The sequence below is a fragment of the Prevotella sp. 885 genome, assembly GCF_002265625.1.
In the GTDB taxonomy this organism is placed as follows: Bacteria; Bacteroidota; Bacteroidia; order Bacteroidales; family Bacteroidaceae; genus Prevotella.
This window is the reverse complement of sequence record NZ_NOVE01000005.1, coordinates 1-57671: the sequence shown is the minus strand read 5'-3', so window position 1 is coordinate 57671 and position 57671 is coordinate 1. Positions and strand designations below refer to the sequence as shown.

At 49.7% G+C, this 57671-nt stretch carries 43 protein-coding genes and 2 tRNA genes (1 of these 45 running past the window's edge); 23 read left to right on the top strand and 22 right to left on the bottom strand.

From position 1 onward, the window contains the following. Nucleotides 1-429: the start of a RagB/SusD family nutrient uptake outer membrane protein gene (locus CHL74_RS03320; RefSeq protein WP_094879718.1), read on the bottom strand. 1209 nt of this gene lie to the left of the window's left edge; only the first 429 of its 1638 coding nucleotides appear in the window; the start codon lies at nt 427-429; the stop codon falls past the left edge of the window. A gap of 21 nt (nt 430-450) precedes the next feature. Beyond that, nucleotides 451-3531 carry a SusC/RagA family TonB-linked outer membrane protein gene (locus CHL74_RS03315; RefSeq protein WP_441339034.1) on the bottom strand — a complete coding sequence of 1027 codons (3081 nt, stop codon included), beginning with the start codon at nt 3529-3531 and terminating at the stop codon, nt 451-453. A gap of 449 nt (nt 3532-3980) precedes the next feature. Here CHL74_RS03315 and CHL74_RS03310 point away from each other — a divergent pair, with 449 nt between their 5' ends. Then, nucleotides 3981-4991, top strand: coding sequence for a class II fructose-bisphosphate aldolase (locus CHL74_RS03310; protein ID WP_094879715.1), 1011 nt, complete (start codon nt 3981-3983; stop codon nt 4989-4991). 446 nt (nt 4992-5437) lie between these two features. Here CHL74_RS03310 and CHL74_RS03305 read toward each other — a convergent pair whose 3' ends face one another. From CHL74_RS03305 to CHL74_RS03260, 10 genes are all read right to left on the bottom strand, one after another. Beyond that, nucleotides 5438-6859: a tetratricopeptide repeat protein gene (locus CHL74_RS03305; RefSeq protein WP_094879713.1), complete on the bottom strand. Its 1422-nt coding sequence runs from the start codon at nt 6857-6859 to the stop codon at nt 5438-5440. A 179-nt stretch (nt 6860-7038) separates the two neighbouring features. Continuing rightward, nucleotides 7039-8004: a PstS family phosphate ABC transporter substrate-binding protein gene (locus CHL74_RS03300; protein WP_094879791.1), complete on the bottom strand. Its 966-nt coding sequence runs from the start codon at nt 8002-8004 to the stop codon at nt 7039-7041. Nucleotides 8005-8267: 263 nt separating this feature from the next. Continuing rightward, on the bottom strand, nt 8268-9101 hold the full coding sequence (locus CHL74_RS03295) for an energy transducer TonB (protein WP_094879711.1): 834 nt from the start codon (nt 9099-9101) through the stop codon (nt 8268-8270). A 30-nt stretch (nt 9102-9131) separates the two neighbouring features. Beyond that, nucleotides 9132-9779, bottom strand: a complete 648-nt coding sequence (locus CHL74_RS03290) for an ExbD/TolR family protein (RefSeq protein ID WP_094879710.1) — start codon at nt 9777-9779, stop codon at nt 9132-9134. Nucleotides 9780-9782: 3 nt separating this feature from the next. Further along, nucleotides 9783-10397, bottom strand: coding sequence for an ExbD/TolR family protein (locus CHL74_RS03285; protein WP_094879708.1), 615 nt, complete (start codon nt 10395-10397; stop codon nt 9783-9785). A gap of 30 nt (nt 10398-10427) precedes the next feature. Continuing rightward, complete coding sequence (locus CHL74_RS03280; protein ID WP_094879707.1) at nt 10428-11267, bottom strand: MotA/TolQ/ExbB proton channel family protein; 840 nt, start codon at nt 11265-11267, stop codon at nt 10428-10430. A gap of 264 nt (nt 11268-11531) precedes the next feature. Then, nucleotides 11532-12725 carry a pyridoxal phosphate-dependent aminotransferase gene (locus CHL74_RS03275; protein WP_094879705.1) on the bottom strand — a complete coding sequence of 398 codons (1194 nt, stop codon included), beginning with the start codon at nt 12723-12725 and terminating at the stop codon, nt 11532-11534. 262 nt (nt 12726-12987) lie between these two features. Continuing rightward, on the bottom strand, nt 12988-14199 hold the full coding sequence (locus CHL74_RS03270) for a bifunctional 3,4-dihydroxy-2-butanone-4-phosphate synthase/GTP cyclohydrolase II (RefSeq protein WP_094879704.1): 1212 nt from the start codon (nt 14197-14199) through the stop codon (nt 12988-12990). Nucleotides 14200-14220: 21 nt separating this feature from the next. Beyond that, entirely contained in the window at nt 14221-16131 is a 1911-nt protein-coding gene (locus CHL74_RS03265) for an LptF/LptG family permease (RefSeq protein ID WP_094879703.1), read from the bottom strand. 176 nt (nt 16132-16307) lie between these two features. Then, entirely contained in the window at nt 16308-16703 is a 396-nt protein-coding gene (locus CHL74_RS03260) for an START-like domain-containing protein (protein WP_094879701.1), read from the bottom strand. Between the two features lie 163 nt (nt 16704-16866). Here CHL74_RS03260 and CHL74_RS03255 point away from each other — a divergent pair. The 7 genes from CHL74_RS03255 to rodA all read left to right on the top strand — a co-directional run bounded on the left by CHL74_RS03255 (nt 16867) and on the right by rodA (nt 24240). Further along, nucleotides 16867-16940 (top strand) — tRNA-Met (locus tag CHL74_RS03255). Nucleotides 16941-17605: 665 nt separating this feature from the next. Then, a complete protein-coding gene (locus tag CHL74_RS03245) occupies nt 17606-18199 on the top strand; it encodes an IMP cyclohydrolase (protein ID WP_094879699.1) in 594 nt (197 codons plus the stop codon). Between the two features lie 60 nt (nt 18200-18259). Next, nucleotides 18260-19282: a rod shape-determining protein gene (locus tag CHL74_RS03240; RefSeq protein ID WP_094879698.1), complete on the top strand. Its 1023-nt coding sequence runs from the start codon at nt 18260-18262 to the stop codon at nt 19280-19282. A gap of 99 nt (nt 19283-19381) precedes the next feature. Continuing rightward, nucleotides 19382-20242, top strand: coding sequence for a rod shape-determining protein MreC (mreC, locus tag CHL74_RS03235; RefSeq protein WP_094879696.1), 861 nt, complete (start codon nt 19382-19384; stop codon nt 20240-20242). Nucleotides 20243-20257: 15 nt separating this feature from the next. Next, nucleotides 20258-20758 carry a rod shape-determining protein MreD gene (gene mreD / locus CHL74_RS03230; protein WP_094879695.1) on the top strand — a complete coding sequence of 167 codons (501 nt, stop codon included), beginning with the start codon at nt 20258-20260 and terminating at the stop codon, nt 20756-20758. Beyond that, nucleotides 20758-22743, top strand: a complete 1986-nt coding sequence (gene mrdA, locus CHL74_RS03225) for a penicillin-binding protein 2 (protein ID WP_094879694.1) — start codon at nt 20758-20760, stop codon at nt 22741-22743. Before mreD ends, mrdA begins: the two co-directional genes overlap by 1 nt. Nucleotides 22744-22770: 27 nt before the next feature. Next, nucleotides 22771-24240: a rod shape-determining protein RodA gene (gene rodA, locus CHL74_RS03220; RefSeq protein ID WP_094879692.1), complete on the top strand. Its 1470-nt coding sequence runs from the start codon at nt 22771-22773 to the stop codon at nt 24238-24240. A 469-nt stretch (nt 24241-24709) separates the two neighbouring features. Here the strand turns inward: rodA and CHL74_RS03215 are convergent, their stop codons facing one another. Both CHL74_RS03215 and rsmI read right to left on the bottom strand, forming a co-directional pair. Then, nucleotides 24710-25564 (bottom strand): hypothetical protein, encoded by an 855-nt coding sequence (locus CHL74_RS03215; protein ID WP_094879690.1) that lies wholly within the window; start codon nt 25562-25564, stop codon nt 24710-24712. Nucleotides 25565-25583: 19 nt separating this feature from the next. Next, nucleotides 25584-26396, bottom strand: a complete 813-nt coding sequence (gene rsmI / locus CHL74_RS03210) for a 16S rRNA (cytidine(1402)-2'-O)-methyltransferase (protein ID WP_094879688.1) — start codon at nt 26394-26396, stop codon at nt 25584-25586. 96 nt (nt 26397-26492) lie between these two features. Here rsmI and CHL74_RS03205 point away from each other — a divergent pair, with 96 nt between their 5' ends. The 12 genes from CHL74_RS03205 to CHL74_RS03150 all read left to right on the top strand — a co-directional run bounded on the left by CHL74_RS03205 (nt 26493) and on the right by CHL74_RS03150 (nt 42547). Continuing rightward, the gene (locus tag CHL74_RS03205) at nt 26493-27101 is read left to right on the top strand and encodes a thymidine kinase (protein WP_094879687.1); all 609 of its coding nucleotides are present in this window, start codon (nt 26493-26495) and stop codon (nt 27099-27101) included. 35 nt (nt 27102-27136) lie between these two features. After that, a complete protein-coding gene (locus tag CHL74_RS03200; protein ID WP_094879686.1) occupies nt 27137-28240 on the top strand; it encodes an AI-2E family transporter in 1104 nt (367 codons plus the stop codon). Between the two features lie 62 nt (nt 28241-28302). Beyond that, nucleotides 28303-28375 (top strand) — tRNA-Lys (locus CHL74_RS03195). Between the two features lie 429 nt (nt 28376-28804). Next, the gene (gene gltB / locus CHL74_RS03190; protein ID WP_094879685.1) at nt 28805-33367 is read left to right on the top strand and encodes a glutamate synthase large subunit; all 4563 of its coding nucleotides are present in this window, start codon (nt 28805-28807) and stop codon (nt 33365-33367) included. 7 nt (nt 33368-33374) lie between these two features. Next, nucleotides 33375-34724, top strand: a complete 1350-nt coding sequence (locus CHL74_RS03185; protein WP_094879684.1) for a glutamate synthase subunit beta — start codon at nt 33375-33377, stop codon at nt 34722-34724. Nucleotides 34725-34764: 40 nt separating this feature from the next. Continuing rightward, complete coding sequence (gene asnB, locus CHL74_RS03180) at nt 34765-36450, top strand: asparagine synthase B (RefSeq protein ID WP_094879682.1); 1686 nt, start codon at nt 34765-34767, stop codon at nt 36448-36450. Between the two features lie 1651 nt (nt 36451-38101). Further along, on the top strand, nt 38102-39595 hold the full coding sequence (locus CHL74_RS03175) for an RHS repeat domain-containing protein (protein WP_094879681.1): 1494 nt from the start codon (nt 38102-38104) through the stop codon (nt 39593-39595). Continuing rightward, nucleotides 39592-40143, top strand: coding sequence for a hypothetical protein (locus CHL74_RS03170; protein ID WP_094879679.1), 552 nt, complete (start codon nt 39592-39594; stop codon nt 40141-40143). Before CHL74_RS03175 ends, CHL74_RS03170 begins: the two co-directional genes overlap by 4 nt. Before the next feature lie 3 nt (nt 40144-40146). Continuing rightward, nucleotides 40147-40623, top strand: coding sequence for a hypothetical protein (locus tag CHL74_RS03165; RefSeq protein ID WP_141241226.1), 477 nt, complete (start codon nt 40147-40149; stop codon nt 40621-40623). A 30-nt stretch (nt 40624-40653) separates the two neighbouring features. After that, nucleotides 40654-41403, top strand: a complete 750-nt coding sequence (locus tag CHL74_RS03160) for a hypothetical protein (protein WP_141241225.1) — start codon at nt 40654-40656, stop codon at nt 41401-41403. A 122-nt stretch (nt 41404-41525) separates the two neighbouring features. After that, on the top strand, nt 41526-42227 hold the full coding sequence (locus tag CHL74_RS03155; protein WP_094879676.1) for a hypothetical protein: 702 nt from the start codon (nt 41526-41528) through the stop codon (nt 42225-42227). Nucleotides 42228-42292: 65 nt separating this feature from the next. Then, nucleotides 42293-42547: a hypothetical protein gene (locus tag CHL74_RS03150; protein WP_094879674.1), complete on the top strand. Its 255-nt coding sequence runs from the start codon at nt 42293-42295 to the stop codon at nt 42545-42547. 51 nt (nt 42548-42598) lie between these two features. Here CHL74_RS03150 and CHL74_RS03145 read toward each other — a convergent pair whose 3' ends face one another. Continuing rightward, nucleotides 42599-43609 (bottom strand): aspartate-semialdehyde dehydrogenase, encoded by a 1011-nt coding sequence (locus tag CHL74_RS03145; RefSeq protein ID WP_094879673.1) that lies wholly within the window; start codon nt 43607-43609, stop codon nt 42599-42601. A gap of 378 nt (nt 43610-43987) precedes the next feature. On the opposite strand from CHL74_RS03145, the gene gdhA reads away from it, so the two are divergent. Beyond that, the gene (gene gdhA, locus CHL74_RS03140) at nt 43988-45325 is read left to right on the top strand and encodes an NADP-specific glutamate dehydrogenase (RefSeq protein WP_094879672.1); all 1338 of its coding nucleotides are present in this window, start codon (nt 43988-43990) and stop codon (nt 45323-45325) included. 364 nt (nt 45326-45689) lie between these two features. Then, the gene (locus CHL74_RS03135; protein ID WP_094879671.1) at nt 45690-46172 is read left to right on the top strand and encodes a septal ring lytic transglycosylase RlpA family protein; all 483 of its coding nucleotides are present in this window, start codon (nt 45690-45692) and stop codon (nt 46170-46172) included. A 7-nt stretch (nt 46173-46179) separates the two neighbouring features. Here the strand turns inward: CHL74_RS03135 and CHL74_RS03130 are convergent, their stop codons facing one another. The 3 genes from CHL74_RS03130 to CHL74_RS03120 form a co-directional block, all read right to left on the bottom strand. Next, the gene (locus CHL74_RS03130) at nt 46180-47046 is read right to left on the bottom strand and encodes a hypothetical protein (RefSeq protein ID WP_141241224.1); all 867 of its coding nucleotides are present in this window, start codon (nt 47044-47046) and stop codon (nt 46180-46182) included. Nucleotides 47047-47226: 180 nt separating this feature from the next. Further along, nucleotides 47227-49050, bottom strand: a complete 1824-nt coding sequence (locus CHL74_RS03125) for a DUF4091 domain-containing protein (protein ID WP_094879669.1) — start codon at nt 49048-49050, stop codon at nt 47227-47229. Nucleotides 49051-49083: 33 nt separating this feature from the next. Beyond that, nucleotides 49084-50451: a glycoside hydrolase family 16 protein gene (locus tag CHL74_RS03120; protein WP_094879668.1), complete on the bottom strand. Its 1368-nt coding sequence runs from the start codon at nt 50449-50451 to the stop codon at nt 49084-49086. 271 nt (nt 50452-50722) lie between these two features. Here CHL74_RS03120 and CHL74_RS16105 point away from each other — a divergent pair, with 271 nt between their 5' ends. Further along, a complete protein-coding gene (locus tag CHL74_RS16105; RefSeq protein ID WP_254923208.1) occupies nt 50723-51811 on the top strand; it encodes a helix-turn-helix domain-containing protein in 1089 nt (362 codons plus the stop codon). 402 nt (nt 51812-52213) lie between these two features. Here CHL74_RS16105 and CHL74_RS03110 read toward each other — a convergent pair whose 3' ends face one another. The 4 genes from CHL74_RS03110 to CHL74_RS03095 form a co-directional block, all read right to left on the bottom strand. Beyond that, nucleotides 52214-53050 (bottom strand): CvfB family protein, encoded by an 837-nt coding sequence (locus CHL74_RS03110; RefSeq protein WP_094879667.1) that lies wholly within the window; start codon nt 53048-53050, stop codon nt 52214-52216. 28 nt (nt 53051-53078) lie between these two features. Then, nucleotides 53079-53771, bottom strand: coding sequence for an ABC transporter ATP-binding protein (locus CHL74_RS03105; protein WP_094879666.1), 693 nt, complete (start codon nt 53769-53771; stop codon nt 53079-53081). 15 nt (nt 53772-53786) lie between these two features. Continuing rightward, complete coding sequence (locus CHL74_RS03100; protein ID WP_094879665.1) at nt 53787-55946, bottom strand: cation:proton antiporter; 2160 nt, start codon at nt 55944-55946, stop codon at nt 53787-53789. A 201-nt stretch (nt 55947-56147) separates the two neighbouring features. After that, complete coding sequence (locus CHL74_RS03095; RefSeq protein ID WP_094879664.1) at nt 56148-57209, bottom strand: hypothetical protein; 1062 nt, start codon at nt 57207-57209, stop codon at nt 56148-56150. Nucleotides 57210-57671: the final 462 nt, after the last annotated feature.

The following is a 57671-nucleotide window of genomic DNA, read 5'->3' as shown; positions in this document are numbered from 1 at the left end:
GGCACGCATGAAGTAAGCCTCGCCGAGAGAACGCTTCTCCACATTGGTGAGCGCCTTTGACGATTCCTTCTTCAGAAGCTGGTCGACCACCCAGTTGGAGCGCGACACTATGTTCATCAGACGCTCGTATGTGCCCTTCAGCGGACTCTCCTCGCCGGTGTACTGGAGTGTGGCGAGAGTGTTGTAGTTGCGGGTACGTCCCCAAACAATGTCGCATGCGCCACCCTGCTCCCAGAACATTTCGCGACCGAACAGTCCCTCCTGATGGATGGGGGCATAGAGAGCGTCCACGGCGTCAATGGCCTGGTCGTCATTAGTGAAATATAGCGTCGTGGTAGGGTCGCCTTCCTTCTGTACGTCGAGGAAATCGCTACACGAACTAAGCAGTGCCGCAGAAAGCACGGCAGTCAATAAATATTTTGCTTTCATAGATATTGCTTTTTTGTAGGATTAGTAAGTAAGTTTCACGCCGAATGAGAAAGTACGTGCCACCGGATACTTCATAGCGTCCCATCCGCCACACTCGGGATCGATGCCCGTGTAGTCGGTGATGGTGAAGAGGTTCTCACCGCTGACGTAAACGCTGAGGCGGCTGCTGCGGCTGTTAAGGTGAGCGCACTTGCGGAGAAGATTGGTGAGGTCGTAGCTTACGGTCACGTTCTTCAGACGCAGGTAAGAAGCGTTCTCCAAGTACCAGTCAGAAGCTGTAGAGAAGTTGCCGTTAGGATCGTTCTTCGAGAGACGCGGAATGTCAGAGCCGCGGTTGGTCTCGCTCCATGCGTCGAGGATGCGCGAGTCGCGGTTGAAGTTGCCCTCAACGTCAGAGAGAGTCATACACTTAGCCACGTTCATGGCCTTGGCACCTGCCACGCCCTGGAGCATTGCAGAGAACGAAAGGTCCTTCCATGTGAAGCCGCCTGAGAGCGAGAAGGTGTACTTCGGAGTGGCAGAGCCACAGTACTGGCGGTCGTCATCGGTGATCTTGCCGTCGCCGTTCTTGTCGATGAACTTCAGGTCGCCAGCCTTTGCGTTAGGCTGGATGCGGTTGCCGTCCTTGTCGACGTATGCAGCTGCTTCTGCGTCGCTCTGGAAGATTCCTGCGTTCTTGATAAGATAGAACGATCCGAGGGGCTGACCCTCTGCGTCCTGATAGCAGTAAGGAATGATGCGGAACGAGCCGTCGCCGGTCCATACGCCCTTGTTGCCTTCAGCGTCCTTCACGCCTATGTCGCTAACCCAGTTCTTCAGCCATGAGAAGTTGCCGCTTACGAAGTATGACCAGTCCTTGTTGATGCGGTCGTTCCAGTTAATGGATGCCTCGAAGCCACGGTTGCGAACCTCGCCTTGATTGACGAGCATAGCGTCCAGACCGATAGAGCTTGGCCAGTTCATTGATTGTGTCTGGATGAGGTCGAAGGTGCGCTTCTCGTACCAGTCGAATTGCATAGCCAAGCGGTCGTTGAACATGTTGATGTCAAGACCGAGGTCGAACTGCTCGGATGTCTCCCAAGTAAGGTTGTTGTTGAGAGCTATAGAGTTATAGATGAATGTATCCCACAACTTGTTTTTCTCGACACCGTACTGTGCCTGCTCCTGCCATGAGTTCTTTGAGAGCAGAGCCGAGCGATAGTTGTAGCCGATGGAACCGAGGTTGCCCACACGACCCCAAGAAGCGCGGAGCTTCAAGAGCGATACTACGTCATTCTTCGGAAAGAACGACTCGTTGGAGATTTTCCATCCAGCTGTGACAGCGGGGAAGTCGCCGTGGTTCTTTGTCTTGGGCAGACGGCCGGCATAGTCGCGACGCCAAGAAGCGGTGAGGAAGTAGCGGTCGTCGTAAGAGTAAGCCAAGCGGCCGATGAGCGAGACGTTGGCGTCAGGACCGGTGAGATAGTCCTTGGCGGATACTGATCCGGCGTAAGCGAGATACTGCAGGTAAGCCGACTCGTCAGCGAATGTCTTGCCGTTTACCTCGAAGCCGCGCACGTTGTAGTGGTCGGCGGTGGTGGAGAAGAGGGCGCCTACGGTGTGCTTGCCGAAGGTATTGTCATAAGTAAGCGTGTTCTCCGTCTTCCACTGGTCGGTGCGGTATGTGCTCTCGTCGAGAGAGTTGGCACCGTCAGGCTTGCCCACCTCGTCACGACGCGGTGAGAACTGCTTGTAGTAGTTGGTCTGGAGATTGTATGTGAAGCGGCTCACGAACTTCAGTCCAGGAATGACGTTGCCGATTTCCAACGATGTGGTAGACCATGCGTCGTTGGTGCGGTTGAAGATATTCTTAGATGAGAGAGTGCTTATCGGATTGACAGCATCGCCGTGGATGTCAGCGAAAGATCCGTACTTGGCTATGTATGCAGGATCCTCCGTTGTGGTGCCTCCGAATCCGCTCTGTGTGAACGGGCTGTATACGGTGGCGCTGGCAGGCATGTAGATGGCGGAGAGGATAGGTCCGGTATAGCCTTCGTTTGTGGCTGTGGTGCGGTTCTCCGTGTTCTTCCATACGAAGTCTTCGCTGATGGATACCCACTTGTTGAGCTGATACTTGCCGGTGTAGTGGAGGGCGAGGTTCTTGTTGAAAGTGTAGCGCATGATTCCCTCATCGTTGTCGTAAGCGAATGAGAGGCGGTTGGTGGATGTCTCGTTGCCGGTGCTGAGCGCTACGTTATGGCGCTGATAGAAGGCGGTGCGGAACACCTCGTCCATCCAGTTGGTGCGTGTGGTGCCCACCCACGGGTTCTTCGTAACGTCCCAACCTGTGGGCAGATTCATTCCTGCACTGGCATACGAGCGCTTGCGCATCTCAATCTCCTGCTCGGCGTTGAGCGGAGTGGGGAGGTTCATGGCGTTGCGGATGCCAACCATGCCGTCGTACGAGATGGATGTCTGGCCCTTCTTGGCTTTCTTTGTGGTTACGAGCACTACGCCGCCCGCTCCGGACTGTGCACCGTAGATGGCAGCCGAAGCGGCGTCCTTGAGCACTACGATAGACTCGATGTCGTTAAGTGAAGCGATGGGAGCGCCGGGCACTCCGTCAACCACCCACAGCACGTTGTCGCCGTTCTGTGAGCCTTGGCCACGGATTACGATGTTGGGATTGGCTGTCGGGTCGCCGCCGTCAGCTGTGACGGTCACACCGGCAAGCTGTCCCTGAAGCATGCCCTCTGTAGAGGTAACAGGGCGTACGGCGAGTTCGTCTACGTTGCTGACAACGCCGATGGCAGCCGAAAGGTCCTTCTTCTTTGTGGCTGTGCCATAACCGATAGCAACCACCTCGTTCAGCATTTTGCTGTCCTCACGGAGTGTGATGTTAAAGTCTTTGGCGTTCTGGATGGCCTTGAACGTCTCAGGCAGATATCCGATGTATGATACCTCTACGCTTGCTCCCGGCTTCACCTGCATGGCGAAGCGTCCGTCTATGTCGGTGATGGTTCCTGCCTTGCCGCCTACCATCTTCACAGATGCTCCGATGACAGGTTCGCCATTGGCATCCTTTACGACACCCTTGATGGTTATGCTTCCATACTGCTGCATAAGCACCTCAGGGCTCTTCTTGTAGACAGTGCCAGCATAAGCCGAGGAGGAAAATGATAGCATGGAACATGCGGCGGCTCCGAAGAAGCCCCACATCCAATTCTGTTTAGAAAAACCTTTTCCCATGTTTCTTGATTTAAGTTATAAAAAATATGATGTAGTTTTCTTGATATTTTGTTTTAGTATGATATGGTTACGTATATCCACACGGTGCAAATGTAGTGATAATGTTCCGATTATCCAATCATTTGTTCTGATATTTACTACTTATATGCGCTTTTTATTCCAATCGTAATGTTTATGAAATGTAAACTGGGGATAGCAGAAATACTAATGTAATGTAAAAAAATGAATGTTAACTTTGTAGTGACAAATTAATATGTTAACTTTGCACTTAGTAAAAAAACGATATATATAAACGTTTTATAAAAACTATTTTTTATACAATTATGGTAAACTACAAAGAATTGGGCTTGGTGAACACTCGTGATATGTTCGCAAGAGCCATCAAGGGTGGTTATGCTATCCCTGCATTCAACTTCAACAACCTCGAGCAGCTCCAGGCCATCATCAAGGCTTCTTCAGAGCTCAAGTCGCCGGTTATCCTTCAGGTTTCTAAGGGTGCCCGCAACTACGCTAACGAGACTCTTCTCCGCTACATGGCAGAGGGTGCCGTTGAGTATGCTAAGGAGCTTGGCTGCAAGCATCCTGAGATTGTTCTTCACCTTGACCACGGTGACAGCTTCGAGCTTTGCAAGAGCTGTGTAGACCTCGGCTTCTCTTCAGTAATGATCGACGGTTCTGCTCTTCCTTACGAGGAGAACATCGCTCTTACAAAGAAGGTTGTAGACTACGCTCATCAGTTCGACGTAACTGTAGAGGGTGAGCTCGGTGTATTGGCAGGTGTTGAGGACGAGGTTTCTTCAGACGTATGCCACTATACAAAGCCTGAGGAGGTTATCGACTTCACAAGCCGCACAGGTGTTGACTCACTCGCTATCTCTATCGGTACTTCTCACGGTGCTTACAAGTTCACACCGGAGCAGTGCACACGCGACCCGAAGACCGGCAAGCTCGTTCCTCCTCCATTGGCATTCGACGTCCTCGACGAGATCATGGAGAAGCTCCCTGGATTCCCAATCGTTCTCCACGGTTCTTCTTCAGTTCCCCAGGAGTATGTTGACATGATCAACGAGTTCGGTGGCAAGTTGCCCGACGCTGTTGGTATTCCTGAGGAGCAGCTCCGCAAGGCTTCTAAGAGCGCTGTTTGCAAGATCAACATCGACTCTGACTCACGTCTCGCATTCACCGCTGCTGTTCGCAAGGTATTCCACGACAAGCCAGGTGAGTTCGACCCGCGTAAGTACTGCGGTCCCGCTCGCGACCTCATGGAGCAGATGTACAAGCACAAGATCATTGACGTGCTCGGCTCTGACAACAAGCTCGCTCAGCTCGACTAATCGAGTGGCTTGACCAAGCAACCAAACTAACAACGCGCCCAGAATCCGAAAGTTTCTGGGCGCGTTTGCTGTTTATAGGAATGTAAGCAAGGTCTATTTGGGAATATAATATGCCATATCCTCCTCGTTTTGCATTGTAATATAAATTACAGTTTATTTAGTTGAGAGTTGAGAATGGAGAGTTGAGAGTTATGATATGTATGATAGTTAATATATTGATTATTATACACTTAATAAGGTAATCATCACTCTCAAATTTCAACTCTCAACTCTCAACTCTCAACTTCGTTAGATAAATTCCTGTTTACCCATTCCTTTAACGTAAACAAAAAAGAGATTGCTCGGTGAGGATGTATAACCCTCAACTGAGCAATCTCTTGTTATTTTAGTAATGATAAGTGTTCTGTCTGAACATTGCGGTTCTGTCTGAGAACCCTAACAACACCTTACTTGATGTTCATGATCTGTGTTGCGTTGGGATCGTCAGGACGAATCTCAAGCAGCTTGGCAGCCCAGTGCTTAGCTTCTGTCTTCTTGTCGTTCTGGATATAGTGAACGGCGAGATATGTGTAAGCTGTAGCCAGCTTGTTAACGTCAGAATCAGTCTTGTCTGCCTTTGCCTCTACCAGCTCGACGAGCTTCTTGTAGTATGGGAGAGCGATACCAGCCTTTACGTCCGGGTTGATGAGGTGATAAACAGTAGCCTGCTTGTTTACAGCGTAGATGGCAGCATAGTCGAACTTTTCTGCAATCTTGCCGTACATGTCGGCAGCGTTCTTGTAAGCTGCGTCCTTGTCTGCGTCTGTTGTAGCTGCTTCAGCCTGCTCCAGATAGATGTCTGCGAAGCTGTCGTAGTCCTTGTATGTGATTTCGTCACCCATAACCTCAAGATACTTGTTGTAAGCGGCTACAGCCTCAGGGAACTGCTTGCCCTTTGAGTAAGCCATGGCGATGAGCTTGTTAACTTCCTTGTTCTCAGGGTCAACCTCTGAAATCTTCTTGTAAGCGTCGACAGCTGCCTGTGTGTCGCCAGTGTTGATGAGAGCGTCAGCATAGTAGCTGTAGTCAGCAGCAGTGTACTTGATGGTGTCAGTAGCGGCGAAGAGATTCTTGCCGTATGTCACTGCCTCTGCATACTTCTTCTGCTTGTCTGCTGCGAAGAGACCGATACGGTTGAATGAGCTGTACTGCGGATACTTGTGGATACCTGCGTCTGCGAGGTTCTGAGCCTTCTCGAACTCGTCGAGTACGTATGCTGTAGAAGCATAGTCGAAGAGGATGTAGTCCTCAAGAGTAGAAGGATCCTGCACCTTGTTGTAATAGTTCATTGCCGACTTCAACTGGTTGTTTGAAGAGTACATATAACCAGCAGCTGCATCAACAGGATAGTCAGGCTTAACAGAGCGGAGCTTCTCAAGCATAGCTACTGCACCCTGCGGGTCAACCTTCTGGTAAACACGGGCGTACTTTACGTATGCAGAGGGTTCCTGCGGAGCCTGCTGTGTGGCCATCTCATAGTAAGATGCTGCTTCACCACCGTTGTCCTCTGCTGAGGCAATGTCGCCGCGGAGGATATAGCCAGCTGCGTCGTTCTTGCCGAACTTCATAGCCATGTCGGCGTAAACCTTAGCCTGCTCATAATTCTTGGCTGTGAGGAAAGCGCGTCCGAGACCTGCAAGAGCTTCTGCGTTCTTCTTGTTGGCCTTCATGAAGTCCTTCACCTGAGCCTTTGTGGCGTTGACGTCACCCTTGGCGTCTACTACTACTTTTGTGATGGCTGTTACCTGTGACTTAACGTCCTGTGCCATTGACGGAGCTGAGATGCTGAGCATCATGGCTCCTGCTACGAGATATTGTATTGTTTTCATAATTCCTTTTTCTTTTTAAGAATGTTCTACATTTAGTTTTGCTGTTCTCTTGTATTGCCGCTTCTTTCCTTTTGTGCATTGACGCAAGGAATGTGTTATAGTTTAAACGCTGATTGCGCGAAACTATTGTGTATATGTAGGATTTTACCTTTGTTTAACTTCTGTCAGCACCTTTTTGCTTAATTGCTGACGTTCACGTCCCTGATGGTTATCTCTCCTCTTGTAGGCAGCAGACCCGACTTGAAGATGATGAGCTGACCGCGTGGCGACTCAATGAAGTGGGCGAATCCCCAGGGTAGTCCTCTTCTGCCGTCATTGAGCAGGGCGTAGATGGTGCGCACGAACGGATAGCGTCCGTTGAGGAGCCATGCCTGATAAGGCTTCCATGAGTTCATTGGTGTGGCGACGTCAAGCTTCGAAACCGACATTACTGTTATGGCTTTGTTCCATGTCGTGTTGGTGGTGTCGCGCTTGTCGTTCAGCCAGTTCGATCCGATGATGCCGATGGCGTTCGGAGTGCGTGCCACGTAGTCAATAACGTCTTTTGAGTTCTTTGCTGCGAAGATATTGGGATTGTCGATGGTCTTGCCACCGAGGATTGAGTCTACGCAGTAGCTTACAGCGCTTGAACGCTTGTTATCGAAGCATACCCAAATCTCGCCCAGCTTCGAACCTTTGTTTACCTGGTTCCAGTTTGTTACCTGTCCTGTGAGGATTCGCTTAACGTCCTTGACGGTAATGCATGAGTCGAGGTTGTTGTTATTGCATATCAGCGCCATGCCATCGTATGCGAGAGGTACAGCCTCAGGTATCTGGTTGAGGCCCTTCAGATAGGCTTTCTCCTTCTCTGTGAAGTTGCGTGCTGCGATGGTCAGCCATACCTTGTTCTTGAGCAAGAGGTTTACGCCGTCCACTTCGGGGATGTAGTTGGGCACTAATTTGGTGTTAGGATATAATGCCTCGTACACTTCTTTCTGCTCTTCGATGATGGGGCTGAAGCTTTCGTCGCAAGCGAATGTTATCTTACCGGACGTTGTTGTGTCTGTACGTCCGTCCTTGTTTGGCTTCTTCTGTGTGCATGCCGCCATAAGTACAACCATGATGGCGACTGTCATTATATATATAGTATTTGCTATTCTTTTCATATCCATGTTGTTTGTGCCGATTAATGAGTTGCTTTTCTAATCTCTTGGTGATATACTTTACTTCTCAAATCGCATCGGCGTTTTACTGTTTATCTCAGGGTGTTTGTTGTTTTTTGTTTAAATCGAGCCACCCTTGCGGCTTCCTCAGCAAAGCCGTGGAAGCCACAAGGGTGGCTATTCGCATTCCAATCCTACATGTTTCGGTAAGATTTTGTAGTGTTCATTTCAAATTGTGGTTGTAAGCCTTGATGTTTCAGGCTGCATTACTGCAGACGGAACGATACAGGAACCTGATACTTAACGCGAACGGCAGAACCGTTCTGCTTACCAGGAGTCCACTTCGGCATGCTCTTCACCACGCGCATAGCCTCACGGTCAAGTGACGGGTCAACGCCACGGAGGATTTTTACGTCAGTGATAGAACCGTCACGCTCTACGACGAAGCCCACAACGACACGACCCTGCACGCCGTTCTCAGCAGCAACAGTCGGGTAGTGGATGTTGTCGCGGAGGTAACCCATAAGAGCTCCGTCGCCGCCGGGGAACATAGGCATCTGCTCTACTACGGTGAAGATCTTAGTCTCCTCAACCACGTGCTTCGGAGGCTCCGGAGCAGCGATATCTTCCTTAGCCTTGAGCACAGCGCCACCTACCTCGTCGTTACCCTCAACAGTGAAGGCGCCGACAGCCTTGTCGCTCTTCTGTACCTCATCGAGCTTGATCTCGTCCTCTTCCTTCACCTCGCTATCCTTCTTGATGACAGGAGCGGTGAACTTAACTGAAGACTTAACCTGCTCAACAACCTTTTCAGGCTCTTGCTTGATGATTTCCTTCTTCTCAACCTTGGCTTCCTTCTTCTCTGTGTTCAGCTTGGCAAGCTCAACGGCCTGAGTGTTCTCGACCTTCTTGTTTGCCTCTGCCATTTTCTGAAGTTGGAGTCCGAGATAGAGGAGTGCTGCAGCAAGGCCTACGATGATTAACGCCCAAACATTACGCTTGGCAGTGCCCTTGCGCAACTTATAGGCTCCATATGCCTGGTTTCTGCCCTCGAATACAAGGTCAGTCCATTCATTGGATATCAAATCTATTTTTGACATTTCTTAGTCCTTTCTTTAATTAATAGTCATTTACTTGATACCTTTTGAGGCAAGGAGCTTAGCGTCCTGCTCATTGATCTTGTCAATGACGTATGTACCAATACTGCAGATAGTCATCTCGTCCAAAGCATCCACCATGTTCTTGTAAGATGCCTCGTCTGTACACTTGATAATGATGGTCATTGTCGGCACCTTGCCTGTCTCAAGCTCACCCTTCTTGATCTTAGTCAGAGCAGCGTCATACACTTCCTCCGGATAAGCAGCGGGGTTAGCGAGCTTCTTCTTGTCAAGAGCGTCCTTTGCCATCATGATATCCTTAACAGGCTGCGAACCGTCCTCTGTGATGTGGTTGAAGAGCACCGAGCGGATACCCTTCTGGCCCCATGATGTTTCCTTCAGACAGTTAGGGTCATCATACTTTGGCAAGCCATCCACGTGATAGATCTTGTCGTTACCACACACATAAATGGTGACGGTCTGTGATGCCTTAGCAGCGTTACGATCCTTATCAGAGATCTTCTCGTCGTTAGAAGGCATGGTAAGGTTCATAGTCTGAGGCTTAGCCAAAGATGTACAGAGCATGAAGAACGTGATAAGAAGCATCATCATGTCCACCATAGGCGTGAAGTCCACGCGGGTCTGCATCTTTTTCTGTCTGCTTGCTTTTTTCTTTGCCATGTCTTAGTCCTCCGATTTTGATTTAAGCGCGGTAATGAGATAGTAACGGTTCTCGCTCATGTCCTGGAGCTCCGACATCATCTTCTTGATGACCTTGTACGGAGTGCCTGCGTCCGCCTTGATGGCGAGCTTCATATCCGAGCCGTTGTTATCGCGAGCCATCTTTATCCAATCCTGGAACTGGCTCATCTTACCGTCCACGCTATCAGTGGGGATACCCTTTGTAGCCTGGAATTCATTCAATCTGTCTTCCTGGTTCAGAGCGGATGCGAGATCCTGCATATTGACACCGATAGTGGCAGCACCCTGAGCAGTTTCAAACTGCTTCTTGGTGAGCTGTACACCGTACTGGTCAGCCATGCCCTGAACGAGCTCGCCCATTCTTCGAGGATTGTCCATACCTACGAAGATTCGGCCGTCCTTGTCGCAGAGTACTGTCAAGACATTCGACTCCGGCACCTTGATTTCAGATACCGAACCCGGAGTAACGACCTTCACTGCCTCGTTCTTCACGAATGTTGATGTCAACATGAAGAATGTCAGCAAGAGGACCATCACGTCCGACATAGGAGTCATGTCTATCCAGACGTCCGCTTTCTTAACTTTTACTTTACCCATAATGATAAATGTTTTAAAGGGTTAGTAAAATTAAGCCTCGTCTGCGTGGTTTGCTTCGTATGTCTTAGCAATAGTGTAACCTACTTCGTCAAGAGCGTATGTCAGCTTATCGATCTTGTTTGAATAGTAGTTATATGATACTACGGCTACCCATGATGTCAAAATACCAGATGCGGTATTAACAAGGGCCTCAGAGATACCTTCTGAAAGCTGGAGAGAGTCACCACCACCACCTGAAGCAAGAGCGGCGAATGAACGGATCATACCAACCACAGTACCGAAAAGAGCGGTAAGAGTACCGAGTGTAACGATAGTAGCGACGATAGGCATGTTCATCTGGAGAGTAGGCATCTCGAGCTGAGTAGCCTCCTCGTGAGCCTGCTGAATCTTAGCCACCTTCTGTGCACGCTTGAGGTTAGGAGTATTCTCCATCTCGTTGTAAGCAGCGATAGAAGCGCCTACTACGTTAGCAACGCTACCCTGCTGCTTGTCGCAGAGCTGCTGAGCCTTAGCCATATCACCAGCTGTGATGGCCTGCTTTACGTTGATGACGAACTTACCGAGTGAGCTCTTACCGAAAGCTGTACGGAGAGCGAAGAAGCGCTCGATAGAGAGAGCGATTACAGAGAAGAGAAGTGTGATGATCACAGGAACGACAACACCACCTTTGTAGACTGTACCCATGAGGTTACCGTCCTTAACCGGCTGTGTCGGATCTCCGTTAACGAAGTGCTCAGGAGCACCAAGGATGTACTTGAAGAAAAGCACTGCGAGTACAAAACATACAAGGATGATAAAGAACGCATTTTTAACACCCTGGAATCCCGAAGACTTCTTCTTCGGATTCACTTTAGCTTGTGTAGTTGCCATAATTGTTTTTAGAATTTAATAAGTTATTAATGGTTATAAAAATTTATCCTTTTGTTTGGGTTTTTTATTAACTTGTTGGTTTTTAAGCTATTTCACTCCATTCCTTTACGCGCAGACGGCGGCTCGTTTCCGCGCCGCTGCTGTTCGTAGAAGTATGGTTTCTATCGATTATGGAATTGATGTTACTGTTTTTGCCACTTGAGCATCGCAAAGTTAGCAATTATTACCAAATAATCGTATTGATAGCCGTCTTTTAACATATTTTTATTTCAGCTTTGCCAGCGTTTCCTTTATGCGTCGCATCGCCTCGCGGATGTTGTCGTCGCTTGTGGCGTAGCTCATGCGGAAGCATTCAGGGTCGCCGAAGGCATCTCCGCCCACTGTCGCTACGTGTCCTTCTTCGAGGAGGAACATTGCGAGGTCTGTTGACGTCTCTATCTTTCTGCCCTCGTAGCTCTTTCCGTAGAAGCTTGAGCACTTGGGGAAAAGATAGAAGGCTCCCTGCGGGCAGTTGACTTCCAGTCCCGGGATTTCCTTGGCGAGGCTTACGATGAGGTCGCGTCTGCGCTCGAATGCCTTACGCATTGTCTCGACGCATTCCTGTGATGTGGTGTATGCTGCCTCTGCTGCTTTCTGGCTTACTGAGCACGGTCCGCTGGTGTACTGTCCCTGGAGCTTGTTGCATCCCTTGACAATCCATTCCGGTGCGGCGATGAATCCGATGCGCCATCCTGTCATTGCGTATGCCTTTGACACGCCGTTGACAATGATGGAGCGTTCCTTCATGCCGGGGAACTGTGCTATGCTTTCGTGGTGACCCACGTAATTGATGTGCTCATATATCTCGTCAGCGAGGACGTAGAGTCCTTCATGACGCTTTATCACTTCTGCGAGTGCTTCCAGCTCCTCCTTTGAGTATACGCTGCCGGTAGGGTTGCTCGGCGAGCAGAGGATGAGCATTCTTGTCTTTGGTGTTATGGCAGCTTCCAGCTGTTCGGGTGTCATCTTGAAGTCCTGGTCGAAACCTGCGTTCACGATGACGGGTGTTCCTCCTGCGAGTTTCACCATCTGCGGATAGCTTACCCAATACGGTGCCGGTATTATCACTTCCTCTCCGTCGTTTACGAGAGCCATTACAGTGTTGCAGACGCTCTGTTTGGCTCCGTTCGACACGAGAATCTCGGACATGCTGTAGTCAAGTCCGTTCTCGTTCTTGAGCTTGGCTACGATGGCCTTGCGGAGTTCAGGATAACCTGGTACTGGAGAGTAGCGCGAGAAGTTGTCTTCGATAGCTTTCTTCGCGGCTTCCTTGATGTGATCGGGGGTGTTAAAGTCGGGTTCTCCTACACTTAAGTTTATAACATCTACGCCTTGTGCCTTCATCTCGCTGCTCTTCTGCGACATTGCGAGTGTGGCTGATGGGGCAAGACGATTGAGGCGATTGGATAATTCTGCCATGTTTTTGAATAGTATTTGTTATAATTTCTTGCAAAATTAAGTATAAAAAATGAGTTTTGCGAAGAAATATTAGTCGAATTGGTAGTCGGAGGATAAAAAACTTTAAAAAAGGGTGATAGCTTTGGCGTTTCGGTTAAAGTAATACACTATATATACAAAACGGGGGGGTAAATCTCACGACCTGCCCCCCGCTATAAAAATACGATAAGATTTTGATTTTAATATTTAGTTGATAAGCTAAATATTCTGCTTTTCCACCTTCTTATTTAAGGTGGAGTGTGTGACCCATGCGGTCGCGCTTAGTGCGAAGATAGCGCTCGTTGTACTCATTGGGCACCACTTCTATAGGCACGTTCTCCACAATCTCAAGTCCGTAAGCCTCCAGGCCGACACGCTTTGTGGGGTTGTTGGTCAGCAAGCGCATCTTGTGTACGCCGAGATGACGAAGCATCTGTGCTCCGCAGCCGTAGTCGCGCTCGTCAGGCTTGAATCCGAGGTGTACGTTGGCGTCCACGGTGTCGTAGCCTTCTTCCTGCAGCTTGTAAGCCTCAATCTTGTTCATCAGTCCGATGCCGCGGCCTTCCTGCTGCATGTAGATGACGACGCCCTTGCCTTCCTTCTCAATCATCTCCATTGCCTTGTGGAGCTGCTGTCCGCAGTCGCAGCGCTTCGATCCGAGGATGTCGCCTGTGGCGCATGACGAATGCACGCGTACGAGGATAGGTTCGTCCTCGTGCCATTCTCCCTTTACGAGAGCCATGTGCTCCAGTCCTGTGCTCTGCTGGCGGAACGGGATAAGGCGGAAGTGTCCCCATTCTGTTGGCATGTCCACTTCTTCTCCCACCTCTATAATAGATTCCTTCTTCAGGCGGTAGGCGATGAGGTCCTTGATGGTGATGATTTTCAGTCCCCATTCCTTTGCCTTTATCTGGAGGTCCGGCATACGAGCCATTGTTCCGTCGTCGTTCATGATTTCCATGAGCGCACCTGCTGGCTGCAGTCCTGCGAGGCGGCAGAGGTCGATGGTGGCCTCTGTGTGTCCGCTGCGTCTGAGCACGCCGTTGTCCTGTGCGTAGAGCGGATTGATGTGGCCCGGGCGTCCGAATGTCTTCGGTGTGGAAGCGGGGTCGGCGAGAGCCTTGATGGTCTCTGCGCGGTCATGGATAGACACGCCTGTGGTGCAGCCCTCGAGCTTGTCCACGGTGACGGTGAACGGTGTGCCGAGCATGCTGGTGTTGTCGCTTACCTGATGGGGGAGGTCAAGCTCCTCGCATCTGGAGAGCGTGATGGGCACGCAGAGCACGCCTCGTGCGTTCTTGAGCATGAAATTCACTTTCTCGGGTGTGATCTTCTCGGCTGCGATGATGAGGTCGCCCTCGTTCTCGCGGTCTTCATCGTCCACGACGATTACGAATTTTCCTTCCTTGAAGTCCTTCACTGCATCTTCGATGCTGCTTAGCTTGAATTCTTCCATATCAGTTATGTTTGTTTTTTTTTATTTGTTTTTAGCGAGTATTATTCTTATTCTGTCTGTTATTATCTGGTTCTCCTGCTTCACTCTCTGCAGGTCTTTCCACAGTCTCAGGCGGAATCGCCACATACGCAGGTAGAGCACGAAGCCCACGGGTATTATAGCTGCCGAAACGATGTTCATCCACTTGCGCTCGAAGGGGCGGGTATGTGCCTTTACTGACATCATCGGGTAGGCGCTCAGATGATTGACGATGGTGCGGTCGCGCGAGTTGCTGAGGTCTTCTATTACGGCTTCCAGTTCCTCGTTGATGTTCTCGATGAGGTGGTCAGGCTCGTACTTGAAGAACACCTTCACCCAGTTGGGTGCGTGCTTCAGCTTGTGCGTAGCCGAGTATTCGGTTATTCTCTCCGTTATGGCGTCCAGTCGTCTGAGGTCGTCAGCGTATGCGGGGTCGTTTATCACAACTTCCTTGCGGTAGATGGGTCGCTTGACGCGCAGTCCGAGCAGTCGTCTCATGATGTCCACGTAGGCGTCCATGTTGAACACCACGGAGTCCTTGTTGGCTTTATACGTGAAGAACACTGCCATCGGTATGAGCACTGCCGGGGCAAGTCCTTTTCCGAACCATATAGCCCACATGCCGCGCTTTGCCATCTGGTATCCCGAGTTGTCGAGGATGTAGTAGAGGATGAACACCAGCACGGATATCAATACCGGCAATCCCAGTCCTCCCTTTCGGATGATGGCTCCGAGCGGAGCGCCGATGAAGAAGAATATGATGCACGACAGCGCCAGCGTTATCTTCGCCACCCATTCTATCTTGTGCAGTCTTATCAGCTTGTCGCCGTCGGTGGTTATCATCGCCTTGAAGCTGAGGTCAGACATCTTCGACTGTGCTTTCTGTACTGCGATGCTTGTGGCAGACCGCTGCTGGTCGAGCGACAGCTTGGCGAAGGTCGAGTCGACGTCATACTTGTCGGTTGCGGCAAGCTTCATTGCCCGCAGCGAGTCGGTCTTCGACACCATCGGCAGGGCAAACGCCATGAGCTTGTCGTCGTTATAGTATGCTCGTCCTATGCTGTCATACGTCTCCTTTATGGAGTCCATGTCGTGCGTTATCTGCGAGAAGCTCTTTCCTCTTGCGTCGTTCGACATTGACGATGCGTCGTTGATGTTGAAGTCGCCGTCATAGTCGAGCAGTATTCGCTTTGACGTGAACGACTCGCGACGGTAGGGCACGGCGGCGCTTCCGGCGAGTTCCTGCGACTGCATGTTCTCAAACCACTCGCCGCTCCATAGCGTCATGAGCAGGTGCTTCTTCTCTGCTGTGGCCTGCAGCATGCCTGAGTCGGCAAGGATGATGGCCTGGTCCTCGTACGATCCTGTCATGCGGTAAATCATGATGGAGTAGAGCTTGCCCGACTTCATGTCCTTGTGGTGGACGTATATGTTCGAGTTGGGTATGCCGTCGTAGAAGATGCCTTCCGGTATTTCGAGCTCCGGGCTTTTCTGCTTCATTGACAAGAGCATGAGCGAGAGCTGTCTTTGTGCGTGGGGTCCGATGGAATTCTGGAAGTAGAGCGATGCGAGGAATGTCAGCAGGGTTATGACAATCAGCGACCGGAAAGCCTGCATCAGTGATATTCCCGCTGCCTTTATTGCCGTCAGCTCCGAGCTTTCGCCCATGTTTCCGAAGGTGATGAGCGACGAAAGGAGGATGGCGAGCGGCAGTGCCTGCGGCACGAGCATCAGTCCCATATACCAGAAAAACTCCGCGAGGACGTCCATTGACAGGCCCTTGCCAATGAGTTCGTCAATATATCGCCACAGGAACTGCATCATCAGCACGAACTGGCAGATGAAGAAGGTTCCTATGAACAGGAGTCCGAACTGCTTGGCTATGAAAATATCTAATTTCTTTATGCGGAACATTACGTTTTGTTTTTACCTTATTATATATAGGCGTATGCGCGATGTCATATTATATTGTATTGCAAAATTAGCATAAATAATTTACATACATCCAAAATACTCGTTAATTTCTTGCGTATGTGCCTAAAATATGGTATTAGTAGCGGTTCGTCCGTGCGCTTTGTGGTGTCATGGAGTCAAACTCCGCACGACTGGTAGAGCCGCTTGAAGTTGTGCTTCCATGCATCTCGGAGCCATTCCATGTCGTCCTCGTCCGTGAAGTCCGTTATATATAATGTATACTGTTGTGTCATCTGGCTTCGCTCCATTCTTATCTCGACGTACGACGTGTCGTCTTCGTCGTCCCATCTCCACACGATTCGCTTAAACTTGTCTATCGTTATCACCGTGGCGCATCTTATTTCGTGATGGCGCCAGTCGTCGCCCCATCCGAATTTAGCCTTGTCGCCGTCAATCTGTACGGAGTCGGCAAGCCATTTCTCCAATCCGGCAGCCGTTCCGATGAGTTGCCAGATGATATTTCGTGATGTGGAGTTAAGGGTGTGCTCTATCTCGATTCTTGATTTTCCCATTATGATAGATCGTTTTTTTTTGTTGTTTGCGTAGTGATTTTAGGGGTGCGACGTCTGTTTTTTCTGCAAAAATACACTTTTTTATCCGAAATATGAATTTTTTCTGCCAAAAGTTTTGGAGGTTAACAAAAATGTATTACCTTTGCACCCGCAATCAAACGATGGCGGGATAGCTCAGCTGGTTAGAGCGCATGATTCATAATCATGAGGTCCCCAGTTCAATCCTGGGTCCCGCTACGAAATTCAGGCTTACAGTTTCTTACTGTAAGCCTTTTTTGTTTTTCTGCTTTTCAGCCTTTTTTGTGGTACTTCCGGAAAATGCAAATATCGCACAAATGGTAAAAATGTGTTACAAAATATTTTTTCGTTTTAGAGAATCAGTTCCACGTTTTTCGTGCTTTTCATGGTGTCCGTCGTCGGCTTGTTGTCTTGTAAAGCCTTTTCTGGCTTCCGATACTGGCTCTTTCGTACGCCTATAGTGGCTCTTTCGCTTCGTCGTAGTGGCTTAATGAGGGCGTTAGAGTGGCTCTTTGGCGGCATGAAAGTAAGGCTTTGCCCATGTTTTTCTTTTGCTTTTCCATTTCCGTCTGCCTTAACTTGCTGTGTATGAGCCGTCTGTCTCAAACCTCTCAAAACTCGAGAATTTCGCACCGAAGATTTCTTTGTGCGTTCAGCTCGCAGTATTGAGCGTTTGAAAGGCAAATATTGTGCTTGTGTGTAGCTCAAATCTGCCACAAGTGGCGGGTGCTCAGTTGCATATGTCAACAAATTTGGTTAAATCAGTAGTTTTTTGAATTTTTATAATAATAATGTCATTGGTTTTTACTAACTTTGCAGTTCAAAGGATAGCTTTTGGCTTTATCCAGGCTCTATAAGAACATAAATTTTACGACAACAAAAAAATGGCTGGTACAAAAAAAATCAAGACCGCGCTTATCTCGGTTTTCCACAAGGATGGTCTCGACGAGCTTCTCAAGAAGCTGAACGAAGAAGGTGTGAAGTTTCTTTCAACAGGCGGCACTCAAACTTTCATTGAGTCACTCGGCTACGAGTGTCAGGCAGTGGAGAGCGTCACCTCTTATCCCTCAATTCTCGGCGGACGCGTAAAGACGCTCCATCCCCGCATTTTCGGTGGCATCCTCGCTCGTCGCGACAACGAAGGCGACCAGCAGCAGATGGCAGAATATGCCATCCCTGAAATCGACCTCGTAATCGTTGACCTCTATCCCTTCGAGCAGACCGTAGCAAGCGGAGCTTCTGAGGCTGACATCATCGAGAAGATCGATATAGGCGGCATCTCGCTCATCCGTGCAGGAGCCAAGAACTTCAAGGATGTGGTTATCGTGCCCAGCAAGGCAGAATACGGCGTGCTTCTCGACATCCTTAACAAGAAGGGCGCTCAGACAGACCTCGAGGACCGCAAGATGTTCGCTACTCGCGCTTTCGGCGTAAGCAGCCACTACGACACTGCCATCCACGCCTGGTTTGAGAAATAAAGAAAAAGACTGTTGCAGAAACAGATACGTTTTTAGATAAGGATAAAGAATACTGAAAATATGGGATTTTTATCATTCGTACAAGAAATTGCGATGGACCTTGGCACTGCCAACACCATCATCATCAGCGATGACAAGATCGTCGTTGACGAGCCGTCGGTAGTGGCTCTCGACCGCCGCACCGACAAGATGATTGCCGTCGGATCGAAGGCGAAGATGATGTATGAGAAGACTCATGACAACATCCGCACCATCCGCCCTCTGCGTGACGGCGTCATCGCCGACTTTACAGCCTGCGAGCAGATGATGCGCGGACTTATCAAGATGGTCCATACAGGCAGCCGTCTCTTCTCGCCGTCGCTCCGCATGGTCATCGGCGTTCCTTCAGGTTCCACCGAGGTGGAGCTGCGCGCCGTACGCGACAGCGCCGAGCACGCTGACGGTCGTGACGTCTACCTTATCTTCGAGCCTATGGCAGCAGCCATCGGCATCGGCATTGACGTGGAAGCCCCGGAGGGCAACATGATTGTCGATATAGGTGGCGGTTCTACGGAGATTGCCGTTATCTCACTTGGCGGCATCGTATCTAACAACTCCATCCGTACCGCAGGTGACGACCTCACCGCCGACATCCAGGAGTATATGTCGCGCCAGCACAACGTGAAGGTTTCGGAGCGTATGGCAGAGCGTATCAAGATACACGTAGGTTCGGCTCTTACCGAGCTGGGCGACGAGGCTCCCGAGGACTTCATCGTACACGGTCCGAACCGCATCACGGCTCTCCCGATGGAGGTGCCCGTATGCTATCAGGAGATTGCACACTGCCTGGACAAGACAGTGGCAAAGATTGAGAACGCAGTGCTCTCCGCTTTGGAGAACACACCGCCTGAACTCTATGCCGACATCGTGAAGAACGGCATCTATCTCAGCGGTGGCGGAGCTCTCCTCCGCGGTCTTGACAAGCGTCTTACAGATAAGATCAACATTCCGTTCCACATCGCCGAGGATCCGCTCCACAGCGTTGCCAAGGGTGCGGGAGTGGCTCTGAAGAACATCGACCGCTTCTCCTTCCTTATGAGATAAGAAAAACGAAAGTAAAACAGTAAAAAAGTAAAGAGGTAAAGTTATCTTTTTACTTTTTTACTTTTTTGCTCTTTTACTTTTTTTCACTTTTAAAACACAATGCGCAACCTATTAGATTTTCTTTCGCGCCATAACCATTGGTTCGTCTTCGTCCTGCTCGAAGTCATCAGCGCCGTGCTGCTCTTCCGCTACAACAGCTATCAGGGCAGCGTGTGGTTCTCGTCAGCCAACGCGGTGTCAGGCAAGCTCTTCGAGTGGAACTCCGCCGTGGGACAGTACTTCTCGCTCATCGACGTGAACGAACAGCTCACCCAGCGCAATATCTATCTGGAGCGTGAGGTGGAACAGCTCAGCGAGAAGCTGCGCACAGCCACACGCGACTCTTCCCTCGTAGAGAAGATGCAGAAGAACGTCATCGCCGGACTGCAGACCATTCCTGCCAAGGTGGTAAGCTCGTCGCTCGACAAGGCCAACAACTTCATCACCATAGACAAGGGCTCACTTGACGGTGTAAAGAAAGACATGGGCGTAATCTGCGGCACGGGTGTCGTGGGCATCGTTTATCTTACGTCAGACCATTATTCGGTCATCATACCGGTGCTCAGCCAGCAGTCGAGCATCAGCTGCGCCATAAAGGGAAGAGGCTATTTCGGTTACCTCAAGTGGACCGGAGGCTCGCCCGCGTCGGCCTACGTGGACGACATACCGCGTCATGCCCACTTCAAGCTGGGCGAGTATGTGGTTACGTCCGGCTATTCTTCCGTGTTCCCGCCGGGCATCTTCGTCGGACGCATCAAGCATGTCTATAACTCAGAGAACGGAATGTCCTATCGTCTGAAGGTGGACCTCTCCACCGACTTCACACGTCTGCGTGACGTCTGCGTCATCAACGACCCCGAAATGGACAAGAAACTCGAAATCCTTCACGCCGCCCAGGATTCCCTGAAGGCGCGTGAGTAAAGAGAAAGGCTTAAAATGAACTTGAATTTCTTCAGAAACATCGTCTTCTTCATCATACTGGTTGTCGTACAGACGCTCGTGCTCAATCATATCCGCCTCTTCGGATGTGCCACGCCGCTGCTGTACGTCTATTTCGTGCTCCCCACACGACGCGATACGCCACGCTGGCAGACACTCCTCTGGAGCTTCGCCATCGGACTTGCCGTGGACGTGTTCTCCAACACGCCGGGAGTGGGAGCGGCTTCGATGACGCTCCTCGGACTTCTCCAGCCTTACCTTCTCACACTCTTCGTGCCCCGCGACAGCGCCGACGACCTCCGTCCGTCGTTCGCCACGCTCGGTACGTCGAAGTATGTCAGCTACACCATCTTCATGGTGTTGGTCTACTGTCTGACGTTCTTCACGCTTGAGGCGTTCAATATGTATAACATCCTGCAGTGGGCTGTCACCGTTGCGGCATGTACGGCACTCACCACGGTACTTATATTGGTAATCGAAAATCTCAGAAGACGATAATGAGCGACTACAATCTCGATAAACGGCGTTATGTGATAGGCGGCGTGGCTATTGCCATTGTCGTGGTCTATATCATACGCCTCTTCACGCTTCAGCTTTTGAGCGACGACTATAAGAAGAACGCCGACTCGAATGCCTTTCTGAAGAAAATAGAATATCCGTCACGCGGAGCCATCTCCGACCGTAACGGCAAGCTCCTCGTATATAATCAGCCCGCTTACGACATCATGGTGATTATGAACGAGGAGAGCGGACGCATCGACACGACAGAGTTCTGCCAGGCGCTCGGCATCACTAAGGAGTTTTTCATCAAGAGGATGAACGACATCAAGGACTACTCGAAGAATCCCGGCTACTCGCGCTATACGCAGCAGATATTCATGAGCCAGCTCTCGTACGAGGAGTTCAGCCGTTTCCGCGAGAAGATGTTCCGCTTCCCCGGCTTCTACGTTCAGAAGCGCAGCATCCGACAGTATCAGTATGGCTATGCGGCGCACATCCTCGGCGATGTGGCTGAGGTATCGCCGGCTGACATCGAGGACGACAGCTATTACCAGCCGGGCGACTATATCGGCAAGCTCGGTGTGGAGAAATATTACGAGAAGGAGCTGCGCGGCGAGAAAGGCGTGCAGGTGCTTCTCCGTGACGCACGTGGACGAATACAGGGACAGTATCAGCATGGCATCTACGACCGCCGGCCGGTGGCGGGCAAAGACCTTACGCTCAGCATTGACGCCAATCTGCAGGCTCTCGGCGAGCGTCTGCTTGAAGGCAAGATGGGATCCATCGTGGCCATCGAGCCTTCCACGGGCGAGGTGCTCTGCATGGTGTCTGCTCCGAGTTACGACCCGCGCATCATGGTGGGACGTTCCAGAAGCAAGAACCACCGTCTGCTATCACGCGACGCATGGAAGCCGCTGCTCAACCGCTCCATCATGGGTATGTATCCGCCGGGATCGACGTTCAAGACCTCACAGGCGCTCACTTATCTAACCGAAGGAATAGTTACGCCGTCGACGGCATTTCCCTGTCACCGCGGATTCTATTGCCGCGGACTTCACGTTGGATGCCACTCCCATTCTTCTCCAATATCCCTTGTGGAGGCCATATCCACATCCTGCAACGCCTACTTCTGTTGGGGACTCTACTATATGATAGGCAGTCGTGCCAAGTATCACACCGTGGAGGACGCCATGAACATGTGGCGTGACTATATGGTTTCGATGGGATTCGGATATAAGCTCGGCATCGACCTTCCCGGCGAGAAGCGTGGTATGATACCGAATGCGGAATACTATGACCGCAACTATCATGGCTCGTGGAACGGACTGACCATCGTCTCCATCTCCATCGGACAGGGCGAGGTGACGCTGACGCCGCTTCAGATAGCCAATCTCGGTGCCACTATCGCCAACCGCGGCTATTTCTATACGCCGCACGTGGTACGTAAGGTGGAGGGCGAACCGCTGGACGACGCTTTCCGCCATCCGCACCATACGAAGGCGTCGCGCCGTGCTTACGACTATGTGGTGGCTGGCATGCGCTCGTCAGCAATGAGGGGAACGTGTAAGATGCTGTCCAGACTGCCCTTTGAGGCATGCGGAAAGACCGGTACGGCGCAGAACCACGGTCGCGACCACTCCGTATTCATGGGCTTCGCACCGATGAACAAGCCTAAGATAGCCATTGCCGTGTACGTGGAGAACGGCGGATGGGGTGCCGACTTCGGTGTGCCCATCGGATCGTTGATGATGGAACAGTATATCAACGGCCATCTGTCGCCGTCGTCAGAGCGGGAGGCTGCCGCTATGCAGGCACGCCGCATCGGATACGGACCGCGTTTCCCTGGACAGGAAAAGGAAAAGAAAGCCAAGATGGCTGCAAAGACCAGAAAGCTGAAGCAGAAAGCGTCGGCTGAAGGTCAGAACGCTGAGGCAGCCAAAGAAAGCGCTGCCAAGCCAGCGGAAGCCAAGACTTCAGAATAAAAAAACAGGAACATTCAAGCAATAAATATGGCAATAAACAAACGTCAGAGTTTATGGACGCAGGTGGACTGGATAACCATTATCCTCTACCTTGCCCTGATGGCATTTGGATGGTTGAGCATCTGCGGTGCCAGCTACACCTTCGGCGAGAACGATATCTTCTCGCTCAGCACCCGTTCGGGCATGCAGATAGTGTGGATAGGCACGAGCATCTGTCTTGGCTTTGTCATCATGATGACCGACACGCGCATCTACGACACCTTCTCCTTTATTATATACGGAGTGTTGCTGCTGCTACTCTTTGCCACCATCTTCAATCCGCACGACATCAAGGGCTCGCACTCTTGGCTGGTGATCGGACCTCTCCGACTGCAGCCGGCTGAGTTCGGCAAGTTCGCCACAGCCCTTGCGCTTGCCAAGCTGATGAGTGCCTACGGATTCAACATACACCGATGGAAGGACTTTGCCGCCGCCTGCGCCATCATCTTCATCCCGATGCTCTGCATCGTGGGACAGCGCGAGACGGGTAGTGCGCTCGTTTATCTCACCTTCTTCCTCATGCTTTATCGTGAGGGAATGCCGGGCAGCATCCTCTTCACGGGAGTGGCGATGGTGGTTTATTTCGTTGTGGGCATCAAGTATGAGGGCGTCGACTTCCTCAATACGCCTACGTCTGTGGGCAAGTTCGCCGTCTTGCTGATGGTTCAGGTATTCACTGCCTGCATGCTTCGCGTCTATCTGGACGACCGTCGCAAGACCAACATCATTCTGGCATATTCCATAGGCATCACCCTGCTCGGCGTGCTTTTCTCCGTTTACGTCATACCGTTTGACGTCACGTGGGTGCAGCTCGTCGTATGTCTCGGCATCATTCTCTATCTGCTTTACGACTGTCTGCGTACGCGCATTCCGCAATACTTCTTTATCCTCGCCTTCTCAGTAGGTTCCATAGCCTTCTTCTATTCGGCTGACTACGTGCTCAACAATGTCATGGAGCCTCACCAGCGAGTGCGCATCAATGTGTTGCTCGGACTGGAGGAAGACCTTGCGGGTGCCGGATATAACGTACATCAGAGTGAGATAGCCATCGGATCAGGTGGCTTGAAGGGAAAAGGATTTCTTAACGGCACGCAGACGAAGCTCAAGTTCGTGCCCGAACAGGACACCGACTTCATCTTCTGCACGGTAGGAGAGGAGGAAGGCTTCATCGGTTCTGCAGGAGTGCTCGTGCTGTTCCTATGCCTTATCCTCCGCCTTATAAAGCTTGCGGAACGTCAGCCGTTCCGTTTCGGCAGAGTTTACGGCTATTGTGTAGCCTCAGTCTTCCTCTTCCATGTGTTCATCAATGTGGGCATGGTGTTGGGACTGACGCCAGTTATCGGCATCCCGCTGCCGTTCTTCAGTTACGGCGGTTCGTCGTTATGGGGTTTCACCATCCTCCTCTTCATCTTCCTCCGCCTCGATGCAGGAAGAAATCTGGCGCAGGGAACGGTATAAGAAAATGAGAGTTCTGCTATTGGAAGTGGCATAAACAGGAATTTAGTGGTGTAATCCGGTTAGGTATGGCTTTGACAAAAACAAGAAAAACACAAGGTTACACAGTAGCGGAGGTCTCCCCTCAATTTATTTAGTTATTACATCCTCATGTAACCTTGTGCTTTTCTTTGTTTTTTCCGCTTGTGCTTTTCGAGAGAGGCGAAAGCCTCTCATTCATTTATGGCATATATGGGCGTGAGAACTTGTTCTCATAAGACCATATATACCATAAAGGAATTGCCGAAGGCTTGAAAAGCATAAGCGGATTGTGGATAAAGGTTTTTGTCAAAGCCCTGCCTACCGCAGCAAACACACCGATAAACTGCAATTGATATACATTCTATTGCAATGTCGGATAATAAAAAATGAGAGCCTTATAAAGTATTCCACTTTTATAAGGCTCTCAACTATATTATAAAACTATGTTTTTTTATTTCACTAATATTACGAGATACTTGCTTGTTGACCAGAATATCTGCGGGTTGTTGATTCGGAGCACGTACTGCTTGTTGGCGTCCTGCTGGAGTGTGTACGAGCTTGACGGGTGCATGGTCAGGATTCTTGCTGACTTTGAGTAGAGCTTGATTTCCTTCTGCACGCGGATGTCAATCTTCGTGAAGTAGTTCTTGTTGAAGTTAGCCTCGAGCACCCTTCTGCCGTCGATAATGCGCTGTTCCTTCAGCTCACGCTTCGTACCGAAGACAAACCATGCTGTGTTGAGCTGCTTGTCCTGGGCGTTGATGGTCTCCGTCTTCTTTGACGACTCTGTGGTCAGTGACGATACGTTGTCGTTAAGGTCGGTGATGGTCTTGTCCAGTTCGGCAATATGAATGTCCTTTGCCTCAAGCTCTGAGCGGAGCTTCTTCAGTTCGTCGTCCTTCTCGTTGAGCTGCTTCACGAGGTCGTCCAGAGTCTTGTGGAGCTGGTCGCCCTTAACGCTCGACTCGCGCATCTGCTGGCGCAGCTTCTCGATGAGAGCGCGGTTCTGCTTCATGGTGTTGGCGATGAACTGGATGTTCTCGATGATCTGGCGGCGCTTGTTGCTGCCCTCGCCGTCCTTGACAAGGTTGACGCGTTTCTCCGCCTCATTGATTTCCTGGAGACCTTGCTGGATTTGGTTGAAAGTCTCCATCATGTCGTTAATCTCGCTGTCCTTTTGGCTGATGATTCTCTGTAGAGAATCGTTCTGCTCTACATTATCAACAGGAGCCTTCTTCTCGTTGTTGCCGCATGATGCGAACATGAAGAGTGCAAGTCCTAACAGTAAAAACGAAAGATGCTTCATATTAGTCGTGTTTTGGTTATTATTCTTCTTGATTTCTGAATTTCTTTTTCTTGAATTCTTCGGGAGCGGCTTCGCGCAGGGCGTAGCGTTCCTTGTTGCTGAGTTTGGGTTTGCGTTCCTTGGCTTGCGCCTTGAGAGCCTTGAACGACGACATCTCACCTTCGCCGATACCAGCCACGCATACCACAATTTCGCCTCGCGGTTCAGTCTCGCGGAAGTGGGCGAGCACTTCTGCCAATGTGCCGCGTACGCTCTCTTCGTGCACCTTCGATATCTCGCGGCACACCGAACATTGGCGTGTCTCGCCGAAGACGGAAGCGAACTGTTCCAATGTCTTCACCAGACGGTACGGCGACTCATAGAATATCATGGTGCGCGTCTCTGTGCTCAGCGCTTCAAGCAGCGTCTGACGACCTTTCTTCTGCGGAAGGAAGCCCTCGAAGCAGAAACGGTCGCAGGGCAGACCTGAACTTACTATCGCCGGGACGAATGCCGTGGCGCCTGGCAGACACTGTACGGTGATGCCGGCGCGGGCAGCCTCCCTCGCAAGGAAAAAGCCCGGGTCGCTGATGCCGGGTGTGCCCGCATCGCTGATGAGCGCTATAGTCTCTCCTGCCTTCAGACGCTCTACGATGGAAGCGCTTGTCCCGTGTTCGTTAAACTTGTGGTGGGACATCAGGCGGTTCTTAATGTCGAAGTGCTGAAGCAGGATTCCAGACGTTCGCGTGTCCTCGGCAAGCACAAGGTCGGCCTCGCGCAGGACGCGTATGGCACGCATCGTCATATCCTCCATATTGCCCACCGGAGTAGGCACAATATATAATATACCCATATCAGGCGACAAATATAGTTGAAATAATCAAGAACGGCAAAAAAAACATACCTTTCTTTGCAATTTTTAAATCCTATTCGTAATTTTGTACCCACGATGACAACAAATTCAGCAGGCGAGCTCCATCGCCAAGGAAGAATAGAAGTGGTGTGCGGCTCCATGTTCTCTGGAAAGACAGAGGAACTTATACGCCGCATCAAGCGGGCAACTTTCGCCCGCCAAAGGGTTATTATATTCAAGCCTCAGATAGACAACCGCTATTCTGAGGAGAACGTCGTGTCGCACGACAGCAACGCCGTTACGTCTACGCCGGTATCGTGTGCTACTGACATCCTGCGCATACTGCCCTCTACGGGAGAGGCAGACCAGCGCCGTTACGACATTGACGTCGTTGGCATAGACGAAGCGCAGTTCTTCGGTGACGACCTTGTGGATGTCTGCAACGAACTTGCCGACAACAATGTGCGCGTCATTATTGCCGGACTGGACATGGACTTCAAGGGCAAGCCCTTCGGACCGATGCCTGGACTCTGCGCCATTGCCGACGACGTGATGAAGGTGCACGCCATCTGCGTAAGGTGCGGTGCGCTGGCTTACGTCAGCCACAGACTGGTGCATGACGAGCAACAGGTGCTCATCGGAGAGAAGGCGGAATATGAGCCGCTCTGCCGTGAATGCTATAAGAAATCAAAAACACAAGATTGACAAACGCGTCAATCCCCAAAACACAAGAATGATAAATGCGTCAAGAAATCACATTCGATAAGTTTATACGCTGGTCGGGCACGACACTACTCGTGTTTGCTGTGCTTTACATTGTCAATTTTCTTAGCAGCGTGCTTCTGCCATTCTTCATAGCATGGCTGTTCGCTTACCTGCTTTACCCGATGGTGAAGTTCATACAGTATCGTATGCACGTGAAGGTGCGTGCCCTTGCCATTCTCTTGGCAATGGGATTCGTGCTTTGTATTATCGGACTGATGATTTACTTCATCATTCCGCCCATGATTGGGCAGTTCCAGAAGCTCTATGAAGTGCTGATGCACTGGCTGCATCAGACCACACACACCAACGACCTCACCTCCCTCGTCAAGCGATGGATTGAGAACAACCAGACTGACATCGAGCGCTTCTTCAAGAGCAACGACTTCAAGGAGACTCTTAAGACCACGATGCCCAAGGTGTTTGCCGTGATAGGCCAGACCGCCACCATTGTGATGAGCATTGTGGCGTCATGTATTACGCTGCTCTACATGTTCTTCATACTCCTCGATTACGAGTTCCTCACCACCAACTGGATAAGGATCTTCCCAAAGAAGCTGCGCCCGTTCTGGCGCGTCCTTGCCGTGGACGTGGAGCGTGAGCTAAACAACTATATCCGCGGTCAGAGCCTTGTGGCGCTCTGCATGGGCATCATGTTCTGCATCGGATTCAGTATTATGGACTTCCCGATGGCCATTGGTCTGGGCATTCTCATCGGTGTGATGGACCTCGTGCCTTACCTCCATACCTTTGCCCTCATCCCTACGGCGTTCCTCGCCATGCTCAAGGCGGCTGATACGGGACAGAACTTCTGGATGGTCTTCGGACTGGCTGTGGGTCTGTTCATTGTGGTGCAGATAATAACGGACATGATTGTGACTCCGAAAATCATGGGAAAGGCGATGGGACTCAATCCTGCCATTCTCCTTCTCTCGCTCTCTGTATGGGGTGCATTGCTCGGTTTCATCGGTCTGATCATAGCCCTTCCGCTCACTACACTCATCATTGCTTACTGGCAGCGATATGTCACGAAAGAGCATCTTGATGATGTACAAGCGATTGAAGACGGTCCGAAAGAGTAAAAAAATGACGAATAATTTGCAAGGTAAAGAAAAAATGCTTACCTTTGCACTCGCTTTACGGAGATCCGCTAGCTCAGCTGGTAGAGCACAACACTTTTAATGTTGGGGTCATGGGTTCGAGCCCCATGCGGATCACATAGCACAAGAGAGGATATTGCTGATGCGATATCCTCTCTTTTTGTATATATACGTGCCTATGCGTACATAGCCAGTATACGTTCCAAGCTTAAATTCAGCTTTTTTTTCAGAACACTTGTCTTGCTTATATATTATTCGGTTTTTGTTTACGTATCTTACATATTAATATAAAAACGTCATTCATTTAGTTGTTTTCGTAACAAAATATCAGCTATTGAAGCAAAAAACTGTCGTAATATTTGCGTATTTTAATACATTATCTTACTTTTGTAACTGAAAACACAAATAAGCTTGTATATTGCTGTTGATTGTTGCAATATACGAACAAAGTGTAAGCAAGGACTGGGAAAACCGTTGTTGGATTGTAAATAAGAAAAAATCCTTCGGGTAAGAAGTTGTTTTAAGGTATCAACCAAACATTATATTATGGACGCAAAACAAGGATTGTATACCTCAGCCTACGAGCACGATGCGTGTGGCGTGGGAATGGTGGTGAACATACATGGAGGCAAGAGTCATGAGTTGGTGGATAACGCCCTGCGTGTGTTGGAGAACATGCAGCACCGTGGTGCCGAAACTCGTGACAAGACAGGTGACGGTGCTGGCATAATGGTGCAGATTCCGCACGAGTTTATTCTGCTGCAAGGCATTCCCGTGCCCGAAAAGGGACGTTACGGAACCGGCTTGGTGTTTCTTCCGCGAGAAGAGAAGTTGCAGAATCAGATTCTGAACATCATGATAGAGGAAATCGAACGTGAAGGTCTGGAACTGATGCATCTGCGTAACGTGCCCGTCAACGAGGACGTACCGGGTGTGGCAGCACGCGAGGTGATGCCCGACATACGCCAGATGTTCGTGGCACCGATGCCCTCTCTCTCCACATCCTCTGAAGGAAAAGACACCGTTTCGCTTGAGACCAAGCTTTATAAGGTGAGAAAGCGCATCGAACGCAGAATCCTGCCGCTTGGCATCGATTCGTTCTATATCTGCTCATTATCTTCCAAGAACATTGTTTATAAAGGTATGCTTACGAGCGGACAGCTGCGCCGCTTCTATCAGGACCTTACCAATCCTTACTTCACTTCGGGACTGGCGCTGGTGCATAGTCGATTCTCCACCAATACTTTCCCTAAATGGAAACTCGCCCAACCTTTCCGCTTGCTCTGTCATAACGGCGAAATAAACACCGTGCGAGGCAACCGTGCGTGGATGAAGGCACGAGAGAGCGTGCTCAGTTCGGGCGCTTTAGGCGACATCAAGGACATCCTGCCCATCGTGGAGGACGACATGAGCGACTCGGCTTCGCTGGACAACGTGTTCGAGTTTCTGATAATGAGCGGCATGAGTCTGCCTCAAGCCATGGCCATTCTTGTGCCCGAATCGTTCAACGACAAGAATCCTATATCCGAAGACCTCAAAGCTTTTTACGAGTATTACTCCATCTTGATGGAGCCGTGGGACGGTCCTGCTGCGCTTATGTTCTCGGACGGACGTTATGCTGGCGGCATGCTCGACCGCAACGGTCTTCGTCCGTCACGCTATACGATAACAAAGAGCGGCATGATGGTGGTGGCAAGCGAGGTCGGCGTCATGGACTTCGAGCCGTCTGACGTCGTCAGCAAGGGACGTCTTGAGCCGGGAAAGATTCTGCTTATCGACACCGAAGAAGGCAAGATATATTATGACGGCGAAATAAAGGACTGTTTGGCTCATGAGCATCCTTATCGCCAGTGGCTCTCCACAGGACGCATTCAGCTTGAGAACCTCAGAAGTGGTCGTAAGGTAGCCAACTCCGTTACTGACTACGACACGAAGCTGCGTGCCTTCGGCTTCGGCGAAGAAGACATTGACCGCACCATCATACCTATGTGTACAAAGGGACAGGAGCCGGTGGCTGCTATGGGTAACGACACGCCACTCGCCGTACTGAGCGAGCGTCCGCAGCTGTTGTTCAATTATTTCCGTCAGCAGTTTGCGCAGGTCACCAACCCTGCCATCGACCCTATTCGTGAGGAACTGGTTATGTCACTTACAGAATACATCGGACGTGTGGGTAGCGGCATTCTTACTCCCGACGAAAGCAACTGCAAGATGGTGCGTCTGCCGCAGCCCGTGCTCACCAATACCGAGTTAGACCTGCTTTGCAATATCCGCTATAAGGGATTCAACACCGTGAAGCTGCCTATGCTCTTCGATGTGGAGAAAGGCGAAAGCAGTCTGCGCAGCGCCTTGGACAATCTGTGCAAGAAGGCGGAGGAGAGCGTTGACGAGGGCGTCAACTATATCATTCTTACCGATCGCGATATCGACGGCAAGCATGCTGCCATACCGTCGCTTCTCGCCGTAAGCGCCGTCCACCATTATCTTATCTCCGTGGGCAAGCGTGTTCAGACAGCCATCATCGTGGAGAGCGGCGAGATAAGGGAGGTGATGCACGCCGCCTTGCTGCTCGGCTACGGAGCCAGCGCCATCTGCCCGTACATGACCTTCGCCATCATAGACCACCTTGTCTCTACACATAAGATTCAGGAAGAATATCATACAGCCGAACAGAATTACATCAAGGCTGTGGACAAGGGTCTGAAGAAGATAATGTCGAAGATGGGCATATCCACCATCCGTTCTTATCGTGGAGCCAAGATATTCGAGAGTATCGGTATATCAGAGGCATTGCTCAGAAAGCATTTCGGCACGGAGATAAGCACCATCGGCGGTATCGGTCTGAAGGATATCGCGAGAGAATACACCGAACTCAATCAGTCTGCTTTCTTCCCGTCTCCGGTGGAGAAAGCGGAGGAGAAGTATTTCCTTCCTAACAACGGTCTTTTCAGTTACAGGAAGGACGGCATCGAGCACGCATGGAACCCCGAAACCATAACGAAACTGCAGCTTGCCACACGCTTGGGCAGCTATAAGCAGTTTAAGGAGTGGGCAGCAATCGTTGACACTCACTCCGCTACGGGAGACACCGAGAAGGGTCAGCGCCCCATCTTCCTTCGCAATCTGCTTACCTTCAAGAAGGCTGCCACGCCTACACCGCTTGACGAGGTTGAGCCGGTGGAGAGCATCGTACGCCACTTCGTCACAGGAGCCATGTCGTTCGGTGCACTCAGCATCGAGGCGCATGAGGCTCTTGCCTTGGCAATGAACCGTCTTGGAGCACGAAGCAATACGGGTGAGGGCGGCGAGGACAATGTCCGTTACCACACGGAGGTGGACGGCGTGTCGCTCAGCAGCAAGACCAAGCAGATTGCTTCTGGACGTTTCGGCGTTACGGCTGAATATCTGGTCAATGCAGAGGAGCTGCAAATCAAGGTGGCGCAGGGTGCAAAACCTGGTGAAGGCGGACAGTTGCCCGGCTTCAAGGTGAACAAGATCATTGCCAAGACGCGTAATGCCATCCCCGGAATCACTCTTATTTCGCCACCGCCACATCACGACATCTATTCCATCGAGGACCTTGCCCAGCTGATTTTCGACCTCAAGAACATCAATCCTACCGCCGCTGTCAGCGTCAAGCTTGTGGCAGAGAGCGGTGTGGGCCCCATTGCTGCCGGCGTGGCAAAGGCAAAGGCTGACCTCATCGTCATTTCCGGTGCCGAGGGCGGAACTGGAGCAAGCCCCGTATCGTCAATGCGATTTGCCGGTATATCGCCCGAGATAGGTCTGGCTGAGGCTCAGCAGACGCTAGTGCTCAACGGTCTGCGCGATCAGGTCCGCCTTCAGACTGACGGACAGCTCAAGACGGCACGCGATGTCATCATCATGGCAATGCTCGGTGCAGACGAGTTCTCTTTCGGCACGCTGCCTCTCATCGTGCTCGGCTGTCTGATGATGCGCAAGTGCAACACCAATACGTGTCCCGTAGGTGTGGCAACGCAGGACGAAACCCTTCGTGCCAAGTTCCGCGGACGTGCCGAATACGTGGTCAACTTCTTCACGTTCCTTGCCCAGCAGACGCGCGAATATCTGTCTGAGCTTGGCGTAAGACATCTTAAGGACATCATCGGTCGCACGGACATGATAGAGGTAATCCCGCAGGACAAGGCTTCCAAGTTGGGAACCATCGACTTCAGTCGACTGCTTCATCGTCCTGACACGGAGAAGGCTCTCTATTGGGACCGTAGCGAATTTACGAAGGTGAGCGGCGTGAAGGACGAAGACATCATCTCTGCCTGTGCTAAAGCCATCGAGAACAAGGAGGAGGTGAATCTGGACTACGCCATCAAGAATACGGACCGCGCCGTTACCACCATGCTCTCTGGCGTCATTGCCAAGCGTTATGGCGAGGAGGGACTGCCCGATTCCACCATTAACATAAAGTTCAAGGGTTCGGCAGGTCAGAGCTTCGGAGCCTTCGCTGTCCGTGGCGTCAACGTCAGGCTGGAAGGCGAGGCTAACGACTACTTCGCCAAGGGACTCTCCGGCGGACGTATCAGCATTCTTCCTCCGTCACGTACGAGTGCAGACTTCGTGGCTGAGGACAATATCATTGCCGGCAACACAGGACTGTACGGCGCCACCGGTGGCGAACTGTATGTCAACGGTCGTGTGGGCGAGCGCTTCGGCGTCCGCAACTCAGGAGCTACAGCAGTAGTGGAAGGCGCCGGCGACCATTGCTGCGAGTATATGACCGGCGGTCGCGTAGTGGTACTTGGACAGATAGGTCGCAATTTTGCCGCCGGTATGAGTGGAGGTCTGGCTTACGTCTGGGACCGTGAACACACATTCGATTATTTCTGCAATATGGATCAGGTGGAGATTTCGCTCGTCGAGGAAAGCTCGGCACGCAAGGAGCTTCACGAACTCATCCGCCAGCACTACCTATATACGGGTTCTGCCTTGGCACGCCGCATGCTTGACGACTGGAACCGCTATGTGGAGGACTTCATCCTTGTCACTCCTATCGAATACAAGCGTGTGCTCCAGGAGGAGAAGATGCGTCAGCTGGAAGAGAAGATCGCCAATATGCAACTAATAAATAACTAAGGAAGAGATGGGAAAACTAAAAGCTTTCATGGAAGTGCCCAGGCTGGAAGCTGGGTATCGTCCTTTACACGAAAGAATACATGACTTTGGCGAGGTGGAGCAGACTCTCAACTCGCGTGACCGTATGGCTCAGGCAAGCCGCTGCATGGACTGCGGCGTGCCCTTCTGCCATTGGGCTTGCCCGCTGGGCAATAAGGATTCGGAATGGAACGACGCTCTCTGCAAGGGCGACTGGGAACTGGCTTATCGTCTGCTCAATGCCACGAACGACTTTCCGGAATTCACCGGTCGCATCTGTCCTGCGCTCTGCGAAAAGGCTTGCGTCCTGAATCTTACTGACCATGCCCCGGTCACCAACCGTGAGAACGAGGCTGCCATCACAGAGACAGCATGGCATGAGGACTATATCAAGCCCATGATATTCCCGCGCAACGGCAAGAGTGTTGCGGTCATAGGTGCCGGTCCTTCCGGACTTGTGGCAGTCAACCGTCTTAACCGTATGGGTTATGCCGTCACCGTCTTTGACAAAAACGAGGCTGCCGGCGGCTTGTTGCGTTACGGCATCCCCAACTTCAAGCTCTCAAAGAACATCATCGATCGTAGGCTTGACATCCTCATTCAGGAAGGCATACGGTTCGTATACAATACAGTCATCGAACCCGCTTCATTACCCGAAGGATTTGATGCCTACGTCCTTGCGACAGGAACGCCCGAGGCTCGTGACCTGAAGAACGTCCCCGGTCGTGAACTTAAAGGTGTGCACCTCGCCTTGGAATTGCTCTCGCAACAGAACCGCGTCCTCTCTGGTGTGGAGTATTCCAAGGACGAGCGTGTCACCTGCAAGGGCAAGGACGTTCTGGTCATCGGCGGTGGCGACACAGGTTCGGACTGCATCGGAACGGCGCATCGTCAGGGATGTAAGAGTGTCACGCAGATTGAGATTATGCCGCGCCCCGTGGAGGGTCCGGACGATCCGAAGAATCCGTGGCCTAACTATCCGCGCGTGCTCAAGACCACGTCCAGCCATGAAGAGGGATGTACGCGCCGCTGGAACATCAATACGCTGGAGTTTATAGGCAAGAACGGTCAGCTGCGTGGCGTTCGCGTGCAGCCCATCGATTGGCAGCCGAATCCCGAGGGAGGCCGTCCCGTCATGGTTGAGGCTGGCGACCCGGAGGTGATAAAGTGCGAGGCATGTTTCCTTGCAATGGGATTCCTCAAACCTCAGCATCCTGACTATCCCGAGAATGTCTTCGTCTGCGGCGATGCCAAGAACGGAGCCTCTCTCGTGGTAAGGGCAATGGCAAGCGGACGCGATGCGGCGCATAAGGTGGACGCTTACCTCAAGTCGCATTGAATGAATAAAATATTATAATTAGCAAGAGAGAGAGAGAGTTATGTGCGGAATTGTAGCAATTTTCAACGTTAAGGAGCAGACGCCGGAGCTGCGTACCAAGGCGCTGGGCATGAGTAAGAAGATACGTCACCGTGGTCCTGACTGGAGCGGCATACACTGTTCGGGCAGCGCCATACTGGCGCATGAGCGACTGAGCATCGTCGATCCTGAGAGCGGAGGTCAGCCTCTGTTCTCGCCCGATGGCAAGCAGGTGCTGGCTGTGAACGGCGAGATTTATAATCATCAGGAGATAAGGGAAAGATATAAGGGACGTTATGATTTTCAGACGGGCAGCGACTGCGAGGTTATTCTGGCGCTTTACCGCGACAAGGGCATTGACTTTCTGGAAGACCTTAACGGCATTTTCGCATTTGCTCTTTATGACGAGGAGCAGGACGCTTTCCTCATCGCCCGCGACCATATCGGCGTCATACCTCTTTATATAGGATATAACGCCGACGGAAAGGTGTTTGTGGCAAGCGAGCTTAAGGCTCTGGAAGGCGAGTGCGAGCGTTATGAGCCGTTCCTTCCGGGCCACTATTACTGGAGCAAGGCCCCCGGAATTAAGCCTTGGTATAAGCGTGACTGGATGGAGTATGACAATGTGAAGGACAATCCTGCGAGCAGCGATGCCATACGCAAGAGTCTTTGTGCTGCCGTGAAGCGTCAGATGATGAGCGACGTGCCTTACGGAGTGTTGCTCTCGGGCGGCCTTGACAGTAGCGTCATCAGCGCCATTACCGAGAGTTACGCCGAACGTCGCATTGAGACTGACAGCCAGAGCCGTGCATGGTGGCCTCGCCTCCATTCGTTTGCCGTAGGACTCAAGGGAGCGCCCGACTTGGCGAAGGCGCGTCTGGTGGCTGACTATATCGGCACGGTGCATCACGAAATCAATTACACCATTCAGGAAGGATTGGATGCGCTTCGTGACGTAATCTACTTCATCGAGACGTACGACATCACCACCGTGCGTGCCTCCGTGCCAATGTATCTGCTGGCTCGTGTGATAAAGTCGATGGGCATCAAGATGGTGCTCTCGGGTGAGGGAGCTGACGAGATATTCGGTGGCTACCTCTACTTCCACAAGGCTCCTTCGGCAGAGGAATTTCATAAGGAGACCGTCCGCAAACTCTCCAAGCTACATCAGTATGACTGTCTGCGTGCCAACAAGAGTCTCTCGGCGTGGGGCGTGGAAGGACGTGTGCCGTTCCTCGACAAGGAATTCCTTGACGTGGCTATGCGCACCAATCCCAAGGCTAAGATGTGCAGCCTCAATGGTTCTGACCCCAAGGCGTCCATGGAGAAGCGCATCGTGCGTGAGGCGTTTGAGGACATGCTGCCTGAAGAGGTGGCGTGGCGACAGAAGGAGCAGTTCAGCGACGGCGTGGGCTATTCGTGGATTGACACCCTGAAGAAGATCACGTCCGAGGCTGTAACTGACGAGCAGATGGCACATGCCGCCGAGCGTTTCCCCATAAACACGCCGCTCTGTAAGGAGGAATATTATTATCGCTCCATCTTCGAAGAGCATTTCCCCAGCGAGAGCGCTGCCCGCAGCGTGCCTCACGAAGCAAGTGTGGCTTGCTCCACAGCCGTGGCTCTGGAATGGGACGAAGCATGGAAGAACATGAACGACCCAAGCGGTCGCGCCGTAGGCGTACATGAAAACGCTCTGCAGGCGTGATTTATTTATCGGCGAGGTTAGGTTAGGCAGGGCTTTAACAAAAACCTTTATCCACATGCCTTTTGTTGGCACACCCTACGGGTTCATGATATCGTTTGGCGAATGGGATTTACGAGAGCGTTGCTCTCGACACCCATCCTCCAAACGATATCATGAGTGATGCCAAAGCATCACTGTGCAACAAAAGAAAAACATAAAAAACACAAGGTTGCGGACGGCGGGAGCCACCCGTTTGTGTTTTTCTTTGTTTTTTCCGCTTATGGGCGCGTGCTGTGCACAAATAAAAGGCTTTGCATTAGGTTGTCGAGAAATGGTTCTCGTAAGACCTAATGTAAAGCCTTTTATTTAAATCCGATAGGATTTGCGCCCATAAGCGGATTGTGGATAAAGGTTTTTGTTAAAGCCCTGCCTAACACAGCAATCTGCCGTCCGACACAATATTTGCATTTCTAACGCTCAATACTCCTCGTTCAGCGCACAACAAAATCTTTGGTGCGAAATTCTTGAGTTTTGAGCGTGCAGCGATAGTGTGCTGACATACAGCTGATTATGCTGCTGAGAAGAGAAGTGTGCAATGAATGACGGAGCCAAAAAGCATCATTGGGTTGCAATAGCGCCACTTTTACACTACAATAGTGCCACTTTTATCATGCAATAGCGCCACTTTTACACTCTAATAGTGGCACTATTGCATGATAAAAGTGGCGCCATTGTTAAGCTCGGGTGCTGTTTGCACAGCAAAACACCGTAAAAACAGCAAACCGGAACTCTAAAATCAATTTTTATTTTGTAACAGCTTTTTACTCTTTGTACGATATTTGCATGGCGGACAGCGGACGCCGTCCGAATTAGGAATTTTGAGTTCTTGCTTAGGCAAGCGGCAAAGCCGAGCGGTGATTTTTGAATTGTGCGCCAAGGCGCATTGTGAATTGCTCATTTTGAATTGATAGGATGAAACCTGTGTTCATGTCTTCTTGTCAAAAAAATATGTATTCCTGTCAAAACTGCCAATTCTAAATTGAATAATTCAAAAACGCAGGCGAAGCCGAGAATAAATAAAAACTCAAAATTCCTAATTCCTAATTCTGGTGCACCCCGTTCGTATAATCTTCTCATAAACTTAGGAGGCTATGGCGTCTCGCCGTAGCCCGCACCCACGAACGCAAGCAGATTGAGTATGAGCTGCGGGTTCCGCGGAGCGGGACCTTTATAATGAAACCCACTGCAAGCTGCGAAGCAGCGCAGCTGTGGGTACATATGCCCCAAAAATGAGTTCCCTGAAAGGGGACTTATGCTTCCCGTATATTGTTGAGGATGATAGTCGGTCCCGCTTTGCGGAACCAAGAGATGGTGAGGTGATGCTTATCCCACAGCTGCGCTCCTTCGGAGCTTGCAGTGGGTTTCTGATAGATACGTGTCCCTTCTGGACACGGCGCTGATTGATGATCTGCTATTGGAGGCTGCGTGGCTACGGCGAGACGCCATAGCCTCCTATGTTAGCCTTGTAAGATTGCAAATTGCAGTTTGTCGGTGAGATGAATTAACAAGCTTTTCCTTTTTTGTATAATCTTTGTTAATAGAACTGCTTCCCGCATACACCATATACATAATTTTTCTACATTTGTGATATGTAAAACCTAAACCATACATTATGGGAAAGTCTGTTTTCATCTTATTGTGTATGCTGTACCGCTCATTTGTTTTTTGTACTGCACAACAGGTGGACATGCTGCATAACATGTTCCGTAGCAGCTATGAAGGCAACCAGGTGGTGAAGATAGACGATGCAGCAGACGAAAGCCCTAACTACAGCGGAGCCATGCATTTCCGTGATGCCGCCAATGAAGAGACGGAGTATACATACGACGCCAACGGCAATATGCTGACGGACAGCAATAAGGGAATAACAAGCATTGACTACAATGTGCTGGACCTGCCACAATGCATAAATGTCAAGCCGAATGTGTTGGGCAACTCAGACAACAAGGTATGCTACACGTATTCGGCAGATGGAACAAAATTAAGTTCTACATACAAAAACGGCGATTCACAGGTATTGCCCTATAGACCAAAACCCTCTTCAAGTATCAAGACAAACGGTATGGTGACTCCCATGGTCAAATCTCTTGAGAGCAATTACCATTACTGTTCCAATCTCGTCTACAACAACGACAGGCTTTCCACTATCCTCTTCGACGGCGGCTACGCAAGTGTGGATGAAGGTGGCGGCATAGCCATGCATTTCTATGTGAAGGACCATCTTGGCAGCAACCGTCTCGTGGTGGACGGCAACGGCAACATCGAGGAGGTGAACCATTATTATCCCTTCGGCGCACTGATGGGCGACCGCTGTGGCGTGAGCCGAAACAAATACAAGTACATAGGCAAGGAACTTGACACTATGTACGGATGGAATATGCAGGATCATGAAGCAAGATGGTATGATCCGGTATTGGGAATATGGCATTCTATAGATATGTTAGCTGAAAAAGCTTATAATATAAGTCCATATGTAAGTTGTGATGATAATCCTGTCAGATATATAGATTTAGATGGTAAGAAAAAGCATAATTGGATAGAAAATGACAAAAATAATTCAAGATACAATAATGCAAGTTACCAAAAGCGTTTTATTAATAATGGTATTATTCAAATCTGGGCACATGGTTTAAAGACTCAAAATATAGAGGGTCCTGCTTTTGCTATTGGTGTATCCGTTGACCGTTATACTCATAAGCGTTTTGGAGAAGGGTATTACCACAATCTTAGTCATGATAAGAACCAAATAAAAAATGCTGAGCAACTGGCATCCTATTTGTATAAATATGATAAAGAATGGCGAGAAAGAGGTAGTTCTATTGTTATTATATTACATTCTTGTGCTACTTCAGAATTGGCAAAGAAATTCTCAGAATCTCCAAAATTTAGAGATGTTATTTTTATCGCTCCTAACAATAATTTAGAGACGAGTAGAACAGGTGATGAATTTGTGAAAGACAGAAGACTAAATTCCAAGACCGTTTTACAAGGAAAATGGTGTGTATACAGGAATGGAGTTGCAGTCCGTGATTCTAACGGCAAACCTGTTACTTATAGTAATACAGCACAACCAGGCACAATAAACTTTAAATACAAATTCAAATGAAACCAATTTACATATTGTTAATTCTTGCTATCACAATCTTTACAGGCTGTAATAAAAATAAAACCGATGCCGATCTGCTTTATACAGATACTGTATGGGCGTATGTATCAGACAATCCTTTTTATGTCATGGAGGATACAACAGTATGGGAAAATGGTGAACCTTTTTTACAGAACGGAATGGAATACAGTAATGTATCAGAAACAGAATTATGTAATGTAGAAAAACTAATCTCCTCTTTTTTAAAGAAGGAAAAATGTAAAGTTGTGACAAAGCGAGATAGAATCTTGGATAACTATTTCAAACAATGCATTGGTTTTAAGTGTAAGCAGACGAGATATGTCTTTGTGAATTTGTATGCATTCGAAGTTAGGCAGAGATTTAAGCCAACAGATGATGGGTATTATATACTTGCCGTTCTTGCACAAAACCCTTATAACACAATAATAAATAGATTTCCGCCCAAAACACATAATATTTATAATCTTGTGTTAATGGTGAATCTTACAGCCCAAACCGTTGAATGGTATAACCCTCAAAAAAAATAGATTATGAAGACATTGTTTTTAATAATTATCATTAGCTTGAAATCTATGATGATATCTGCTCAAAACATTTCTTCTGCCACAATTATATATTCAGGGGATCTCACTACTTGCAGAATGTATGACATAGTTCCTGAAATGTTTGATAAAGGCAATTATGGAGAATGTGTGATTACGACAAAAGATACAACAGAAATAAATGAATTGATAAGATGTGCAGAGACTTTAAAGTTATCCAAACACAAGACTTTGGATACCCGAGGAAAAATATTGATTGATTACGACTACAAAATTCCGATAAAGCAATTATGGATTTATTGGGGACAATTTGATGTATGCATTGGCCTTAATGGACTTATGTATGAAATCTCGGAACAGTTTGCTAGAAAGCTGAACCAAATTATGCAGAAAGAAGCCAATATAGTCATATTCGACAGTCGTTGGTTTGAATTTCTTCATAAAAGAGAAGTTGAAGGAACTTGATTGTAAAATTAATTTTAAACAGTTACTTAAATGAGATTCATATTATTTATATTTTTGTCAGTTATAGGAATGGTTAGTTATGGTAAAACATCTAAAAAACTTGAAAATGGAGTCTATCATAATGAATATGGTACAAGATTGATAGAAATTAAAAATGACACACTAAAGTGCTTTACCCTTGACCCTGGTACTTCTGGAGAGGCTGGAATGACTGGCGGGCTGAGCTACTATCCTACGGCTATTTGTCAAATAACTGAAGTTAGCAATACTTTTTTTGAGATAAATTCTATAGAAGGACTGATAAAAAGAGGTGTTTTTAAAGACATTTCAATCACAGAAGAAGCTTCAGGTAATAACGCTCCTTATGAAATTTCTTTCGAAGTTCCTAATGCATATAGGCCTATAAAGTTTGAAGTTCGGGTTGGAACTAACTTGTATTCAGGGGTAACTGAAAAAGGAAAATGTACTATAGTGTTGGATAGGAATGGAGTTAACCCTCCAGAAAGTTTTAGTTTTTCATTTCAACCAAAGTATTATGTCGAGAGTAGTCCCGCAGGTCAATACTTTGGTGTTTTATGCCACAGGTATCCGTATGAAGTGAATCTGGATTCAGAGAAAAATATTGTTATAAAGCTACCTAATATAACAGACATACTTTTCTACCAATATTATATCTTTGGAGAATATATACAAGTTTTACATCATGGCATAAAATGGAGAGGTGACTATTATAAAAAGTTCCGGACATCATCACTCAAGAAAATACGTATTTATAACTGAAATGAGTTCCCCGAAGGTGGACTGACACATCCCTGTATGATATTGAGGATGATAGCCTTTCAGCATACAGCCTATACATTGTTTCGTTATATTTGCAATATGTTAAACCTAATTTAAAATAAATGAGATTTTTATATATTTTATTTTTGTCAGTTATAGGAATGGTTTGTTATGGTAAAACATCGAACAAACTTGAAAATGGAGTCTATCATAATGAATCCGGTTCAAGAATGATAGAAATTATAAATGACACACTAAAGTTATTTTCCTGTTCCTCTTCTTCATTAGAGGAGGGAGAAAGGAGCTATCATCCTTTGGCTATTTGTCAAATAACTGAAGTCAATAATACTTTTTTTGAGATAAATTCTATAGACTGGCCGATGCAAGGTGATGCTTTTAAGGACATTTCAATCACAGAAGAAGTTTCAGGTAATAACGCTCCTTATGAAATTTCTTTCGAAGTTCCTAATGCATCTAAGCCTATAAAGTTTGAAGTTTCGGTTAGAACAAACAGGTATTCAGGGGTAACTGAAAATGGAGAATGTACTATAGTGTTGAATCGGAATAGATTTTACCCTCCAGAAAGTTTTCGTTTTTCATTTCAACCAATGTCTTATGTCGAGAGTAATCCCGCAGGTCAATACTTTGGTGTTTTATACTACATGTATCCGTATGAAGTGAAACTGGATTCAGAGAAGAGTTTTGTTATAAAGCTACCTAATATAACAGACACAATTTTCAGCCATTATTATTTCTTTGGAGATTATATACAAGTTGTACATCATGGCATAAAATGGAGAGGTGAATATTATAAAAAGTTTTAGCGGACAGCAATATTACATAATTGTTTTTCTTACCTTTGCCCTCGGCTAAATAAAAAAATGAAAGTATGCCAACACGCATCAGCTATGACGGAATGTCGCGTCTGACGGCTGCCGGTTATCTTGAAAACGGCAAGCTTAACAATCATTTCTCCACCTCCTATAAGTATGACATTATGGGAAACATCCTTACGCTCCGTCGTGAAGGATTGCTCGACAGTGGCGACTACGGAACCATTGACGACCTTACCTACAGCTATGAAGGCAAGCAGACGAGGCTAACTGTTCAAAAAAACGCCACTACTCCACAACGATATTATTGATGTTCGTTGTGGGGTAGTGGCGTTGTTGTATATATAATAAGGTATGGTCTTTTACTTCAAGTTGCCTACGCTGTGGAGATACTCCGCAATCTGTACTGCGTTGAGGGCGGCACCCTTGCGGATCTGGTCGCCTGAGAGCCAGAATGTCAGACCGCAGTCGTCTGCGAGATCCTTGCGTACGCGTCCTACGAAGACGTCGTCCTTGCCGGCTGTCTCGAGAGGCATCGGATAGACGAGGTTGGCGGGATCGTCCTTGAGAGTGCAACCGGGAGCGGCGGCGATGGCCTTCTGAGCCTCCTCTACGGAGATGGGACGCTCTGTCTCAATCCATACCGACTCAGAGTGAGAGCGCAGCGAGCTTACGCGTACGCACATAGCCGAGCAGCGAACGTCGCTGTGCATGATCTTGCGGGTCTCGTTGAACATCTTCATCTCCTCCTTTGTGTAGCCGTTGTCCGTGAAGACGTCAATCTGGGGAATGACGTTATAGGCGAGCTGATGAGGGAACTTGCTGACCGTTACAGGCTCGTTGTTTACAAGCTCCTTATACTCCTGCTTAAGCTCCTCCATTGCAGCGGCTCCTGCGCCAGACGCACTCTGGTAGCTGGCGATGTGGATGCGCTTGATGTGGCTGAGCTGCTCGAGCGGCTTCAATACCACTACCATCATGATGGTGGTGCAGTTGGGGTTGGCGATGATGTTGCGCGGACGGTTGAGAGCGTCCTCGGCGTTGCACTCGGGCACCACCAAAGGCACATCGTCACACATGCGGAACGCGCTGGAATTGTCAATCATCACGGCGCCGTACTTTGTGATGGTCTCGGCGAACTCCTTTGATGTGCCGCCACCTGCAGATGTGAACGCCACGTCGATGTCCTTGAAATCGTCATTGTGCTGAAGGAGCTTCACTTCATACTCCTTGCCTTTAAACGTGTATTTAGTTCCAGCCGAACGGGTAGAACCGAACAGTACGAGGTTGTCGATGGGGAAATCTCTCTCGGCGAGGATGCGCAGGAATTCCTGTCCTACGGCTCCACTTGCGCCAACAATTGCTACATTCATCTTGTTCTTGTATTTTTTATATTAATTTTTTACTTTCCTTAAATAATATGTGCAAAGTTACAACTTTTTCTATCAACTTGTTAAGTTTCATGCTTGTTTTTATGTATTATTGTATAATCTGCGTGTATATGTGCGCAGAGTGAGCGGAAGGTGGACGGGACGAAAGCCTAAACAGACGTAAAGAAGGCTTATGTGGAGAGTGGAGGTCAGGCGGTGTTTTGTTGTTTACGCACACATGTAAAATCATATCTAAAAGTAAGCTAAAAAACGAAATCCGCCTCGTTTTTTTTTGGTGGATAAACTGAAATGAGCTATATTTGCGGTGTCAAAGTGACAAAACGACAAAAAATCTATAACATCAACTAAAAACCTTTTACTATGGAAGTCGAAAAGATTATGCAAGCCCTTGAGGCTAAACACCCGGGCGAAGCCGAGTACCTGCAGGCAGTCCGCGAAGTGCTCATTTCTATTAAGGACGTTTACAACCAGCATCCTGAGTTTGAGAAAGCAAAGCTCATTGAGCGCCTCGTAGAACCCGAGCGTATCATCACTTTCCGTGTACCTTGGACAGACGACAACGGCGAAGTACATGTAAACATTGGCTATCGCGTTCAGTTCAACGGTGCTATTGGTCCGTACAAGGGAGGTCTTCGCTTCCATCCGTCGGTAAATCTCTCTATTCTTAAGTTCCTCGGTTTCGAGCAGACATTCAAGAACGCGCTTACCACACTCCCGATGGGCGGTGGCAAGGGTGGTTCAGACTTCTCTATCCGCGGACGTTCCGACGCAGAGGTTATGCGTTTCTGCCAGTCATTCATGACTGAGCTTTATCGTCATATCGGTCCTGATGAGGACGTTCCCGCTGGTGATATCGGCGTAGGCGGCCGCGAGATTGGCTACCTCTTCGGTATGTACAAGAAGCTCACACACCAGTATCAGGGTGTGCTCACAGGCAAGGGTCTCGAGTTCGGTGGCTCACGCATCCGTCCTGAGGCTACAGGCTACGGCGCTCTCTACTTCGTTCATCAGATGATGGCTACACGCGGTCTCGATCTGAAGGACAAGACTGTTGCTATCTCTGGCTTCGGTAACGTGGCTTGGGGTGCTGCCAAGAAGGCTACAGAGCTTGGCGCTAAGGTTATCACAATTTCTGGTCCTGACGGCTACATCTATGATCCGAACGGCGTTTCTGGTGATAAGATTGACTATATGCTCGAGCTTCGCTCAAGCGGTAACGACGTTTGCCAGCCGTACGAGGACGAGTTCCCCGGCTCTAAGTTCATTGCAGGCAAGAAGCCTTGGGAAGTTAAGGCTGACATCTACCTTACATGTGCTACACAGAACGAGCTCAACGGCAATGACGCCGACATGATTCTCGCTCAGAAGCCTCTCTGCGTTGCTGAGGTTTCTAACATGGGCTGCACAGCTGAGGCTGTTGAGAAGTTCGTAGCTGCTGAGCAGCTCTTCGCTCCTGGCAAGGCTGTCAACGCAGGTGGTGTTGCTACTTCTGGTCTTGAGATGACTCAGAACTCAATACGCTTGACATGGAGCGAGGCTGAGGTGGACGAGAAGCTCCACTACATCATGCACTCTATCCACGAGCAGTGTGTTAAGTACGGTACACAGCCTAACGGCTATATCGACTACGTGAAGGGCGCTAATATCGCCGGCTTCATGAAGGTTGCCAACGCGATGATGGCACAGGGCATCGTTTAAGAGCCCGCAACAAATATTTCGCAAGAAATCAGTCACTTGCGAATTTGTTCCAGCGAATTAAAGAAAAAAAAGTAAGAGTTAGTTCCTTTAGAGAAAGGAATTCTATAATACATATAGGCAAATAGAAATCTACAAGGATACGGACTCTGCCTCACGTGATGTGGTCGCAGAGTAACGGTCCTTGTTTTTTTTCGTTTTATTCTGTTTGCTGCCTTTTTTAACCGACAGTTTAAGCCAAGTAAAGACAAACGTGAATTTGAAAAACATCCTCTTGGGCTTCTGAATATCGTATCAGCCTTGAGGTTTAAAATAATAACAGCCTCTGTTAAGAGGATTCTCACAATCAGGAAAGGAGAACATATTTATGTATGCAATAAGAATCTTGGTCCTGGCATTGTCGATGACAGTGTGTCTTGCCGTGATGGCGCAGACACAACGTGGCAAGGCCTCCTATTATTCGAAGCGTGCCACTGGTGCGCGGACGAGCAGCGGTGAACGGCTACACCATGACAGCCTCACGTGTGCTCACCGGACATATCCATTCGGCACGCTATTGCGTGTCACCAATGAGAACAATGGCAAGGAAGTCATTGTTCGGGTTACCGACCGCGGTCCTCGCGGGCGTGGCAGAATCATTGACTTATCTTACGGAGCAGCCAGACAGCTTGGCATCCTCTCGCAGGGGGTGGCGGTGGTACGTGTGGAGCGTGTACGTACCAACAAGGTGCCGTATCGTCCTGAGCCGGAAGTGGATGATTTGCCGGAATTCGATTTCGAGATTACAGAATATACAGTTCCTGAAAACGGAATTATGCACCTTCCTAAGAAAGGAAAGGTGCATAAATAATTAGGAATTACTTCTTGCTTCTTTTCATCGTATTGACCTTCACCACGGTGACGTACGATACGGGTTTGCCGTCGTGCTCGGCGGAGACGAGCAATCTGGCTTCGCCGTCCTTGATGCGGCGGTCTGCCTTGACGGAAGCGGTGTAGCGTATGCCGCTGCCAGGAGCGATCTGCTCCACCAGAATGCTTGGCGAAATCTGGATATGGCGGTTGTCTTCTGCCTCCTTTACTGTGGGTATGATGCCGAAGACGGGCAGGTCCGAGTGATTATATATCTCGAACACCATCTTGCCTTCTTCGTCGGCTTCCAGTATGCCGTCTCCGTTGGCATCCGTAAAACTGACGTTCTTTATCTCGAGACGTTCTGCTTCAGCCCTTTCCAGCGTGCTTGCGCTGATTGAGGATGAGCCGTATCCGGTGGTGTCTGCATTGAAGTCGATGCAGTCATTGCCAGAATTGGTGGTGTCCACCATCTGCGACGGGTCGATTTCCTGGCTGTCATCCGCACCGTTGTAAGAGTGGGCGTATGTATCGTCGTAAGAGTGGGCGTATGTATCGTCGTCGTATTGCTGATTACGTGCAGCCGCTCTCTTCTGTCTTTGTATGCGTTCGTTGCGTTGTCCGAGCCTCTCGCTCTGTTCTGCCTTAGCCTGTTTGTCAGCTGAATTGCCTATGGCTCCACCCACGATGGCACCTCCTGCCATACCGATGAGCGTGCCGACGTCGCTGCCGCGCGGTCCTCCGGCTATGCCACCGATGGCAGAACCGACGACCGAACCTAACGAACTGCCGGCATAAGCGCCCGCACCAGCTGCCGTCATACAACTGCTTACAAGAACAGCGCCGCTGACCAATAATATCATATCCTTTCTCATGATGTATATCCTCCTTGTTCCTATTTATCTAATTGTCTGATTTTCTTTTTGCAAATATATAAAAAATATGATATAACTACCATATTCTTAATGCTAAAAGAAATATAAAACAATAATCGAAAGGAATTTTAGAACTTCATTACTGATAAAACTACAATTCCTTTCGATATAAAACAGCAATTATCTTTCGCCGTTGAGCGTCGCCTCCAGCTGATGTATCATCTTCGAAGTTTCTGCCGGATCCTTGCTGAGAACGGCGGGAGCAAACTTGCTTACCAAGGCATTGAGCTTCTTCAAGTTGCCCTTCTGTCCGTTACGACGATAGATTTGGCGGAGCTGCCATATCTTTTCGGCGTTCTGGAAGCCTTCCACAAGTCGCTCGAAGCGGATGCTTGGGCGCGGTCCGGGATAGATGCTGTATGTGTCGCCGGCTGCCCAAGTGCGGAAACGTGTGTCGCGCAGAGGGTCTTCCGTCCAGCTGTTCACTGCCCAACGCAGATATCCGTCATAGTCTGCAGCTACCGCATGAATGGCAATCCATGCCGCTTCGGCAGGTGATGAGAACGAGAATGTGCCGGGGAACGGCTCCGTGCAGCACGTGTAATAAGTGCTTATCTGTCCGCGCTCTCGGCGTTGGCGCAGCACTTTGTCAGGGAATTTCTGTCCGTAAGGGATGGAGAGATAATAGAGATCCTGCTGTATCTCGTCATGATAGTTGCCCGCAAGCGTAATCTTGAAGTCAGGATCGGCGTCCTTTATCACCTTGATGGCAGCCTTCATAGCCTCCATTGGGCGTTCGTCCATTGAGATGGCGGTGCGGCTGAACCATCCTTTCTGGCGCAGATGACGGGCGAAGTCGCGGAGGAAACCGCCCCAATAGACAGCGTAGGCAGAGTCGCCCGGCTCGGCACGCACAAACTGTACGCGGTTTGTAGCCTCGTCATAATAGTCGAAACTGAGGTTCCAGGGTATCATGGTGTAGCACGAGATGAGCGCATCACGCATGCCAACCTCTTCCGTCATAAACTCCACCCACTTGTCGAATACTGCATAGCTGTACGTCCACGTACCGTCGATGTGGCGGATGCGTGTCACCATGCTGTCGTATGGGTCGAAGGTCTGACCGTTCCACGGCTTGTGCATGATGGAAGCCGTGATGGCGTGCTGTCCGGCGTCAGCCAGCATGCGCATTATAGGCAGCATGGCGTCCATGTGTTCGCGGCTCCATGGCTCCACGCCATAATAGCGAGCCACGGCGTAAGGGTTCTGCCAAAGGTCGATGTTGAGGTGCCATTTCGACGGTTCGGTAAGCTCACGGTCCGTGACTTTCAGCTCTATCTTCAGCTTTTCGTCCTTCATTCCCTTGCCGCTTACGCACAATGTGCCCTCGTAAATGCCCGGCTTGGCGTCGCGCGGCACACGGATGTTTAGCCAGATGGGTTGTGTGGAAGTTCGTTTTACAGCCAGATATTTATTCGTGTCGAGCACGTCAGCTACAAGCGACGAATCCCAATCAGCCTTATTGTCGCGACAACCGCAGCCTCCTTTTCCGTCTTTATTGAGTTCGTCGGTCATGACGTATCGCACGAAATAAGGCTGGGCGTTCTCTGACTTTATCACGTTGCCCTTGGCAGATCGGAGGTCTGAGACGCTGAGGCTGACGTTGTCAAGGTCGCGGAGCGTATAGATGACAGCCTGAGCGTTGACACGTTCGCCGCGCCAAGCCGACTTTCGGAGCGTGCGCGAGGCTGACAATGCGGTTGGAACCGCATGTTTGCCGTAGCGTACGTCGGTGGAAGCCCATGCCGTACGGACGCTGTCGCATCCCAGGCTGCGTGTCCAAAGCTCGATGGGGTCGTGCGGCTTGGGGTCGGTAAGCTCCTCGTATTGTCCTAAAGGCATGGCTGCCTTGTCGTGCTTCTGCGCCTGTGAAGCGATAGGCGAGATGATGGAGGCTGCTATAATTAATGTAAGCAACAAGAGTGGTGCGTTATTTATTCTCATATCTCGTTATTATTATATGTCTATACGTTTGTTTTACTTCACCATTATCTTCTTTCCTTCCACCATGTACACGCCCTTGTCGAGGCGGATGTCCTTATTGCCCTGCACCATGCCTCGGAAAGCCGTGCGTCCGGCTATGTCGTTGATGGTAACGATGCGCTCTTCGGGCGTTACGATGCGTATGCCGCCGTCCGTGGCAAAGACGTCCACGTTGCGGAGGTTGTCCGTATTGATGTTGCCGATGGCTGTTGAGGGTGGGAGAGTGGCGTTTTGTCCGTCCTTCTGATACAGTCGTACATAATCGAAGAAGGTCTCGTACGTGAACGAAATGTCACAAGGACGTGCCCACGAGCCGTCGCCTACACTCTGATTGAGGATAAGATAGAAAGGCTTGTCGAAGGGCCACTGTCCCTTGTTGAGCATGTCGGCGTTCTTCGACTTTGCGTATGAGAACACCTTCACGCCGTCAACGAACCATGAGAGAAGCTCCGGCTCCCATTCCATAGCTATGACATGATAGTCTGCAGCATTGGTGTAAATGCCACCGGAGTTAGGCTTTGCCTGATTGAGGTCGTAAGTAACGTGTGTGTGAACGGTGTGGTAAGTGCGTCCGTCAGCGTCGATCTGTTCCCAAAGGTCAATCTCACCGCACGTCGGCCATCCTGCCGAACCGTCCTGCGGCATCATCCAGAAGGCGGGGAAGTTGCCCGTATGCGGCGTAGTGCGCAGTCGTCCCTCGATGCGTCCGTACGTGAAGTTCATCTTTCCGGCGCTTTCCACGGCACCGCTTATCATGTCCACGTTGCCTTCCTCGTCGATGTCGTTGGCTATGCAGCGTGTCACGAGATTGCCGTCCTTGATGTTCGCCGTGCGCTTCTGGCCCTCTTTGGTCTGCGCAGTGAAGCGTTTCCATGTGGGATTCTCGCGTGAGCAGCGGCTCCAGTTGGCTTCGTTCGGCATCGTACCGTCCTCGCCGTTGAATTCATCGGCGAACACCAGCTTGTATTCCTCCGTTCCGTCCGGCTCGAACACCGCCGTTACCAGCACGTCGCCGTCTACGTTCTTGCCGTCGATGGTGAATGTTTCGTCCGCTTCAGCGTCCGTCACGTCATACTCGTCCCACTGCTTCACGCCGTCAACGTATTGTCCGCCCTTGATGTTCTGTCCGTGGCGCACCTTCACGCCCTTCAGCTGATAACCCTCGGCAGGAGCCACAGGCATAAGATAGATGGGCTTGCCCTTTGCCACTGTGGTCGGTACGCCCGAAAAGTCGTCGCCAACTATGTGTCCGCCGATGGCGTTAATTTCCAGTTTTACGTTGTCAGACTGAGCCAATACGGGCGAGACTGCTGACATTGCGCTTATGCACAATGCTATGGGTATGATATGATTCTGTTTCATGATTAGTTTTTATATGTATAAGTAATGTTTATGTAAAGGTAAGGTTATTTATCCGGTTGACAAAGGAAAACCTTGTTTTGTGATTCTTTTTTTAAGTTATGGCGTATTTTTATAAAGCTAAACGACTGAAAATCTAAAAATTAATGTAATTTTGTGTACTGATAGGTTGATATAAAAATATTTCAGAAATACATTTACCGATATGACTAATCTTCTTCTATTACAATACACTTGCTTTCTTGTGTCACTGTTATTAGCGCCTATAATAATAGTGTCGTATTTCATACAGGAAGGTACAAATCGCAGATATGAGCGTTCCCGCTGGATGCTGGTCACTGCCGTACTCCTTCTTGCTCTCCATTATTTTCTTCAGATGCGCTTTTCCATCCGTGCCACCACTGACGCCGGCGCCACGGTGGTGAACATCCTCTTCTATACTCCCGCTGCCTTTCTCTTCTCCGGCTCAGTACTCGGACTTGAAGGCGACCGTCGGCGATTCCGTAGCTATGTGTTGTTCGGAGCCATGTGTACCTTTCTCATACTATTGCTGTTTTTTATAGGGTGGCTGAGAAACGGCTGTCTGGAGATGCCATACGTGCAACCCATAATGCATGCCGTGTACTTCGTGGTAATGACTGTGTTTGTGCTTGTTCCGTGGAAGGCTATAAAGCGTAGCCGTAAGAGGGTAATCAACGAGACCGGTGGCGACATCGTACCATACAAGCGCTTTGTCGGCTCTGCCTATCTGCTGATGAGCACCACATTGTCCGTGCTTGTCATTGCGATAGTCTGGCGACCTTTGCTTTTCATAATAGCTCCGTTCGGACTCTTTGCTATCTTCTTTTACGTCCTCTGCTTTGTCTATCTCGGTTTCGGCATGGCATCCATCAGGGACGTGCTCGATGAGGATGTGTCGAATGAAGAATCGTGCGGAGCTGATGATGATTCGGACAATAAGGAGAAAGAATCTGTGCTTTACCCTGCAGAAATGGCGGAGAAGGTGGGTATGGCATTGGATAAATGGGTGAAAGAAGGCGGTTATCGCGACTCGAGCACTAATATTTCAAAGGTGTCGCGTGAGGTTTTTCTTTCGCGTCGCGAACTGAGCGAGTATTTTGACCTGCATCTGCATTCCACATTCCGTATCTGGCTTTCCGACATCCGACTGGTGGAAGCCCAGAAGATGATAGCTGCGCATCCGGAGTACAGCAACGACACCATCTCCTCTTCCTGCGGCTTTTCGTCACGTAGCCAGCTCTACAAAATCTTCAGCGACAAGCTCGGAATGTCGCCAAAGCAGTGGAGAGAAAAGTTAGATATGGAGGAACAAAAGGGGCAAAATTCGTATGAAGACGAGTGAAAAATACCCTTAGTTGTCCGATTTGATAGGAATCAGACACCTAAATCAAGGGAATCGGACACATACGCATAGGAATCAGACACTTTTTTTCGAACTTTTTCTATATCTTTGTGATATCAAAAGTGTGGGGTGCCATACTTTTTCATCAACCTATTAATTTCAAAAGCACGAATAGATTGAGAGAATAATATGGGCATATTTCCAGTAAAGCAGAACAGAAAGTAGACAGTAATATGTACAGATGTTACAAATAAAGAATCACACAAGTAATGCCCATAACGAAACCGATAAGATTTTTAAAAAGGCTGCAGCAAGTGATTGCCGCAGCCTTTTATTGTATATGGATTAGCTTCTTTTTAAATTCCGATAACTTCCATATTGACCTCTTGTTTTCTTTTTCTTTTATTCTCCGATGAGCGTTATTCCGTTGTCGGAGATGGTAATGAGTCGGCGCTTATACAGGTCGCCCACCGCACGCTTATACACCTTCTTGCTCACCTGGAAGCGATGCTTGATGTCCTCGGCGTCACTCTTGTCGCCAAGGTCGCAGTGTCCGCCGTTGTCGCGCAGATACTGTAGGAGCGTTTCGGAGAAGTCGAGTGTCTGCTGGCGGCCCGTCGGCTGCAGCGTCACGTCAATCTTTCCGTCTGGACGAACCGTAGATATATATCCCTTCACACGGTCGCCGGTGTGCAGATAGCGGAACACCTGGTCTTCGTATACCAGTCCGGGGTAGCAGTTATCAATGATGACCTTGAATCCCATCTCAGTCTTCTGCCACACCAGAAGTTCTACTTCCTGTCCGTTCTTGTAGTAGGGATGGCGTTCGCTGAAGTAGCGTTCCACCTTTGCTGAAGCCACGATGCGATAGCTGTCCTCGTCGATATGTACGTGTACGATGTATTTCTCGCCCTTCTGCATGCGCATCTTCTGTTCGCGGAACGGACAGAAAAGGTCCTTCATGAGTCCCCAGTTGAGGAATGCGCCGTACTCGTTCACCCACGCTACCTCAAGGTAAGCGAAGTCGCCGACCTTGCAAAGCGGATGCTCAGTAGTGGCGACCGGACGTTCGTCCTGGTCAAGATAGACAAACACCTCCAGCTCGTCGCCGGGCTTGACGCCCTCTGGTACGTAACGTGACGGCATCAGAATCTCTCCCTCGTCGCCGCCGTCGAGATAAATTCCGAAGTCAACTTCCTTGACTACGGTCATCTTATTGTAATCTCCAAGTTTTATCATATAATATATGTTAGGGTGATTTTTTATATTATTCTGAAATTTCTGATGAATCAGATTGTTCTTTCTCCGGCTCCACGATGCGTCCGTCCACGATGTGAATGGTGCGGTCGGTGATGGAGGCGAGGTGTTCGTCGTGTGTGACGATGACGAAGGTCTGTCCGAACTTGTCACGCAAATCGAAGAACAGCTGGTGGAGTTCTGCCTTGTTCTTCGAGTCGAGCGAACCTGAAGGCTCGTCAGCGAATACCACGGCAGGATTGTTTACGAGAGCGCGAGCCACTGCCACACGCTGCTTCTCGCCGCCTGAAAGTTCTGCGGGCTTGTGCGAAGCGCGGTCTGCCAGTCCCATAAACTCCAGCAGTTCCATGGCGCGTTCCTTGGCTTCCTTCGGGTTCTTGCCTCCGATGTATGCGGGGATGGTGATGTTCTCCAGCGCCGTGAACTCAGGAAGGAGCTGATGAAACTGGAACACGAAGCCGATATGACCGTTGCGGAACTTGCTCAGCTCTGACGAACTCAGCTTGCCTACGTCCACACCGTCCACCATAATGGATCCGCTGTCCGCCTTGTCGAGTGTGCCCATTATCTGCAGCAGCGTGGTCTTGCCGGCACCGCTCGGTCCGACAATGCTTACCACCTCGCCCTTGTTGATATGCAGATTGATGCCCTTGAGCACCTGGAGGGAGCCGAAACTCTTGGTTATGTTCTTTATGTCTATCATAATTTTCTTCGGATGTTAATGTTTTGTCAGTTTATATAGCTTTCTTCTTACCCACGTTATTTTCCTGCCAACCCACTTGTGCATGGTTTCGTACAGGCTCATGTCCTCGGTATGCTGCGACTGTGCGAAGGTCATCTCCTCCATTGCGTCGCCGTGCTGGTCGGGGAAGATAATCATGATGTTCTTTCCGGAGAAGTGGTTCTGTATCTCGTCCGGCAGTCGTTCCAAGGCGTTCTTGTGCGACACGGTGCCCTTACGCGCCGTCACGACTATGAAGAGATGGTCATCTGATATGGATGAGGCTATCTGTGGCATCTCCATCCAGTGGTCCATACGTCTCAGCGATACGCGCATTGCGGAATGGCGGTTGCGGATGTATTGCTCGATGAGGGGCAGCACGTCGTCGCGACCGTAGAACTCGGTCTGGCACTCCATATTCATGGCGAGACGGCAGACACGCTCCAGCCAGCGATAGAAGCCCGGCTCGAACTGTGCCCTTGACGGAACAGCCACGTGTATGCGGCGTATGGTGGAGAGGGGCTGGCAGAGACGCGCCATTATTATCTGCGAGTTGAGGCCGTTGAAGAGGCTCTGATGGAAGGCGCCCCAGAACTTCTGCGACACCTCCTTGTGCATGTGCATACCGATGAGCACGTCGGTGGCGCGGAATTCCTTGAAGGCATGTCTGATGCCGTTGGCGATGTTGGCAGCCACACGCACCTGCGTGGTCATGGTCATGTCGGCAGATGCGGCGTACTTTGCCATGCGGTCGAGCAGTTGCTGTCCCTGCTCCTGGTGTCTGCGCATGTCTTCATCGTCGTAAACCACGTTCAGACCCACGAGCGTCGTCGTGTTCTTGGCGTTGCGCATCATCATAGCCACGTTCACGAGGCGCTGGGCATACTCAGGATACTTCATCGGGATGAGAATCTTCTCTTCCGTCAGCTTCGTGTCCTTCTCGTCTGCTATTTCCTTGTCGCGCAGCGTGATCTGCTGTGCGGCTTGTTCCGTAATCATGGACGATATGATGCAAGTGAAGAGAATCATTATGACGATGCCGTTGAGCATGTCGTCATTGACGAGCGACTGTCCGGGCGCTGTCTCGATGTTCATGCCAATCATCAGCATGGCGATGGCTCCTGCCGCATGCGCCGACGTCAGACCGAACATCATGTTGCCCGATGATATCGGCAGACGGAACAGCTTGCTGGCGATATAGGCTGCGAGTGCCTTGCCCAACGTGCCGAATCCGGCCACGATAAGCACCACCATGAGGATGTTGCCGCCTTGGAAGAGCATGCGCACGTTGATGAGCATGCCAACGCCGATAAGAAAGTAGGGGATGAAGAGGGCGTTGCCGATAAACTCGATGCGGTTCATCAACGGCGATACGTGCGGTATGTAGCGGTTGAGAATCAGTCCGGAGAGGAACGCACCGAAGATGCCTTCTATGCCAACCGACTCGCCGAGCGTGGCGCTCATGAAGAGGATGGCAAGCACGAATATGAACTGCATGACGGCATCGCTATAGCTTCTCAAGAACCAGCGTGTAAGGCGAGGGATGATGAGCGCCAGCGCCACGCTGTAAAGCACAAACTTGCCCGCGAACCATAGCCAGAACCCGAATGTGGTCTCGCCCTTGTATGCCTCCACGACGGCTGCCAGTACGAAGAGCGCCAGCAGCAGGGCTATCATCGACGAACCTACCGAAAGCACCACGCTGGGCTTCTTCTGCAGGCCGTAACGTCCCACGATGGGGTAGGCAATGAGTGTGTTTGACGCCATGATGCATCCAAGGAGCAATGAGGCTATCTGTGAGTAATGGAGCAGGGTGAGGCTTGCTACGTAAGTGATAATCAGCGGAATGGCGAATGTCAGCAGTCCGAAGACGCCGAACCGTCCCTTGTTTCGGCGCACGCCGTCGGTATCCATCTCAAGGGAAGCAAGGAACATGATATAGTAGAGTCCCACTTTGCCGAACAGCTCGAAGGAGTTGTCGCGTTCAAGGATGTTGAATCCATACTTGCCCACGGCAACGCCAGCCAACACCATGCCGATGATGTGGGGGATGCGCAGCTTGCCCATGATGATAGGGGCGAAAAGGATGATAAGCAGCACCACGAAGAAGATGATTGTGGGGTTGGTTATCGGAAAATAGCTGGCGATGTCGGTCATATAATTATGTGTATATTTGTATAATGCAAAGTTACACATAAAAATCCGTAATCTTATTATGATGCCAATAAAAAGAAAGCAGTGCTGACTGTATGGGGATGCAGAAAGTCATGCTTCCCCATCAGTTTGCACTGCTAAAACCTATATTATCCTAATTATACCTCAATTGTTTCGAGTTATAAAATTTCATCATTCTCTGCATTAGTATCTTGCTGAGAATTCGCTTACGTTCAGAACGCGGAACAGGAAGTCGTCTTCGTCGTCCATGTAGTCCTGATAAATGCGCATCTTCTTGCCGTCGAAGCGTACTGTTACGTCTGCGTAATCGTCGTCGTCATCGTCATAGTCGCCGATTTCGAACGGCTCCCAGCAGCGAAGGATGCCGTAATTGGTGTCTTTCCATTCCCAACGACCAATCTCTACGTCGCCGTCCATATAGAAGCAAACGAATGTGCCGCAGGGCGAGAAGATGGTGCGGTAGCAGTAGTCGTCCTTGTCGTCAAGGATGTCATCCTCGTCGAAGTCCCATTGCTTGCCTTCAGGCGATAAGGTTACCTCCTGGTACACTCTGCCGAGATTCAGCCATTGCTTGCCGTAAGCGAAGTAAACGCCGTTGGCGTAAAGCCATGTCTCCGAGCTGTCCATTCTCCATGAGCGGCAGAGCTGGCGTATAGCTGGGTCTGGCTTATACTGGAAGTCGATGTCTACTACGATGGTGATGTCCACACCGAAGCTGTTGGTGTACGTAATGGTGGCGTAACCGGTGATGCCGTTATCCTTGATGCGGATTGTGGTCTGGTTGCTAAGCTGGTAAACGCCGTCCTTTACGCGTGTGTATGTACCGTATATATACAGGCCGTTATCAATGATGATGGTGCCTTCTGCGTCAACGGCGCGTGTCTTCATACGCTCTGTGCCATGCTTCTTGAAGATTGCTGTAGATCCGTCAGCCTGGCGTGTCACGCCGACAGTCTGCTGCTGTGCCTTCTTTGCCTTTGGTGTGGTGATGAGGAAGTGTCCGTCTGCGAAGAGCTCTATGGAGTTGAACTCCTGCTCAGTCTTGCCGTCACCCCAAGTCTTTACGTCCATCTTGATGGCGTCCTTGGCATATTGCTCGTCAGCGTTGTTGCCGAGTGTGAATTCTGTGGAAGGTTTTGCACCGTCAGGGAATTGTGACTGCTTCTCGTTATCGTCGCTGTCACATGCCACGAAGCCTAATGAGGCGATGGCAATAATTAATGAATAAAGAATGTTTCGTCTCATAATGTTTGGTTTTTTAGTTGTTAGTAAAATATGGAAGGTTATGTATTATAACCATTATCGCTTTATTTGCTTACAAATCCGAAGATTTGAGGCTTGTTGGGTTATGTGGTTGCAAAGATATGTAATATAGTTTACATTTGCAACACTTCAGAAATAGAATAATTTATAGGAATTTCTAACGAAATCTAATTATTGTAAACAAACTGACTGTGTGGGCACAAAAAAAGGCATTTGGTTTATTTTTGTAAAAACCAAATGCCCTGATGTCTTGCTTTTTGCATGTCAATGGCATGATAAAAGCGATATTTAATCCATTGTATCAGTCGAGCTGTAGTGGGTCAGCGGAAAAGTACTGGGGGTGTTTTTTATTTCATAGTATTTTGTATCTTTGCATTATGAACATGCTTGAACAATTAGCCCGTCTAGTTCTTCCCAAAGAAATACTAGACAATTTCGATATCG

Excerpts from the sequence above, each read along its gene's own strand:
- CHL74_RS03315 (WP_441339034.1), bottom strand. The coding sequence starts at position 3,531 with ATGCAGCAGTATGGAAGCATAACCATCAAGGGTGTCGTAAAGGATGCC.
- CHL74_RS03310 (WP_094879715.1), top strand. The coding sequence starts at position 3,981 with ATGGTAAACTACAAAGAATTGGGCTTGGTGAACACTCGTGATATGTTC.
- CHL74_RS03305 (WP_094879713.1), bottom strand. The coding sequence starts at position 6,859 with ATGAAAACAATACAATATCTCGTAGCAGGAGCCATGATGCTCAGCATC.
- CHL74_RS03300 (WP_094879791.1), bottom strand. The coding sequence starts at position 8,004 with ATGAAAAGAATAGCAAATACTATATATATAATGACAGTCGCCATCATG.
- CHL74_RS03295 (WP_094879711.1), bottom strand. The coding sequence starts at position 9,101 with ATGTCAAAAATAGATTTGATATCCAATGAATGGACTGACCTTGTATTC.
- CHL74_RS03290 (WP_094879710.1), bottom strand. The coding sequence starts at position 9,779 with ATGGCAAAGAAAAAAGCAAGCAGACAGAAAAAGATGCAGACCCGCGTG.
- CHL74_RS03285 (WP_094879708.1), bottom strand. The coding sequence starts at position 10,397 with ATGGGTAAAGTAAAAGTTAAGAAAGCGGACGTCTGGATAGACATGACT.
- CHL74_RS03280 (WP_094879707.1), bottom strand. The coding sequence starts at position 11,267 with ATGGCAACTACACAAGCTAAAGTGAATCCGAAGAAGAAGTCTTCGGGA.
- CHL74_RS03275 (WP_094879705.1), bottom strand. The coding sequence starts at position 12,725 with ATGGCAGAATTATCCAATCGCCTCAATCGTCTTGCCCCATCAGCCACA.
- CHL74_RS03270 (WP_094879704.1), bottom strand. The coding sequence starts at position 14,199 with ATGGAAGAATTCAAGCTAAGCAGCATCGAAGATGCAGTGAAGGACTTC.
- CHL74_RS03265 (WP_094879703.1), bottom strand. The coding sequence starts at position 16,131 with ATGTTCCGCATAAAGAAATTAGATATTTTCATAGCCAAGCAGTTCGGA.
- CHL74_RS03260 (WP_094879701.1), bottom strand. The coding sequence starts at position 16,703 with ATGGGAAAATCAAGAATCGAGATAGAGCACACCCTTAACTCCACATCA.
- CHL74_RS03245 (WP_094879699.1), top strand. The coding sequence starts at position 17,606 with ATGGCTGGTACAAAAAAAATCAAGACCGCGCTTATCTCGGTTTTCCAC.
- CHL74_RS03240 (WP_094879698.1), top strand. The coding sequence starts at position 18,260 with ATGGGATTTTTATCATTCGTACAAGAAATTGCGATGGACCTTGGCACT.
- mreC (WP_094879696.1), top strand. The coding sequence starts at position 19,382 with ATGCGCAACCTATTAGATTTTCTTTCGCGCCATAACCATTGGTTCGTC.
- mreD (WP_094879695.1), top strand. The coding sequence starts at position 20,258 with ATGAACTTGAATTTCTTCAGAAACATCGTCTTCTTCATCATACTGGTT.
- mrdA (WP_094879694.1), top strand. The coding sequence starts at position 20,758 with ATGAGCGACTACAATCTCGATAAACGGCGTTATGTGATAGGCGGCGTG.
- rodA (WP_094879692.1), top strand. The coding sequence starts at position 22,771 with ATGGCAATAAACAAACGTCAGAGTTTATGGACGCAGGTGGACTGGATA.
- CHL74_RS03215 (WP_094879690.1), bottom strand. The coding sequence starts at position 25,564 with ATGAAGCATCTTTCGTTTTTACTGTTAGGACTTGCACTCTTCATGTTC.
- rsmI (WP_094879688.1), bottom strand. The coding sequence starts at position 26,396 with ATGGGTATATTATATATTGTGCCTACTCCGGTGGGCAATATGGAGGAT.
- CHL74_RS03205 (WP_094879687.1), top strand. The coding sequence starts at position 26,493 with ATGACAACAAATTCAGCAGGCGAGCTCCATCGCCAAGGAAGAATAGAA.
- CHL74_RS03200 (WP_094879686.1), top strand. The coding sequence starts at position 27,137 with ATGCGTCAAGAAATCACATTCGATAAGTTTATACGCTGGTCGGGCACG.
- gltB (WP_094879685.1), top strand. The coding sequence starts at position 28,805 with ATGGACGCAAAACAAGGATTGTATACCTCAGCCTACGAGCACGATGCG.
- CHL74_RS03185 (WP_094879684.1), top strand. The coding sequence starts at position 33,375 with ATGGGAAAACTAAAAGCTTTCATGGAAGTGCCCAGGCTGGAAGCTGGG.
- asnB (WP_094879682.1), top strand. The coding sequence starts at position 34,765 with ATGTGCGGAATTGTAGCAATTTTCAACGTTAAGGAGCAGACGCCGGAG.
- CHL74_RS03175 (WP_094879681.1), top strand. The coding sequence starts at position 38,102 with ATGGGAAAGTCTGTTTTCATCTTATTGTGTATGCTGTACCGCTCATTT.
- CHL74_RS03170 (WP_094879679.1), top strand. The coding sequence starts at position 39,592 with ATGAAACCAATTTACATATTGTTAATTCTTGCTATCACAATCTTTACA.
- CHL74_RS03165 (WP_141241226.1), top strand. The coding sequence starts at position 40,147 with ATGAAGACATTGTTTTTAATAATTATCATTAGCTTGAAATCTATGATG.
- CHL74_RS03160 (WP_141241225.1), top strand. The coding sequence starts at position 40,654 with ATGAGATTCATATTATTTATATTTTTGTCAGTTATAGGAATGGTTAGT.
- CHL74_RS03155 (WP_094879676.1), top strand. The coding sequence starts at position 41,526 with ATGAGATTTTTATATATTTTATTTTTGTCAGTTATAGGAATGGTTTGT.
- CHL74_RS03150 (WP_094879674.1), top strand. The coding sequence starts at position 42,293 with ATGCCAACACGCATCAGCTATGACGGAATGTCGCGTCTGACGGCTGCC.
- CHL74_RS03145 (WP_094879673.1), bottom strand. The coding sequence starts at position 43,609 with ATGAATGTAGCAATTGTTGGCGCAAGTGGAGCCGTAGGACAGGAATTC.
- gdhA (WP_094879672.1), top strand. The coding sequence starts at position 43,988 with ATGGAAGTCGAAAAGATTATGCAAGCCCTTGAGGCTAAACACCCGGGC.
- CHL74_RS03135 (WP_094879671.1), top strand. The coding sequence starts at position 45,690 with ATGTATGCAATAAGAATCTTGGTCCTGGCATTGTCGATGACAGTGTGT.
- CHL74_RS03130 (WP_141241224.1), bottom strand. The coding sequence starts at position 47,046 with ATGAGAAAGGATATGATATTATTGGTCAGCGGCGCTGTTCTTGTAAGC.
- CHL74_RS03125 (WP_094879669.1), bottom strand. The coding sequence starts at position 49,050 with ATGAGAATAAATAACGCACCACTCTTGTTGCTTACATTAATTATAGCA.
- CHL74_RS03120 (WP_094879668.1), bottom strand. The coding sequence starts at position 50,451 with ATGAAACAGAATCATATCATACCCATAGCATTGTGCATAAGCGCAATG.
- CHL74_RS03110 (WP_094879667.1), bottom strand. The coding sequence starts at position 53,050 with ATGATAAAACTTGGAGATTACAATAAGATGACCGTAGTCAAGGAAGTT.
- CHL74_RS03105 (WP_094879666.1), bottom strand. The coding sequence starts at position 53,771 with ATGATAGACATAAAGAACATAACCAAGAGTTTCGGCTCCCTCCAGGTG.
- CHL74_RS03100 (WP_094879665.1), bottom strand. The coding sequence starts at position 55,946 with ATGACCGACATCGCCAGCTATTTTCCGATAACCAACCCCACAATCATC.
- CHL74_RS03095 (WP_094879664.1), bottom strand. The coding sequence starts at position 57,209 with ATGAGACGAAACATTCTTTATTCATTAATTATTGCCATCGCCTCATTA.